Source organism: Algoriphagus yeomjeoni, assembly GCF_003259505.1.
Lineage (GTDB): Bacteria > Bacteroidota > Bacteroidia > Cytophagales > Cyclobacteriaceae > Algoriphagus > Algoriphagus yeomjeoni.
In genome coordinates this window covers 115,344-173,014 of the sequence record NZ_QLLK01000003.1, presented here as the reverse complement: position 1 = coordinate 173,014, position 57,671 = coordinate 115,344, and the positions used below count along the sequence as shown (strand labels likewise).

Annotated in this window: 51 protein-coding genes (2 of these 51 cut by a window edge); 32 read left to right on the top strand and 19 right to left on the bottom strand. The window is 40.7% G+C overall.

Annotated elements, in window-relative coordinates; genetic code table 11:
- Positions 1–313, bottom strand: the start of a protein-coding gene (hisS, locus tag LV83_RS06280) for a histidine--tRNA ligase (RefSeq protein ID WP_111610695.1). Its footprint begins 1,052 nt before the window's first position; 313 of the gene's 1,365 nt are visible here — the first part of the coding sequence; the start codon lies at positions 311–313; its stop codon lies beyond the left edge, outside the window.
- A 166-nt stretch (positions 314–479) separates the two neighbouring features.
- Between hisS and LV83_RS21470 the strand changes: the two genes are divergently transcribed.
- The gene (locus LV83_RS21470) at positions 480–623 is read left to right on the top strand and encodes a hypothetical protein (protein ID WP_170124560.1); all 144 of its coding nucleotides are present in this window, start codon (positions 480–482) and stop codon (positions 621–623) included.
- A 229-nt stretch (positions 624–852) separates the two neighbouring features.
- Here LV83_RS21470 and LV83_RS06275 read toward each other — a convergent pair whose 3' ends face one another.
- The gene (locus LV83_RS06275) at positions 853–1,365 is read right to left on the bottom strand and encodes a metallophosphoesterase family protein (RefSeq protein ID WP_111610694.1); all 513 of its coding nucleotides are present in this window, start codon (positions 1,363–1,365) and stop codon (positions 853–855) included.
- Between the two features lie 68 nt (positions 1,366–1,433).
- On the opposite strand from LV83_RS06275, the gene LV83_RS06270 reads away from it, so the two are divergent.
- The 3 genes from LV83_RS06270 (at position 1,434) to LV83_RS06260 (ending at position 4,263) form a co-directional block, all read left to right on the top strand.
- Positions 1,434–1,832: a rhodanese-like domain-containing protein gene (locus LV83_RS06270; protein WP_158530518.1), complete on the top strand. Its 399-nt coding sequence runs from the start codon at positions 1,434–1,436 to the stop codon at positions 1,830–1,832.
- A complete protein-coding gene (locus LV83_RS06265; protein ID WP_211320460.1) occupies positions 1,829–3,199 on the top strand; it encodes an NAD-dependent succinate-semialdehyde dehydrogenase in 1,371 nt (456 codons plus the stop codon). Before LV83_RS06270 ends, LV83_RS06265 begins: the two co-directional genes overlap by 4 nt.
- An 83-nt stretch (positions 3,200–3,282) precedes the next feature.
- On the top strand, positions 3,283–4,263 hold the full coding sequence (locus LV83_RS06260) for a pyruvate dehydrogenase complex E1 component subunit beta (protein ID WP_111610692.1): 981 nt from the start codon (positions 3,283–3,285) through the stop codon (positions 4,261–4,263).
- Between the two features lie 323 nt (positions 4,264–4,586).
- Here LV83_RS06260 and LV83_RS06255 read toward each other — a convergent pair whose 3' ends face one another.
- Complete coding sequence (locus LV83_RS06255; protein ID WP_111610691.1) at positions 4,587–7,100, bottom strand: TonB-dependent receptor domain-containing protein; 2,514 nt, start codon at positions 7,098–7,100, stop codon at positions 4,587–4,589.
- Positions 7,101–7,444: 344 nt separating this feature from the next.
- On the opposite strand from LV83_RS06255, the gene LV83_RS06250 reads away from it, so the two are divergent.
- The 3 genes from LV83_RS06250 to LV83_RS06240 all read left to right on the top strand — a co-directional run bounded on the left by LV83_RS06250 (position 7,445) and on the right by LV83_RS06240 (position 9,978).
- Positions 7,445–8,518, top strand: a complete 1,074-nt coding sequence (locus LV83_RS06250) for a sensor histidine kinase (protein ID WP_245947009.1) — start codon at positions 7,445–7,447, stop codon at positions 8,516–8,518.
- Between the two features lie 88 nt (positions 8,519–8,606).
- Positions 8,607–9,350 (top strand): LytR/AlgR family response regulator transcription factor, encoded by a 744-nt coding sequence (locus LV83_RS06245; RefSeq protein WP_111610690.1) that lies wholly within the window; start codon positions 8,607–8,609, stop codon positions 9,348–9,350.
- 151 nt (positions 9,351–9,501) lie between these two features.
- Positions 9,502–9,978 (top strand): nucleoside deaminase, encoded by a 477-nt coding sequence (locus LV83_RS06240; RefSeq protein ID WP_111610689.1) that lies wholly within the window; start codon positions 9,502–9,504, stop codon positions 9,976–9,978.
- Between the two features lie 92 nt (positions 9,979–10,070).
- Here the strand turns inward: LV83_RS06240 and LV83_RS06235 are convergent, their stop codons facing one another.
- From LV83_RS06235 to ffh, 5 genes are all read right to left on the bottom strand, one after another.
- Positions 10,071–10,547: a hypothetical protein gene (locus tag LV83_RS06235; RefSeq protein ID WP_111610688.1), complete on the bottom strand. Its 477-nt coding sequence runs from the start codon at positions 10,545–10,547 to the stop codon at positions 10,071–10,073.
- Between the two features lie 122 nt (positions 10,548–10,669).
- A complete protein-coding gene (locus LV83_RS06230; protein ID WP_111610687.1) occupies positions 10,670–11,083 on the bottom strand; it encodes a type II toxin-antitoxin system VapC family toxin in 414 nt (137 codons plus the stop codon).
- Positions 11,080–11,328 carry a DUF6364 family protein gene (locus tag LV83_RS06225; protein WP_111610686.1) on the bottom strand — a complete coding sequence of 83 codons (249 nt, stop codon included), beginning with the start codon at positions 11,326–11,328 and terminating at the stop codon, positions 11,080–11,082. The genes LV83_RS06230 and LV83_RS06225 overlap by 4 nt, the downstream gene beginning before the upstream one ends.
- 64 nt (positions 11,329–11,392) lie before the next feature.
- The gene (locus LV83_RS06220; protein ID WP_111610685.1) at positions 11,393–11,866 is read right to left on the bottom strand and encodes a hypothetical protein; all 474 of its coding nucleotides are present in this window, start codon (positions 11,864–11,866) and stop codon (positions 11,393–11,395) included.
- A 300-nt stretch (positions 11,867–12,166) separates the two neighbouring features.
- A complete protein-coding gene (gene ffh, locus LV83_RS06215; protein WP_111610684.1) occupies positions 12,167–13,510 on the bottom strand; it encodes a signal recognition particle protein in 1,344 nt (447 codons plus the stop codon).
- Positions 13,511–13,670: 160 nt separating this feature from the next.
- On the opposite strand from ffh, the gene LV83_RS06210 reads away from it, so the two are divergent.
- The 4 genes from LV83_RS06210 to LV83_RS06195 all read left to right on the top strand — a co-directional run bounded on the left by LV83_RS06210 (position 13,671) and on the right by LV83_RS06195 (position 17,818).
- Positions 13,671–16,073: a YfhO family protein gene (locus LV83_RS06210; protein WP_111610683.1), complete on the top strand. Its 2,403-nt coding sequence runs from the start codon at positions 13,671–13,673 to the stop codon at positions 16,071–16,073.
- Positions 16,070–16,789 carry a class I SAM-dependent methyltransferase gene (locus LV83_RS06205; protein ID WP_111610682.1) on the top strand — a complete coding sequence of 240 codons (720 nt, stop codon included), beginning with the start codon at positions 16,070–16,072 and terminating at the stop codon, positions 16,787–16,789. Before LV83_RS06210 ends, LV83_RS06205 begins: the two co-directional genes overlap by 4 nt.
- A gap of 5 nt (positions 16,790–16,794) precedes the next feature.
- Positions 16,795–17,325: an FKBP-type peptidyl-prolyl cis-trans isomerase gene (locus LV83_RS06200; RefSeq protein WP_111610681.1), complete on the top strand. Its 531-nt coding sequence runs from the start codon at positions 16,795–16,797 to the stop codon at positions 17,323–17,325.
- Between the two features lie 154 nt (positions 17,326–17,479).
- The gene (locus tag LV83_RS06195; RefSeq protein ID WP_170124559.1) at positions 17,480–17,818 is read left to right on the top strand and encodes a c-type cytochrome; all 339 of its coding nucleotides are present in this window, start codon (positions 17,480–17,482) and stop codon (positions 17,816–17,818) included.
- 3 nt (positions 17,819–17,821) lie between these two features.
- On the opposite strand, the gene LV83_RS06190 is transcribed toward LV83_RS06195, so the two are convergent.
- Genes LV83_RS06190 through LV83_RS06180 form a run of 3 tightly spaced genes read right to left on the bottom strand, consistent with a single transcriptional unit; the run spans position 17,822 to position 20,289 of the window.
- Positions 17,822–18,967 (bottom strand): App1 family protein, encoded by a 1,146-nt coding sequence (locus LV83_RS06190; protein WP_111610680.1) that lies wholly within the window; start codon positions 18,965–18,967, stop codon positions 17,822–17,824.
- A gap of 21 nt (positions 18,968–18,988) precedes the next feature.
- Positions 18,989–19,942, bottom strand: coding sequence for an ABC transporter ATP-binding protein (locus LV83_RS06185; RefSeq protein WP_111610679.1), 954 nt, complete (start codon positions 19,940–19,942; stop codon positions 18,989–18,991).
- Positions 19,939–20,289 carry an MmcQ/YjbR family DNA-binding protein gene (locus LV83_RS06180; RefSeq protein WP_111610678.1) on the bottom strand — a complete coding sequence of 117 codons (351 nt, stop codon included), beginning with the start codon at positions 20,287–20,289 and terminating at the stop codon, positions 19,939–19,941. Before LV83_RS06180 ends, LV83_RS06185 begins: the two co-directional genes overlap by 4 nt.
- A gap of 295 nt (positions 20,290–20,584) precedes the next feature.
- Here LV83_RS06180 and LV83_RS06175 point away from each other — a divergent pair, with 295 nt between their 5' ends.
- From LV83_RS06175 to LV83_RS06155, 5 genes are all read left to right on the top strand, one after another.
- On the top strand, positions 20,585–21,439 hold the full coding sequence (locus LV83_RS06175) for a peptidylprolyl isomerase (RefSeq protein ID WP_111610677.1): 855 nt from the start codon (positions 20,585–20,587) through the stop codon (positions 21,437–21,439).
- 145 nt (positions 21,440–21,584) lie between these two features.
- A complete protein-coding gene (locus LV83_RS06170) occupies positions 21,585–21,791 on the top strand; it encodes a dodecin family protein (RefSeq protein WP_111610676.1) in 207 nt (68 codons plus the stop codon).
- A gap of 119 nt (positions 21,792–21,910) precedes the next feature.
- Positions 21,911–22,309 carry a hypothetical protein gene (locus LV83_RS06165; protein WP_111610675.1) on the top strand — a complete coding sequence of 133 codons (399 nt, stop codon included), beginning with the start codon at positions 21,911–21,913 and terminating at the stop codon, positions 22,307–22,309.
- 2 nt (positions 22,310–22,311) lie between these two features.
- On the top strand, positions 22,312–22,734 hold the full coding sequence (locus tag LV83_RS06160; RefSeq protein ID WP_111610674.1) for a putative quinol monooxygenase: 423 nt from the start codon (positions 22,312–22,314) through the stop codon (positions 22,732–22,734).
- A gap of 63 nt (positions 22,735–22,797) precedes the next feature.
- Positions 22,798–23,685, top strand: a complete 888-nt coding sequence (locus tag LV83_RS06155; RefSeq protein WP_111610673.1) for a sterol desaturase family protein — start codon at positions 22,798–22,800, stop codon at positions 23,683–23,685.
- 52 nt (positions 23,686–23,737) lie between these two features.
- Here the strand turns inward: LV83_RS06155 and LV83_RS06150 are convergent, their stop codons facing one another.
- Positions 23,738–24,499: a hypothetical protein gene (locus LV83_RS06150; protein WP_111610672.1), complete on the bottom strand. Its 762-nt coding sequence runs from the start codon at positions 24,497–24,499 to the stop codon at positions 23,738–23,740.
- 182 nt (positions 24,500–24,681) lie between these two features.
- On the opposite strand from LV83_RS06150, the gene LV83_RS06145 reads away from it, so the two are divergent.
- Positions 24,682–25,296 carry a MarC family protein gene (locus LV83_RS06145; protein WP_111610671.1) on the top strand — a complete coding sequence of 205 codons (615 nt, stop codon included), beginning with the start codon at positions 24,682–24,684 and terminating at the stop codon, positions 25,294–25,296.
- 11 nt (positions 25,297–25,307) lie between these two features.
- On the opposite strand, the gene LV83_RS06140 is transcribed toward LV83_RS06145, so the two are convergent.
- Positions 25,308–26,084: a class I SAM-dependent methyltransferase gene (locus LV83_RS06140; protein ID WP_111610670.1), complete on the bottom strand. Its 777-nt coding sequence runs from the start codon at positions 26,082–26,084 to the stop codon at positions 25,308–25,310.
- Positions 26,085–26,100: 16 nt separating this feature from the next.
- Here LV83_RS06140 and LV83_RS06135 point away from each other — a divergent pair, with 16 nt between their 5' ends.
- Both LV83_RS06135 and rlmB read left to right on the top strand, forming a co-directional pair.
- Positions 26,101–27,381, top strand: coding sequence for a GWxTD domain-containing protein (locus LV83_RS06135; RefSeq protein ID WP_245947008.1), 1,281 nt, complete (start codon positions 26,101–26,103; stop codon positions 27,379–27,381).
- Positions 27,354–28,127 carry a 23S rRNA (guanosine(2251)-2'-O)-methyltransferase RlmB gene (rlmB, locus tag LV83_RS06130; RefSeq protein ID WP_111610668.1) on the top strand — a complete coding sequence of 258 codons (774 nt, stop codon included), beginning with the start codon at positions 27,354–27,356 and terminating at the stop codon, positions 28,125–28,127. Before LV83_RS06135 ends, rlmB begins: the two co-directional genes overlap by 28 nt.
- A gap of 32 nt (positions 28,128–28,159) precedes the next feature.
- On the opposite strand, the gene LV83_RS06125 is transcribed toward rlmB, so the two are convergent.
- Both LV83_RS06125 and LV83_RS06120 read right to left on the bottom strand, forming a co-directional pair.
- Positions 28,160–29,230, bottom strand: coding sequence for a mannose-1-phosphate guanylyltransferase (locus LV83_RS06125; protein ID WP_111610667.1), 1,071 nt, complete (start codon positions 29,228–29,230; stop codon positions 28,160–28,162).
- Between the two features lie 8 nt (positions 29,231–29,238).
- Positions 29,239–30,207 carry a KpsF/GutQ family sugar-phosphate isomerase gene (locus LV83_RS06120; RefSeq protein ID WP_111610666.1) on the bottom strand — a complete coding sequence of 323 codons (969 nt, stop codon included), beginning with the start codon at positions 30,205–30,207 and terminating at the stop codon, positions 29,239–29,241.
- A gap of 96 nt (positions 30,208–30,303) precedes the next feature.
- Between LV83_RS06120 and recQ the strand changes: the two genes are divergently transcribed.
- The 4 genes from recQ (at position 30,304) to LV83_RS06100 (ending at position 35,764) form a co-directional block, all read left to right on the top strand.
- On the top strand, positions 30,304–32,481 hold the full coding sequence (gene recQ, locus LV83_RS06115) for a DNA helicase RecQ (RefSeq protein ID WP_111610665.1): 2,178 nt from the start codon (positions 30,304–30,306) through the stop codon (positions 32,479–32,481).
- Between the two features lie 14 nt (positions 32,482–32,495).
- Positions 32,496–33,782: a phosphoribosylamine--glycine ligase gene (purD, locus tag LV83_RS06110; RefSeq protein WP_111610664.1), complete on the top strand. Its 1,287-nt coding sequence runs from the start codon at positions 32,496–32,498 to the stop codon at positions 33,780–33,782.
- A 133-nt stretch (positions 33,783–33,915) separates the two neighbouring features.
- The gene (ricT, locus tag LV83_RS06105) at positions 33,916–35,316 is read left to right on the top strand and encodes a regulatory iron-sulfur-containing complex subunit RicT (RefSeq protein WP_111610663.1); all 1,401 of its coding nucleotides are present in this window, start codon (positions 33,916–33,918) and stop codon (positions 35,314–35,316) included.
- The gene (locus LV83_RS06100) at positions 35,309–35,764 is read left to right on the top strand and encodes a gliding motility lipoprotein GldH (RefSeq protein WP_158530516.1); all 456 of its coding nucleotides are present in this window, start codon (positions 35,309–35,311) and stop codon (positions 35,762–35,764) included. The genes ricT and LV83_RS06100 overlap by 8 nt, the downstream gene beginning before the upstream one ends.
- Positions 35,765–35,929: 165 nt before the next feature.
- Here the strand turns inward: LV83_RS06100 and LV83_RS06095 are convergent, their stop codons facing one another.
- Positions 35,930–36,382 (bottom strand): GNAT family N-acetyltransferase, encoded by a 453-nt coding sequence (locus LV83_RS06095; RefSeq protein WP_111610661.1) that lies wholly within the window; start codon positions 36,380–36,382, stop codon positions 35,930–35,932.
- Positions 36,383–36,598: 216 nt separating this feature from the next.
- Here LV83_RS06095 and LV83_RS06090 point away from each other — a divergent pair, with 216 nt between their 5' ends.
- The 3 genes from LV83_RS06090 (at position 36,599) to LV83_RS06080 (ending at position 39,495) form a co-directional block, all read left to right on the top strand.
- Positions 36,599–37,318: a TlpA family protein disulfide reductase gene (locus LV83_RS06090; protein ID WP_111610660.1), complete on the top strand. Its 720-nt coding sequence runs from the start codon at positions 36,599–36,601 to the stop codon at positions 37,316–37,318.
- Positions 37,319–37,478: 160 nt separating this feature from the next.
- On the top strand, positions 37,479–38,783 hold the full coding sequence (locus LV83_RS06085) for an alpha/beta hydrolase family protein (RefSeq protein WP_111610659.1): 1,305 nt from the start codon (positions 37,479–37,481) through the stop codon (positions 38,781–38,783).
- A gap of 49 nt (positions 38,784–38,832) precedes the next feature.
- On the top strand, positions 38,833–39,495 hold the full coding sequence (locus tag LV83_RS06080; RefSeq protein ID WP_111610658.1) for a DUF2461 domain-containing protein: 663 nt from the start codon (positions 38,833–38,835) through the stop codon (positions 39,493–39,495).
- Positions 39,496–39,549: 54 nt separating this feature from the next.
- Here the strand turns inward: LV83_RS06080 and LV83_RS06075 are convergent, their stop codons facing one another.
- Together LV83_RS06075 and LV83_RS06070 are read right to left on the bottom strand one after the other, a co-directional pair.
- Positions 39,550–40,401: a sugar phosphate isomerase/epimerase family protein gene (locus LV83_RS06075; protein ID WP_111610657.1), complete on the bottom strand. Its 852-nt coding sequence runs from the start codon at positions 40,399–40,401 to the stop codon at positions 39,550–39,552.
- A gap of 103 nt (positions 40,402–40,504) precedes the next feature.
- A complete protein-coding gene (locus LV83_RS06070; protein ID WP_111610656.1) occupies positions 40,505–41,527 on the bottom strand; it encodes a ThuA domain-containing protein in 1,023 nt (340 codons plus the stop codon).
- Positions 41,528–41,808: 281 nt separating this feature from the next.
- Between LV83_RS06070 and LV83_RS06065 the strand changes: the two genes are divergently transcribed.
- The gene (locus LV83_RS06065) at positions 41,809–43,230 is read left to right on the top strand and encodes a Gfo/Idh/MocA family oxidoreductase (RefSeq protein WP_111610655.1); all 1,422 of its coding nucleotides are present in this window, start codon (positions 41,809–41,811) and stop codon (positions 43,228–43,230) included.
- A 252-nt stretch (positions 43,231–43,482) separates the two neighbouring features.
- On the opposite strand, the gene LV83_RS06060 is transcribed toward LV83_RS06065, so the two are convergent.
- Complete coding sequence (locus tag LV83_RS06060; protein ID WP_111610654.1) at positions 43,483–44,529, bottom strand: PorP/SprF family type IX secretion system membrane protein; 1,047 nt, start codon at positions 44,527–44,529, stop codon at positions 43,483–43,485.
- Positions 44,530–44,611: 82 nt separating this feature from the next.
- Between LV83_RS06060 and LV83_RS06055 the strand changes: the two genes are divergently transcribed.
- The 5 genes from LV83_RS06055 to LV83_RS06035 all read left to right on the top strand — a co-directional run.
- Entirely contained in the window at positions 44,612–50,167 is a 5,556-nt protein-coding gene (locus LV83_RS06055; protein ID WP_111610653.1) for a T9SS type B sorting domain-containing protein, read from the top strand.
- A gap of 1 nt (position 50,168) precedes the next feature.
- Entirely contained in the window at positions 50,169–50,921 is a 753-nt protein-coding gene (gene yaaA / locus LV83_RS06050; protein ID WP_111610652.1) for a peroxide stress protein YaaA, read from the top strand.
- 153 nt (positions 50,922–51,074) lie between these two features.
- Positions 51,075–54,542, top strand: coding sequence for a gliding motility-associated C-terminal domain-containing protein (locus LV83_RS06045; RefSeq protein ID WP_111610651.1), 3,468 nt, complete (start codon positions 51,075–51,077; stop codon positions 54,540–54,542).
- Between the two features lie 115 nt (positions 54,543–54,657).
- Positions 54,658–57,408: a hypothetical protein gene (locus LV83_RS06040; protein WP_146613694.1), complete on the top strand. Its 2,751-nt coding sequence runs from the start codon at positions 54,658–54,660 to the stop codon at positions 57,406–57,408.
- Positions 57,409–57,525: 117 nt separating this feature from the next.
- On the top strand, positions 57,526–57,671 hold the 5' portion of the coding sequence (locus LV83_RS06035) for an MFS transporter (RefSeq protein ID WP_111610649.1). Its footprint extends 1,099 nt past the window's final position; only the first 146 of its 1,245 coding nucleotides appear in the window; the start codon lies at positions 57,526–57,528; its stop codon lies beyond the right edge, outside the window.

Here is a 57,671-nt window from a genome sequence, read left to right as displayed (position 1 = left end):
AAGGAACCGTCAAATCATAACGAAGCCCTTTTTCAGACACTTTAGGCAATGTCTTCTTAAAACCATTTTCCAAGTCTTCTGCGCCAACATTCTTTAAGTAGTCCCCACTATTCAAGATTTTGAAAAGCAGCTGATCTCCCTCATCGCCATATTTCCCTGTCAGCGTACTGAGATTTTCCATTGCTGGAGTTTCGATCTGATTGTAGCCAAAAAGTTGAAAAGTGCCTTTGATCGTATCTAGGATGTAATTTCTTCTGGCCATCTGGATGGTCCCGAAATCTCGGGTTCCTTTTGGCAGACTCGGCTTTTGCATAGCTTATTTTTTGGTGATTAGCTGCCAAATTTATTCAAAAAAAAGGAAACAGTCCCTGATATCATGAAAGTCAAAGAATTAAATCCCAAATTATTTTAGGCAGAAAAGAAATGTTTGTTTACTTTTGCGACTCGTTTCGAAACAATACTATTAAAAATATACGACCATGGCAGTTACTACACTGAAGAGAAAACTTAAAAGAAAAAGACAATCTCAGACCACACGTGTGATTAAGATCAAGCAATTGTCTGCTCAGCCTGTAATCAAAAACGTGGACGTTGAAGAGCTTAAGAAGTCTTTCACGAAATAATCTTTATTTCGGTTAAACATGGAAGGCGGTCATTTGATCGCCTTTTTTTGTATATATTTTTTTTGAGACTTAGGACGTTAGACACAAGACATTAGAAATAATGTGAACTCGAGTGGTTTGTGAGACACAAACCACGGCACAGAGGTCAATTCCAAAACCGACTGAGACTGCGACTGAAAACTGCCACTGAAAACTCTATCTACTGCACCTGATCACTGCGACTGAAAACTCAAACACTCACCTTCCCCCTCTTCCCCAACTCCACCACTCGGAGATTTTTTACCTGCCCATCCTCCAAATCAAACAACAGCATAGTCCGCATCACATGAAAGCCATGCTGCCCTATAGCTCCAGGGTTCATATAGAGGCAACTCACTGTCTTGTCATACTCCACCTTGCAGATATGTGAGTGTCCGCAGATAAACAGGTTTGGCGATGATTCTTTGATTTTAGTTTTTACACCTTTGGCGTAGCGGGGAGGTTTGCCCCCGATGTGAGTAATCAAGACCTTCACTCCTTCCAGCGTAAATTCTAACCACTCAGGATAAGTTCGCTGCATTTCCTGATCATCTATATTTCCAAAAACAGCCCGGACCGGCTTTCCTTTGGGTAATGAATCCATTACCGCAAAATTTCCAATATCTCCGGCATGCCAGATTTCATCTACCCCATCCAAATAGGCGAGCGTTTTGTGGTCTATATAGCTATGTGAATCTGATATGAGGGCTATCTTGGTAGGCATTTGGATTTAATCTTGCTAAATTTTCCATTCAATATGGAATGCCAAATTTTCACATCAAATGTAAAATCATGAAACTTCAAAAAATCCTCGTATTACTAATTGCTTTTGCATTGGTCAACTTCAATTTTGTACAAGCACAATCCGCAAAAGTAAAGGCACTTAACCCTTCAGAATTTGAAGGACTAATGAAAAATAAAGGCGCCGTAAGAGTTTTAGATGTCCGAACAGCTGACGAGATGTCTGAAGGTTATTTGCCTGGAGCTATAAACATTGATTTTAACAGTGGCAATTTCAAGAACGAGATCGCCAAACTAGACAAAAGCAGAACTTATTTGATTTACTGCAAAGTAGGTGGTAGGTCAGGTGAAGCAGCCAAAATGATGCGGGAGGCTGGATTTACACACCTGTATTCTCTGGACGGAGGAATAGACGCTTGGCAAGAAGCAGGAAAACCAATAGAAAAATGACATTAATAAAATCTATCAACCCATACACAGGGGAGTTATTAGCAGAATTTAATCCATTAACTGAAAAAGAAATTGAGGAAAAGCTTAGCGCTGGATCAGTTGCATTTTCTACCTGGAAAAATACCGATTTCACCCATAAAGCTGATTTGATGAATAAGGCAGCTCAGGTTTTGAAAGACAGACGTGAGAAGTATGCTACGATTATCTCCCAGGAAATGGGAAAAGTATTCAAAGAATCACTTTCAGAAGTTGACAAATGCGCTTTGGTCTGTGAATATTATGCCGAGAATGCGGCTGAGTTCTTAAAAGCAGAGAAGATAGATCTGCCTGACGGCGCAAAAGCTAAAGTTATCCATCAGCCCCTCGGTATTGTTTTAGCTGTGATGCCCTGGAATTTTCCTTTTTGGCAGGTATTCCGTTTTGCTGCTCCAACTTTAATGGCTGGTAATGTTGGGGTGTTAAAACATGCCTCAAACGTTCCACAATGCTCCTTGGCCATAGAAGAAGTTTTTACTGAAGCTGAATTTCCACCGGGCACATTCCAAAGCCTTCTGATAGACTCCGAAGCCACCAATAAACTGATTGAAGATGAGAGAATCAAAGCGGTCACTCTCACTGGGAGCGAGAAAGCAGGTGCTGCTGTAGCCTCAACTGCAGGTAAGTATATCAAAAAATCTTTACTTGAATTAGGAGGCAGCGACCCCTTCATCGTCTTAAAGGATGCCAACATCAAGTCTGCAGCAGAAACTGCAGTGAAAGCTAGAATGATCAACTTTGGCCAGAGCTGCATTGCTGCTAAGCGATTTATTGTGGAGGAAGATATTTACGAGGATTTCATGACCCTTTTTGTTGAGCATTTTAGAAAGTTGAAACAAGGCGATCCGATGGGTGAAAACTCAGATTTTGCTTGCATGGCGAGACCAGATTTAGCCAAGGAGTTGTATACCCAGATAAATGAATCTGTAAAAGCCGGAGCCACTCTTCTGTTGGGAGGTGAAGAACCTGATGAAGATTCAGCCATTTTCCAACCTACCATTTTAACTGATATCCCAACAAATGCACCGGCTTATTATGAGGAGCTTTTTGGTCCTGTAGCCACCATCTTCAAAGTTAAAAATGAAGATGATGCCATAGCTCTTGCCAATGATTCAGAGTTTGGATTAGGGGGTTCGATTTGGTCTGAAAACAAAGAAAGAGCGGAGGAGTTAGCAAGCAAAATCGAAACAGGGGCAGTGTTCATTAATGCCATGGTTGCATCAAATCCACACCTGCCTTTTGGAGGAGTAAAAAAATCCGGTTACGGAAGAGAATTGAGCAGATTTGGGATTTTGGAGTTTGTTAATTCGAAAACAGTGTATTTGGGCTAATCTATTAGGGATTAAGCAGGCTTTATTTTTGGTTTTGGCCAATTCCTTTCTATTTTTACGAGCCAAAATTTTGTCATAAACTAATGAGAGAACTACAGTTTCGAGAAGCCCTAAGAGAGGCAATGTCCGAAGAGATGAGACGTGATAAAGACGTTTTTTTGATGGGCGAAGAAGTTGCTGAATACAACGGAGCTTACAAAGTATCCCAAGGTATGCTGGATGAATTCGGTCCTGATCGAATCTACGACACGCCAATCGCCGAGCTTGGTTTTTCTGGACTTGCGGTAGGTGCTGCGATGAACGGTCTTAAGCCAATCGTTGAGTTCATGACTTTCAACTTCTCTCTAGTAGCAATAGATCAGATTATCAACTCCGCTGCTAAAATGCTAGCCATGTCAGGTGGAGCTTACAGCGTACCAGTTGTTTTCAGAGGCCCAACAGGGAATGCTGGTCAATTGGGAGCTACTCACTCTTCCAACTTCGAGAATTGGTTTGCCAATACTCCAGGATTGAAGGTGATCGTTCCTTCTAACCCTTACGATGCGAAAGGCCTTCTAAAAGCTGCCATCCGGGACCCAGATCCAATCATTTTCATGGAGTCCGAAGTGATGTACTCTGACAAAGGTGAAGTGCCAGAGGGAGAGTATTTGCTTCCTATAGGTGTAGCTGACGTCAAGAGGAAAGGAAAAGATGTCACTGTTATTTCATTCGGTAAAATGATGAAAGTGGCCTTGGAAGCAGCAGAAGAAATGGCAAAAGAAGGCATCGAAGCTGAAGTCATCGATTTGAGAACGGTTAGACCTATAGATTATGCTACTTGTGTTGAGTCGGTTAAGAAAACCAACCGCGTAGTGATCGTAGAAGAAGCTAATCCAATCGCAGGAATTTCCTCTGAATTGACCTATCACTTCCAGCGCTATGCATTTGATTACCTAGATGCTCCAGTAATTCGTGTGAATTCCATGGATATTCCGTTGAGCTACTCTCCTACTTACATCGAGGCTACCTTGCCAAATGTAAAGAGAACTGTAGATGCTATTAAGAAAGTCTGCTATAAAGACTAGTAAAACTGGTCTATCATATTAAAGCCCGAATTCATTGATTTGAATTCGGGCTTTTTGGTTTTACCAGAAACTCAGATTTGAAAACCATTCTTGGGACACAAACGATAGCTAACTACAAGACCCGACACAGTCAGAGAATTCAAACTAAGATCTAGGCCTACCAGGACTAGGCAATCTTAAAGAATTAAAACAAAGAGTGTTTCTTACCGTGATCTCTACGCTAAACTCTGTGCCCCCGCGGTTAAAAGACAACAAAAAAACCCGCCCTAACTCAAAGGCGGGCTTTCACCAATGTAACCCAATCTACTATTTAATATTCTGAATTATTTGTTCTGCTGCATTTCAGCTCCTCCACCTTCGCTTCCACTTTTTAAATCATCGTTAGTAACAGATCTCTTCTTTCTCTTGTTCTGATCTACACTTAGCTTGCCGATTCTGTAGCTGAAGTTAATTTTGAAGTTCATGTTTCGCATGATGTTCGTGCTATTCTGAACGATGGTAGCTGTGTTGATTTCATTCTTCATCTTAAATTCCTTAGTAAGGAAGTTATCCGCTCCGAAGCCTATTGTACCTCTCTTCTCATCAAACTGCTTGTTGATTCCCATTCCGTACATGTAGAATCCTCCAGATGAACCTTGTAACTGAACCTGACGACCTCTAGCAAAAGTGAAGGCCTGAATCTGCCAATCATTCTGAAGCGAATAGTTACCAAATAAACGTCCACTGATTACGAATCCTTCATTAGATGCTGCGTACGTTGGATCTGTAAGTCCATTGTCTAGCATCGCATAATAGGCATCCACACTAGCGTTCAAGGATATTTTGTTATTCACACTAATGTTTGTAAAGATGTTAGTTCCTACAGCATTCTCTTGGCCGATATTATCGAATCCCGTGTAGATCACCCCGTCTTCAGCTACAGTTCTGATTGACTGAATGGAACCAGTGGTATTTCTAAAGAATCCACTAAAACTTACCATTGTGTTTTTGAAGAAGGTGCTATAACCTAACTCATAATTATCAGTGAATTCTGGGTCCAATTCTGGATTACCTTGAGATACTTGAAGTGGGTTAGAAGAATCAATATTTGGATTCAAAAATCTAAGCGATGGGCGAGAAATTCTTCTGTTATAAGAAGCTTTGATCATGTTACCGTTTGCAAGTTTTCTACTCAAGTTCAGGCTAGGCACAAATGTTCCATAAGAAGGAATATCAGCTGAAGTAGTCTCAGTTTTGAAGTCTGCATTGATAGTAGTGTACTCATATCTGATCCCTGGCTTGATTGTGTAGTTTTTAAACAATGTAGCAGTGTATGATACATATCCAGCAGTTACATTTTGATCATAACTAAACGCGTTACTGAAGTTTGGATTTGGATTCTCTACATAAGCTCCATCTGCTCCATCAGCTTGGAAGTAAGCAAAGTCAGAGTAGGCTTTTCTTAAGATGTTTTTGGCGCCATACTCTAAAATAGACTGACCATCTTTTCCAAGTGGTTCTATTAAGTCTAGTTGAACTGTAAACTCTTCATTTTTGCTTGGATTGTCATTCTTCAATCTTGAATCGATTGTGGACATATCCTCCTCGAAAAGTGTATTTACAAATGAGTTCTCTCCGTTGTTTCTGCTATATAAAGTCAGTAAAGAAATTTCTTTTCCTTTCTCCTCAAACGTTTTTGTATAATTCAAGCTAACATCTACTGAATTCGAGTTGTCTTTAGTGTCTGTTTCTCTAAGCGCAGTTCTTACTAACTCACCATCAAGATAGTTTTGTGATAGGAAATTTTCTTGGTTGCTACTTCTGTTTCTTATTCCAAAATTTACAGCAGCAGTTAAGAAATTATATTTGTTGACCTCATAATCTACCCCGAAATTATATCTTCCGAAAAGCTGATTGCTTTTGGTATCAGCAGATTGTTGGATGGTGGAAATGGAATTATCAGGATTAGTCACTATTTGCTGGTTAGCAAAACTACCATTGATATTATAACCTGATCTACCATGACCTCCAAGTGTGAACCCAAACTTACCTTTTCTTGCACTTGCATTAAGACCCAAATCTGATCCTCTTAGACCAACACCTGTACGAATGTTTGCAGACATTCCCTGAAGGTTATTCTTTTTGGTGATGATGTTGATCACACCAGAAGTACCTTCTGCATCATATTTAGCTGAAGGCGAAGTGATCACTTCTACTTCTTTAATTTCCTCAGCAGGAATCTGCTTCAAGGCATCAGTAATGCTACTTGCCGCAATAGCAGAAGGTCTACCATCGATCAACACAGTAATATTGCTACTTCCTCGCATCGAAACGTTCCCATCCAAATCCACAGATAGCATTGGTACTCTTCTCATCACATCCGTACCATCACCACCCGCAGTAGTTCTATCGTTTTCAGCCTTGTAGATCGTACGATCCACACGCTCTTCAATTAAATCACGCTGACCTTGTACAGTCACTTCTTCCAGTGCTAAGCCTTCGTCAGACATTTCGATTTCGCCGATATTCACATCTCCGGTCTTCGACAAGACTTGTATACCAGAGATAGTTTTTGTTTCAAATCCCAAAAAACTGATTCTCAACTCGTAGCTTCCTGGCTCCATACCTGTGATAAAAAACTTCCCGTCACCATCAGCTACTGCACCAGCGACGTTTGTATCACTTCCTGGCGTATATAACGCAGCAGTGGCATAGCCCACAGGCTCACCGGTATTCGCATCCTTGGCAATTCCAACGATTTTTGCAGGAGTAGTTGCTTTTCCAGAAGTCTGCTGGGCAATAGAGCCGCTAGTGCTGATTAGTAGAAGAGCTGCGATAATGTTCAAAAACTTTTTCATGTGTAGTAGGATAATGTCTTATTTAGTCTGGCGAAAGAAAGTTGACCGTTTTAAATATGTGTCTGAAGCCCCTTTCTTATTCACCAGTTAATTTCAAATTCTTGGGCCTCGTGCTTGTTGATACCCCAAAACAACAGGGTTTGTTTCGTAGTTTTTTGCCAAATAGACGGCTAGGGTATATTCATCGACAAACACCCCTTTTCATCAGACAGAAGACCTATATTAACCTGCGAATCGTTTTATCTAGTCAATTGAACTTTTCGCAGTCTTAATCAGCTAATTCGTAGATTACATTTTATATAAAGAAGTGCTTTGCTTTAGTTTGAGCACTGAAAATCAGATTTATGATCAATCTAAGTCCCAAAAGGAGCGTCTCTATTCTAGTACATATTCTAGGCTGGTCCATGCTCAGTACGGTGCTACTTCTTCTTTCACCTCTATCCTGGAGAGTGGATATACCGGTGGAGTTCTGGATACGCCAAGTATTCATGGCATTATTACTTATAGGCATATTTTATATAAATATGCTTTGGTTTGTCCCAAAAGTCTTATTGAAAGGAAAGCAGCTAGTCTACTTAGTCACTATTATTCTTGGTTCAATACTTTTCCTTGGACTTCTTATTTATGCTGACAATTTCCTCCATATACCCGAATTAATGCATAAAGCATTTAATCCAGATGAGCCTTATGTGCAAAGGCCAAGGAGGGTTTCCAGTGACATATTCAACGTGATGCTCTATCTCTTGACGATAGGAATAAGTACTTCTGTAGCCTCAGTACAGAAATGGCAAAAAGATGAGGCACTGAGACGTGAGCTGGATCAGCAAAGAATCAACACTGAGCTTTCGTACCTCAAGGCGCAGATCAATCCACATTTCTTTTTTAATACCCTAAATAACATTTATGCACTGACCAATCTGGATGTAAAAAAAGCTCAGGAAGCACTTTTGAAACTTTCTCGAATGATGCGCTATGTGTTGTATGAAAACCAGAAAAATGAAACGCTCCTGAGCAGAGAGGTAAGCTTTATCAATGATTACATAGAATTGATGAAAATGAGATTGACGGAAAAAGTCACGCTCAACATTTCCATAGACGAACCAAAGGACGACTTAGTAATCGCGCCTATGCTGCTACTTCCTTTTATGGAAAATACATTCAAACACGGTGTAAGCAGCCAGCAACAAAGTGAGATTATGATCAAGCTGGAAATCATGGGAACCACGGTCTTCTTTGAAACTCGAAATCATATTTTCCCTGTTCATGTGGACAGCCCAGAAGCAAAAGAAAACGGCATTGGTCTGGTGAATACCCAGAGGAGATTGAGCTTACTCTACCCAGATAAGCATAGACTGAAATTTGGAAAAGACGAAGCGAAACAAGAGTATTGGGTAAATCTTACCATCAATCTCGAATGAAATCGAGCATGACTCAAGCGTCATATGACGATATATTAATCCTTAATGCGAGATTCCATATGACCTTAAAAAGACAAATTATATTCGTATGAAACTCAACTGTGTAGCAATAGATGATGAGCCATTAGCTCTTGAATTATTAAGCAAATTCATCGAGCAAACCTCCTTTCTAAATCTGATCGGCAAGTTTTCTAATGCGATTGAAGCCCTAAGCTTTATTAATCAAAATCAGGTTCAACTAGCATTTATGGACATACAGATGCCAGACCTGTCTGGCATGGAGCTCGCGAGAGTTTTGGATGGAAAAAAAAATGCTGAAAAAACACGAATAATCTTCGCAACAGCCTATCATCAATTTGCCATAGAAGGCTACAAAGTGGAAGCTCTGGATTACTTACTAAAGCCTTACAGCTACGAGGATTTTTTGAATGCGGCTACTAAGGCATTTTCCTACTTTGAGAGGCAGGCTTCTTCAAAAACTGAATCGACAACTGCTGAGTCCTCGGCTCCCGAATACATTTTTCTAAAAGTAGAATATCAGCTGGTTAAGGTAATGCTGAAAGATATTGGATACATAGAGGCTTATAAAGACTATGTGAAAGTCCACTTGCTATCCAAGCCTAATCCGATTCTCTCACTTACCAGCTTGAAAAGCATGGAGGAATTACTGCCTTCAGACAAGTTTATGAGAGTTCATAGATCCTATATTGTGGCGCTGGACCACATCGATTCCGTATCGAAAAACGTGATACAAATCGGAAAAAACCACATCAGTGTGAGTGATAACTACAAGGAAGGATTTTTGGAGTTTATGAGTAGATGGATGAATTGAGTGGCTATTTCTCTTGAGGTACTCAAATAGATAATCGCCGGGATTTTTGGAGGAGTATCAAGGTAAAAACGCGATGAATTTAACGTTCTCATCTTATAGCTAAGGAGTACATTTTTGTAGCTTGCTTTGCAAATCACCTTTTCAGCTTTTTATGACCGACCAACAAAAGCAGTTTATGAAGCAGGCAATTGGCCTAGCCAAATCAGGAATGGAATCCGGCAACGGCGGACCATTTGGATGTGTGATTGTCAAAGACGATCAAGTGATCGGATCTGGCAGTAATATGGTCACCACGACCAACGACCCAACTGCACATGCCGAAGTGGTAGCGATCCGAGATGCCTGCAAAAATCTAAATCATTTTCAATTGGAAGGCTGTGAAGTTTATACTTCTTGCGAGCCGTGCCCCATGTGTCTAGGAGCAATCTTTTGGGCTAGACCAAGTCGGGTTTTTTATGCCTGCACACATGAGGATGCTTCTGCTGCTGGATTTGACGATTCATTTATTTATCGCGAGATACAAGTAGCTCCTGAGACTCGCCAGATTCCTATGGAAGGAATGATGCGCGAGGAGTCTCAGAAGGTCTTTGAACTCTGGAAGTCAAAAGCTGACAAGATATTGTATTGAAAGGGTGTTTATTCGTGAGTCATTGAATTTAAGGATAATAGATTTCGATAAAACAAAAAGGGCTGTTTTCCACATTGAAAACAGCCCTTTTTCTAATTAGCCTTTACATAAACTTCTTGGCTAGTACAAAAAGCATTTGGTGGGCACATGAATGAAAGCTGCGTGTAATTCTCTTCAATAGCATAATCCGAATAATACTCATTCCCATCTGCAAGCGTTAAATCGGCTTTAGGCATGTAGTAAATATCAAAGTAATTCATCGCATAATAATCTTGCCATTTTAAAGTGACTTTTCCTTCAGCGATGGTGTAGGTGCCGTTATAGTATGATCTATAGCCAAGGATATCATCGTCATCAGCCTCTGTAGTATAGTTTTCGCTTGAAAATGTTCCATCTGATTTGAAATCCAGCGTATTAACTAAATCGAGTTTTACTCCTGCTGCAATTTCAATTTCAACAGTAGAAACATATCTACCTTCAATTTGGGAGTTTGGAGATGGTTCCTCTACATCTTTGCAACTAAAAATGAGTAGAACTAAAGCGATCAATGGGTAGAGCTGTCTTTTCATAATGGCTTGCGATTTAACTAAAGTTAAAATTTGATTAGAATAAAGAAAAACGAAATCTTAAACTTTACGGAGAGTACTTCAAAAACGCTACTGTCAGGTTTGTTTTTTCTCAAAAATAGTATTCATGCAATACTATTTAAATACTCCTCAGCAGTCATTACCGGCAAAGTAGAATTCTTAAAGTCCTTTCCATTTCGGGTTATGATAATCGAGCAAGTGGATTGTAAAGCCGTGAAATACTGAACAGCATCCTCAAAATCACTGAATTCAGAATTCAACGCTTTTTCAATAGTTTCCTCATTGACTGCACAAACCTGGCAAAGTATTTTGAACATCCGAAGTTTCTTCCAAACTGAATCTGAAGACTCATACTTGTTCAAGACATAATCAACTGTGGTAAATGAAAGAGGAGAAACAACTAGGGTAATTTTCTTTTGATCTGCCAAAGTCGCAATCTTAGCAATTGACTCATAAAAAGGATCTCTTTCTCCCAAAAGATCCAAGATTACATTGGTATCTAAAAAGATCCGACTCATTTGTGTTTTTGATCCAAATAATCAGTCCGATCTTTTTTATAATCGTAGTCAGCAGGAATTTTAACACCTGAAGATAGACTTTTCACAAAAGGAGAAATCTCCAACTCACCCGCAGGTTGGTCAGAAGTCAAAGAATTAAGATAATTCTCAATCAATCGAGACAAGCTCAATTTCTTATCAGAAGCATAGGCCTTGGCTTTTTCAATTACCTCTTGATTGAGCTTTAAAGTGAGTTTGGTGTCCATGATGAATTAATTATACGTACAAATATATTATTTTTTATACGTCAATATACACGGCTTAACTCTATTAACTGACATTTAATCTATTTAAAAAGTCAATATGGTTTTGACGGTCTTTTCTGTATTGATTTCTTACTCTTAAAATATTTATAATCAAAAGTACCACCATGATTGGCGTTGTTAACCATGCAATCGAAATCCAAGCTTTAGAGAAGAAAACTGATATAAACAGCGCATAAAAAATGGTTGGTAACAGAAAAGAGAAAGCAGATGTTTGGAAATCAACTTTAATTTGTGTGTCTGTTACAATACCTTGAGTTGTTATCATGAAGGATCTAAGCCAAAAGTCCGAGATAATCGGACTGACATAAAATGTTCGTTCTTTGAAATTCACATGTCCATTTACAAATCCTCTGTCACCTAGATTATAATTAGTTGGAGATTTTATGAAGTATTCATTCATCGAGTCAAGAAATTCTTTGCCGGAAGCTTTCTTATGGTCAAAAGTTTTTGTTTCTAAAGTGAGCTTAGGAGTTTTCAAGCTATTCTGTATTTAAGGTAATGTGCATGAATACGTAATAATATGTTCATATTTCTAAAAAAGTGATAAGCCAATCCTTTTTTTCCTATTTAAATCTACGCATGGGAAACTAGCAAGGCCCCTAACTTAAATCTATAATAAATCCAACTACTGGAAAATCAAGTCAACAGGATGGCTTCGACTTCGCTCAGCCTAGAATACTGCGCCCTCTGTGTTCCCCTCCGCGCCCACCGCGGTAAAAACCCTACACTAAAACCACCTAAAAAGTAAAACCCGATCTCTCGACTGGGTTTCAACTATTTATCTTCTTCCGCCTTTGCCTGGAGGAAGCATCTTGCTCATGGCGGCTTTGGCACCGCCCATTTTGTTCATTTGCTTCATCATCTTCCGCATATCGGCAAACTGCTTCATGAGGTTGTTCACCTCCACGATCGTTCTACCAGATCCTGCCGCAAGTCTTTTTCTTCTATTTCCATCGATGATATCTGGCTGCTCACGCTCCGCTGGTGTCATAGATCGGATGATCGCTTCAATAGGTTTGAAAGAATCATCGTCAATATCCAGGCCTTTCATGGCTTTGCCCATACCAGGTATCATTCCTAGCAAGTCCTTGATATTACCCATTTTCTTCACCTGCTCCAGCTGAGAAAGGAAATCATCAAAGTTGAAATTATTGGAACGAATCTTAGAATTGATTCGCTTGGCTTCATCTTCATCGAAAGACTGCTGTGCTCTTTCTACCAAGGAAATCACATCCCCCATTCCCAGGATTCGCTGGGCCATACGATCTGGGTGGAATACATCCAGATCTTCCATTTTCTCACCAGTTGAAATAAACTTGATCGGCTTATTCACTACGTGACGAATGGAAATCGCCGCACCACCTCGAGTATCACCATCGAGTTTGGTCAGTACGACTCCATCGAAATTCAATCGCTCATCGAAGGTCTTCGCAGTATTCACCGCATCCTGACCAGTCATGGAATCAACTACAAAAAGTGTCTCGGAAGGATTCAAAGCCTTTTTAAGTGCTTCGATCTCACTCATCATCACCTCATCCACGGCCAAACGACCAGCAGTATCGACTACGACTGTTTTCTTTCCAGTCTTTTTCGCGTAAGCAATCGCATTGTTAGCGATTTCCAGGGCATTCTTATTTTCAGGCTCAGCGTAAACCTCCACTCCGATCTGCTCACCCAATACTTTCAACTGATCTATCGCAGCTGGTCTGTAAATATCACAAGCGACAAGCAAAACCTGACGACCTTGCTTTTTCAAGTGTGCACCAAGCTTTCCTGTAAACGTGGTTTTACCAGATCCCTGAAGACCTGAAATCAAGATAATAGATGGATCACCAGATATTTTGATGTCCTCTTTTTTCCCACCCATAAGCTTGGTTAGCTCTTCCTGAGTGATTTTGATCAGCAATTGACCTGGAGAAACGGCGATCAACACATCCCGACCGAGGGCTTCGGTCTTGATCGTATCAGTGACTTCTTTGGCTACTTTATAGTTGACATCGGCATCGATCAAAGCTCTTCTGATCTCTTTGACGGTCGTTGCGACGTTTATTTCGGTGATTGTCCCGGTTCCTTTCAGCGTTTTGAAAGCCCGGTCTAATTTCAAACTTAAATTATCAAACATTCCTTATCTGGCTATTTGGTGCAAAAGTAATGATTTTCATCAGCTAAGGAAAGCGCTGATCAATCTATTCTGACTGTAGACTGTCTATTTTTGTAGCCTGCGTTTGCCTATAAATTCCTAATTTGCGCCCGCATCCATTTTCTAAAGAAAAACTCTTTTCATGCAGCTGAATTTCAAAAAAGACGTACTTCCCCATGTCGTGGGAATCGCCATTTTCTATGCTATCGTAGTCGTTTATTTTGCCCCTGTAGTTCTTCAGGATCAAGTGATCATGCAGGGAGATATCCTGAAGTGGGAAGGCTCGGCCAAGGAGGCTATAGATTTTCGAGAGGCTACTGGTGAGGAAGCACTCTGGACAAACAGCGTTTTTGGAGGAATGCCAGCGTATTTTGTTAGTCTGGAATTTGCCGGTGATATCACAAATGCCCTTGTGAGTGTTATCACACTGGGGCTTCCACATCCGGTAAACAGCCTCTTCCTAGGCATGGTCGCCATGTATGTGCTTATGCTTACATTCGGTGTCAGGCCGGTTTTTGCGATCATTGCCAGTGTCGCTTTTGCCTTGAGCTCCTATAATTTGCTCAGCTTGGCTGCAGGTCACAATGCTAAAATCTGGGCAATCAGCCTGATACCTATGATTTTGCTGGGTATTCATCTGGCTTTCACAAAAAAGCAACTTCTGGGAGCAGCGGTATTAGCCTTGGGGCTTCTGCTCCAACTAAAATTCAACCACGTACAGATCACTTATTACACCTTGATCATAGCTGTGATCTATGTAATTGTGAGGCTGGTTTTTGACTGGAAAAAGGAAGGATTTGCTCAGCTTGGTAAAACCATTGGCATTCTTGCGATTGGAGCTATGTTGGCTGTAGGTGGAAATGTTGGACGACTGGCAACAGCCATGGAATATGCACCTTATTCCACCCGTGGTAAAGCAACCTTAGAGTCTGCCTCCGCAGGATTAGATAAAGATTATGCCTTTTCCTGGTCAAATGGCAAGTTGGAGACACTCACGCTTTTAGTCCCAAACTTCTACGGAGGAGGAAGTAGCACCCCGCTAGGTGAAGACACTGCATCCGAGAAAGCTTTGCGCAGCAATGGACTTGACCCGGGACAAATCAATGGATTTTTACAAGGCGCGCCAACTTACTGGGGGGATCAACCTTTTACCGGCGGGCCGATTTACGGAGGAGTGATTCTCGTTTTTCTAGCCTTCATAGGGATCTGGGCTGCGCCAAAAGAGAGTTTATACACCTTTGGCGCAATCATCATTTTATCTTTGATGCTTTCCTGGGGAAAAAACCTGAGTTGGTTTAACTACCTACTTTTCGATATCCTACCAGGTTATAATAAGTTCCGAGCAGTTTCCATGGCCTTAGGAATGACACTGTTTGCTATCCCGGCTTTAGGAGCCATTTCACTGGAAAGAATCTATAGAGGCAAAGATTTCAAAGCACTATACATCGCAGGTGCATCAGTTGGTGGTCTTTTATTATTGCTTGCCATTGGTGCCGGCATATTTAGATTTGAAGGAGCGGCAGATGCCGGCTTGCCAGAATGGCTTATCAATGCCATACGTCAGGACCGAAAAGCCATGCTTTCGGCAAGTGCTTGGAGAAGTTTAGCGCTAGTCGCAGCTTCTGCTGGGTTGATCTATTTTGCGCTGAAAAACAAGATTTCAGATCTAGTCTTAGGCTTGGGCATTTTCGCCCTTGTTACATTAGATCTTTGGACGGTAAATAAGCAGTACTTGAACGACAGCTCCTTCCAGGCAAATCCAAGCAGCGCTTATTTCGCGGAAACACCAGCTGACCAACTGATAGCCAAGGACGCCGACTACTTCAGAGTACTCGATCTCACGGAGGGCCTAACCTCCACAGGAAAATCACCTTACAGATTTCACAGTTTGGGCGGTTATCATGGTGCCAAAATGCGCAGGTATCAGGATTTACTGGATAATCGATTGAATTTTGAGTTGAATGACTTTGTGACCAAAGCCCAGGAAGGAAATTTCGATTTTGCTGGTATTCAGACTATCAACATGATGAATACCAAGTATGTAATCGCCGGCACTGCCGCGAATGCAGTTTTTGAAAACCCGGAGGCAAACGGTCCAGCTTGGGTTCCATCTCAGATCGTTTCGGTGGAGACCAATCAAGAAGAAATGGATGAACTTGGGAGAATTGACACCAAAGCTCAGGCTACTGTAAATACGGCTGAGTTTGGTAAAATCACAGCTGGAGCTGGAGAAATCACGCATACTTCATACACTCCAAACGAATTAAAATACCAGGCAAATATGAGTCAAGAAGGCTTGGTGGTTTTTTCAGAAATCTACTATCCTGAAGGGTGGACGGCGACGATCGATGGTGTAGAAACTGATATTTTGAGAACGAATTATCTACTTCGTGGATTGGAAGTCCCAGCGGGCTCACATGATATTGTTTTCAAGTTTTTGCCAAAAAGCTATACCGCCACCAAAACACCGATGATCATCTTCCAATATCTGATTGTGTTATCCTTGATAGCCGGACTATTTTTCACCTTCAAAGAAAAAAAATGAAAGAGGATAAGGATAAAGTCGTCAGCTTTTACGATCAATTTGCAGATAAACAGGAGAAAACCGGGATCAACTCCAGGCACCTAAGCATCTTGGACAAGGTCAAAGATGCTGGTTTGAACGCTAATAATAGCGTATTGGAAGTTGGTTGTGGTATTGGGACGGTGAGTCATTTACTTGCTAATCAGGTAAAACAAGGTGAGGTAATGGCTGTGGACATTTCTCCTGAGAGTATAGCCAAAGCAAAAGTCCTTTGGAAGGATCAAGCCAATCTGAAATTTGAGGTTTCGGATATGTCCGACTTTGACAAAAGTGGGAAAACCTTTGACTTCTTTGTGTTTCCAGATGTTTTGGAACATATTCCAGTGGATCAGCATGATCGCCTTTTCCGCAATATCCACAAGCACGCGCATCAGGACTCAGTGATTTTCATTCATATTCCCGCACCGAGATACTTGCAGTGGATGATTGAAAATGAACCACAAAAGCTCCAAGTAATTGATCAGCCGTTGGACTCTGGAGACCTGATCAAAAGCATTACCTCCAATGGTTTTTACTTGGAAAAAATGGAAACTTATCCCATCTTTTTCGAGGAGAAAGATTATCAATACTTCGTGTTTAGAGCAATAAAGCCACTTTTCAAATCCACTCCTAGAAGCAAATGGGAGATTTTGAAGGAGCGAATTATCATTAGATTAAAGCATGGAATTTTAAAATAAAAGAAATGAAAATAGCAGAAAATACCGTTGTAGGACTTACCTACGAACTCAAAGTAAGCAAAGAAGCAGACGAGATAGAATCAGCTCCATTCAGTGTAGAAATCCGAGATACAGAAGATCCTTTTTACTTTCTTTTTGGAGCGAGTGATCTTCCGGAAAAATTTGAGGAGTTGCTTCAAGGAAAAGAGCAAGGTGAAGACTTTTCCTTCGTAATTCCTGTTGCAGAAGCTTATGGTGAGATAGACGAGGATTTGATTGTCAATTTACCGAAATCGCAGTTTTCAGGAGAAAATGGCTTTAATCCAGAAATGCTGGAAGAAGGCAATTTCTTGCCTTTGATGGACGAAGACGGATATCCTATGCAAGCAAAAATCCTAAAAGATATGGGCGAAGAGATTCTATTGGATTTTAACCATCCACTGGTGGGATTCGATTTGCATTTCGAAGGCAATATAGAAGAAGTCCGCAAAGCGACGAAAGACGAGCTAGCACATGGTCATGTTCATGGTGCTCATGGAGCCCATGACGAGGAGTAAATCGTTTAATTAAAATTGTAAGAGGTAGGAGGTTAAAGGTTTAACATCTTACCTCTATGTTTTTTACTAATATTCACTCCTTTTCAAATTGCATAGAAATCTGATCTTCCTTTTGATCACCCTGTTTGCTTGCACTCAGAAACCCAAGCAAGAAATGATTGATACCTCCGATCTAAAGGATCGGGAATATATTCGAGCCATCGAAGGTGTGGATGAGGTTTTAGACCCTGAGTTGGTCAAGCGAGGAAAGGTTCTAATCTCCTATTCTGACTGTGCAGAATGTCATAAGCCAGATATGAGAGCAAAAGGTCCTGCCTTTCAGGATATTGCAAAGAGATATCCAACCAGTCAAGTTTACATTAACCTCCTTGCACGTAAAGTGATATCTGGTGGTACGGGATCTTGGGGAAGCCCTGTGATGGCTGCTCATCCTAAACTTACTATGGATGATGCCACTGCTATGGTTAGTTACATTCTGTCTTTGGAAGACTGAGTACTAGATCTGCTCATTTTCAGCTTCGTTTTTGATTTTTTCCTGAGCAATTCCCACCATATCCTCCTCCAATACCCAACCTTTTGAAAGTGCATATCCCGATGCTTGGAGCGTATCTTTGACGAGCAGCATTTCGACTCCCAAGCTTTGCAATTCTTCTCTAATTCCTTGAACAAAATCATGGCGAGAGGAATGAACATCACGAATAAAAATCATTAAAATTCTCCCAGGAAACTCTCGAACAATTTGGAGATAAATTGTGGGATCCTCCTGCCCACTATCACCAATTAGCATAAAAGGCAGCTGAGAATAGGTGGACAAAATATGGCGGATTTGCTCCAACTTATGCTCTGAGTGACTTCCTGCGATCAGCTGTGTACGAGACAATCCAATATCCCGAAGCATCAAGGGACCTTTGGGAATATGGTGTATTTGGAGTAGCTCCTGAAGAAAATCAAATAGATTCCAAGGGCTGCTCGACACATAGAAAAAAGGATTGCTCTCTACTCCATCTGTTCCTTTTTGCAAAGCCTTATAAAAAGCAGAAACACCTGGAAAGGGCGTTCGGGTATGTGCATTCTTGGCAAAAGTGGTTTTCAGCATCTCGGTCATCCGCATAGCTCCGGTGGGAATGATCGTATCATCTATGTCAGAAATTATCCCATAATCAATATTCCCCATTGGTAAAAACACATCTGCAAATGCGGTCACCTCACCTTGATTTCGGATCACCTGATCCACCAAAGTCAGTTTAATCTGCTGCCAGCGCGATAAGAATGGGATTTGCTTTTTGGGATGGATTTTAAACTCGAAATATCCTTCTTCATCAGTCTTTGCGAAATATTCGTCTCCATCAAATTCAGCCCTAACCTCCACACCAGGAATCACCACAGTCATAAATCTCCTGCGCATTTTACTGATATTCTGCCAGACGGTATCTTCAGGTGTGGATGTCCCAACTCGATTATCACGAATAACCCGGCCTACCAGTAAAATCTCCTTTTCATTCCCAAAACCTTCGTAAGACATGATCAAGATCGATTTCACCCATCCCAATTTGATCCAAAGCCATAACACAGCCTGATTGATAGCTAGCTTGGTTTCGTAAAGAACTGTTAGTGCTAAGTTTCTTTTTTGAGTTGAAGACATGGGTAAAAAATCTTTTCTCTGTCAGAGCGTCATCACCTTAGGACCATCCCAACTCAAATATACACGATCCCCTATTTCGTATTTTCTCTGCGGGTCATCCACTTCCCAAGTGATTCCACTTTCCTTAAGCTGTATCTGAAGTGAATTGTAGTGCACCAAAAACCTGGAATCTGTCACATGGGCGAGTAAGCCTCCTTTGGTTCTTAGCTTCACATCGGCAGGTCGGATATAGCTGTTTTTAGTATCAGGAAGTTTATTTATCGGGCTGAAAAGCTGAGCGACGTATTTTGTATTTGGCTTCTCACAAAGCTGTCTGGAAGTTCCTTTTTGAGCTACTTTCCCCTTTTGCAAAATGATCAGATTGTCTGTTAACCGAAGAGCATCGTCCAGATCATGTGTCACGAAAATTACAGTGGTACCGAATTCCTTGAAAATCTCCTTCAACTCTGAAATCAGTCGATGAGTCTGAATCGTGTCCAACGATGAAAAAGGCTCATCCAACAATAAGATATCCGGTTCCACTGCCATGGCTTTACCAATCGCCACTTTTTGTTTTTGCCCTCCGGAAAGCTGCCGTGGAAACCTATCCTTAAAATCATTTAATCCGAGAAGCTTCAGCAGCTGGGCTACTCTACTTTTCGCATATTCCTTTTCGTAATGAAGGAGTTGCCTGGAAATATTTTCCTCCACGGTAGAATTGGGATAGAGATGAAAATTCTGATGAATTAACCGGATCTCATCGTAGCCGGAAACAATCTTCTGATTTGGGTTCAAAATCGGCTTACCCCCCAAGAATACTTCTCCTGAATCTTGTACCTCCAAACCAGCCATAATCTTGAGCAAGGTACTTTTACCCGACCCGCTTTCTCCTACAATAGCTAAAAAGTCCCCTTGATTCATCTCCAGTGAAAACGGCTGCAATGCAGGGATCTCATCGTAGGATTTGGAAACATTTGAAATAGAAAAATAACTCATGGGCGAATTTCGGCTTGCAGTTTTTTGGTCAAGCCGCCAAAGATAAGCTCGTAAGAATGATCTGCCAATTCCAGAATCAAGCGATCGGGCACATTTCCTCTCGTACTCACCGAATTCCATTGTTGTTTGTTCATATGATATCCCGGAGTAATACCGTCATATTGCTCGCGCAACTCAACTGCTCGCTCCGGATCACACTTCAGATTGATGTATTGAAACTCCGAAATGGAGCAGATCGAAAAAATCTTGTTACCTACCCGAAAGCAAAGCGCGTCGGCATCAAATGGCGTGTCTTCAGTCACTCCAGCCATTGCTAGACAGTAATCTCGGTAATATTCTAGGGTCATAGGAAAAGTAATTGAGAAAGGAAATTAATGAAAACTGCTAGGAGAAAAAAGAAAGGATGCCGGGTGTCCGAAGCCCGATGCCAGATGATCACATTTAGTTAGGCTTCGTCTAATTTCATGAAGCTATTTCCTTTGCGCAAAAACTAGCTTTCAAAATCGTGTAAATAAAATAGAATTGAAAATACTGATATTTATCACAAATGATTCATCAGATTTTTGGCCTCCGCGCAACGTTTGTGTCCACTGTGGTAATAAACCTCACATATTTCATTAATTTCCTCGCAAATAAAACTATATGAAAATAAATTTACTTGCTTTTTCCTTGATCCTGATTCTTGCAGGTTGTCATTCATTGACGAAGTCGAAAATCACCAAGAAAGACTTAAACAAGGATATAGAACTTGTCACTACAGAAGGTCCAATTGTCATTCGTTTGTATGATGACACTCCCTTAAGTCGCAATAATTTCCTCAGCTTGGTCAAAGAAGGGATGTATGACAGTATACTTTTCCATCGGGTGATTGAGAAATTTATGATTCAGGCAGGGGAAAGAGTTCATGAGGACTCATTTACCAAAAAGAAAGAATTGCTCGGCTTCGATGACCTTATTCCAGCGGAGATTACCAGTTCGCATTTTCACAAAAGAGGAGTTCTCGGAGCAGCCCGCGAAGGTGATGATTCCAATCCTACCCAAAAAGGTAGCTTTATCCAATTCTACATCGTACAAGGACGAACCTACACGGATAGCACCCTTGATATTGCTGAGAAACGCATCAATAAAGGGCTTGCATACAATCATGTCATAAACGATCCTGCTACTAGTTCTACGTTTGCAGCATATCAAGAATTATTGAAAAATCGTGACCCAGGCGATAAGGAGGCCATCGATAGCTTGAAAAGCCAGCTTGATTCCCTTACGGAAAACTACCTTAAAAGCATGACTCCTTACAGTTATCCAGCGTCACATCGGGAGGCTTATAAGACTGTTGGTGGAGCAGCACATTTGGACCAAAACTATACTGTATTTGGTGAGGTAATCTCTGGAATGGAGATCGTCGATAAGATCGCAGCGACCGAAACCAGCAATCGAGATCGGCCATTGGTAAAAATCCTGATCTTAGCTACCAACTTGATTGAGAGAGAAAAATAATCCTAATTCCCCCCTTGCATTTCTACGACCAAAAGCTTCTAAATCCTCTAAGCATCATCTCGTAACCAACTTAAATTCTTCCCTTAGCATGGCGATTGTATGAATAGGCCTATTAACCCTAACATTCATTAAAACCAAGACAACCATGGGAATTGTAAAAGTATTGGAGGTAATCGCCTCCTCGGAAAAAGGAATTGAAGATGCCATTCAAAATGCAGTGGATGAGGTTTCGAAAACTGTTCACAACATTGATTCAGTTTACGTGAAGGATATCAAAGCGCACGTGAAAGAAGGAAAAGTAACTTCTTACGGATGTGTCTGCAAGGTTTCCTTCAGGGTGAATCCATCCTAAATCGTTTAAAACAAACCTTAGAGTGTGGCGCCCGCTACACTCTTTTTTTATTCAACTGGCGCTTGCAGGGAGGTTGTTCGATCTTTTTTACCTTTAGAGTCAACATTGTTTTACTCTTCATGAACACCAAACTAGTCATGACTTCCAGCGCGATACTGATGTATGCGGCAGGAATCATTCTTACTTTCGCACCAGACTTGATTTTGGAAGTTTTAAAACTCAATCCTGATCAAATCTCCTTGTTTCTAATGCAAATTTTGGGAGCTCTTTATTTTGGTTTTGGAATGCTGAACTGGATGAATAAAGGCAGACCTATCGGTGGGATTTACAATCGTCCAGTAGCAATAGCCAATCTGAGCCATTTCATGATAGCGGGTCTTGCCTTGCTGAAGGGACTTTTATCTAATCCTGCATTACCCTCTTTTATCTGGGCATTAGGAATCCTCTATATTGGATTCGGAATCGCTTTTGGGCTGATTCTTTTTCGTCATCCTACTGCAGATCAATCCAAAAACTAGCCATGAAAAATCATAAATTCCAATTGCCGACTTTTCTACTCGGATCCGTTTTCTTAGTTCTTACTTCAGTTGGTTTGGGATTCATTTCTAAGAAAAATCCATCTGCCCAAAATCAACCGCAAGTAGTAAGAATGGCAAAGCTCAAAATCCATCCAGAAATGCTTGACAACTATAAAGCCTTTCTCAAAGAAGAAATTGAAACATCCGTCCGCATAGAACCAGGGGTTTTGGCTCTAAATGCTGTCTCAGATAAAAATGACCCGACTAGCATAACAATTCTAGAAATCTACGCCAATCAAGCTGCTTATTTAGCTCATTTAGAAACCGCTCATTTCTTAAAATACAAAAACGGGACTTCCCAAATGGTCAAATCTCTGGAACTGGTAGAAGTTGAAGAAATAGCACTGAGATCTAAAACCAAGTGATGTCAAATCCAGTTGGTGACTAAGTTCACATACTGACTGGCAATTATTCCTCATCTTTGTAGCATGGAAAAATACATCAAAGCAATTGCTGACGGCTACTATGGCTACTGGAATTACTTTATTGGAGAAATCCTGAATCCGAGCTGGCACAATTACTTTTATTGGCTAGTAGGTGCATCTTTGGTGATTTATGGACTGGAGATTGTTTTTCCATGGAGAAAAAATCAGCCGCTGATCCGCGAACATTTCTGGCTTGACATTTTCTACCTTTTTTGGAATTATTTCCTCTTTGCACTTGTCGCCTACAATGCCCTTTCTATGGTGGCGGTGGAAGCCTTCAATGATTTCCTGGGATTATTTGGCATCACGAATACTGTTGCCATCAAAGTGGATCAGCTGCCTGGCTGGCTACAATTGGTAATCATATTTATAGTCAGAGATTTCATGCAGTGGGCAATTCACCGCATGTATCATCATGTGGATTGGATGTGGGAATTTCATAAAGTTCACCACAGTACTCGAGAGATGGGATTTGCAGCTTTGCTTCGCTATCACTGGATGGAAAATATCCTGTACCGTACGTTAGAATATATCCCTTTGGCGATGATTGGTTTTGGGATTACAGACTTTTTTATCGTCCATATTTTCACGCTAGTCCTTGGGCAACTTGGCCATGCTAATCTGAATATTCCGCTAGGACCATTCAAGTACATAGTCAATGGACCACAAATGCACCTATGGCATCATGCCCGGGAATTGCCAAAAAGCCATCCTCACGGATTCAATTACGGGATTTCTTTGAGCCTTTGGGATTTTCTTTTCCGCACCAATTACTGGCCTTCTGATGATGAAAATCTTCTAGTTGGACTACCTGATGAAGAAAAATTTCCTGAAGGATTTGTTGGGCAGACTGTGGAACCATTTAAAAGGATTTTCAAGAAAAAGACATAAAAATAGCCAGTGAGAAAATTCTCGCTGGCTTTAAAATTAAATGGACGAGGAATTAATTAATCTCTACAACCTTGGTATGAACAGATTCATTGATAAAGTATATTTTTTTTCCTCCGAATGATTTCTCCTCAGTATTGTAGCTAGCCGCCTGCACCAATCCAGTACTTGTAGCTCTTAAGCCCCCAAGTTCTGATGCTGAAAAAGTCACAGAAGTGGTTTTTGATTCTTTGGTAAGCGTAGTAGAACCGTCAGAAACTACCCAAAGGATATTATCCGTATTGGAGGTCATCGCCTCGATAGAGAGTGTAAGATCCGAACCTTTGCTAAAACTAGCTGCAACAGAGGAAGCAAACTTGACCTGTGAAGGCATTCTCTTAGCTGTCACATGTGAAAAAGCATCAAAACCACTCCCTCCGGCTACCTCCCACGTATTGGTTTGACCTGGCACTAGGGAATAAGAGAAGTCTATAGGGTTATTAATGTAGGCATTACCACTAGGTATGGTAAGAGCTTTAGAGTTTAATTTTACTTCTCCTACATTGACCAATGCGCTCCCAACAGCTCCATTGAAAAATGATCCTGACGCTACGTCTATCGCGATCCCTCCTAATCCTGGCACGCTAGGCACTGAACTAGGCAAGTCGGAAAATGACAGAACTGCAGCTAATACGGCATTGGCATCACTCGGTGCTGTCGGCGTTGGGTTAGTCTGCGTCGCTTGAGAAGGATCGTTATCATCATCCGAGCTACAAGCTGAAAAAGTGAGGACGACTCCTAAAAGTAAAGTCCAAAGTGTCGAGTTGAAAGTTTTCATAGTTTTATAGATTTAAAATACTTTTCAAATGTATAAATGCATGAATCTCCACGCCATACGACAAATAGCGTATATTCACTAGAGACACGTTTTGAGTGATAGAAACGCTGTTCTTTTCGTTCAAGCAGAAGATTTTGATACCTTCAATGCTTCCATCTCCTTCAACAGTATAATCTTCCTATATGGATAACATCCTTGCCTTCACACTTTCGGTTTTCACTGGTTTTTTCGCCATTATGAACCCTATTGCGAATGTTCCAATTTTCGCTTCTTTGACGGATGACCTGGATAAAGCTACCAAACGAAGTATTAGCAAGAGAGCTACCATAACTGCCTTTGTGATTGTTGTCGTATTTGTGGTGCTGGGTAAATTTATTTTTGAGCTATTCGGAATCACCATTCCTGCTTTTAAAATCACAGGAGGGATACTTATTTTCTATGTGGGCTTTGAGATGCTTCAATCCAAAAAATCGAGCGTCAAACATATCAAAGAGCCCGAAACTCACGAAAACATCGCAATTTCACCCTTGGCGATTCCTATTTTAGCAGGCCCAGGAACTATCGTAACTGCGATGAACTTTGCTTCCAAAGGCAATTACATTAACATTCTTATTGTAATAGCCGTGTTTGCCGTGATGTGTCTCCTCACTCATATTGCATTTGAGTTAGGGGAAAAAATCGTAAAACGTCTTGGGAAAAACCTGATCGTAGTAATCGGAAAAATCATGGGTTTGATCATCGCAATCATCGGCACCAACATGATTATTACAGGAATTAAAGCTGCTTTTTTCGAGTGATAGCTAAAACATTACTTTTTCCCCAACACATAAAATAAATCCAACCCCACTGCAGGATCTTCCACCAGTAAGTAATCCTCGTGAGAGATATCTACCACGCTTTTGCCTTGTTGTTGATGCAGTTTATTCCGATTTCTACGATTTAAAATCTCATAAGGCATTCTGAGAATTGATGCTGGCAGTTTATGCTGCAAATCAAAAATATCAAAGCGCATGATTTTCTGTACGGACTTGCGGTTGGCCTCATGGTAAGCCCATACTCTTTCATTTCCTCCTACCCCTTTTGCATCAACTGTATCAAAGATAGATTCGCACAAATGGATCAATTGCTGAGGAGTATATTCACGCTCATGCCAAGGGTTTCTTGAAAGCGTGTGATTAATATTTGGCGTAGAAATAACCGCTTTCCCTCCTGGCTTTAACACCCGATAGATTTCCTCCAAAAACAATCGGTCATTTGGAATGTGCTCGATCACCTGAAAGCTCACCACCGTGTCGAAGGAATTATCAGCTATTCCAGCAAATGGAGGAATCACCGCTTGCTGAAATTCTACTTTTGGGAATCGAACTTTGAGCTCGTCTATCACTTCCTGAATTTTATCCAAGCCCAAATAACTATCCGCATAAGGCAAAAGCGTCTCCACTCCACGGCCTTCGCCGCAGCCTACTTCCAGTAATTTGCCAGAAATCCAAGGCTGTGCAGCAATGTAAGCTTTCAGTAAGCGTTGATGAATAGGATTGTCACTGACCAACTTGTCAGAGGCGATTTCCGTTGTATAGGTAGCCATACAAAAATTTACTATTTTGGCAAAAGTAAGGTTAATTTCCCAAACCCGAGATCAACACCCGATGAACTGTAAAACAAGCCGACTCCTGATTTTTTTAATCCTCTTCACAGGAACCACATTACCCACCCTAGCACAAAAGACATTAAGCAGTCTAAATCAGACACTTCGCTACTCTAGGTACTCAAGACTATCGCTTAAGATCATTCCCATCAAAGTATCTGAGACGAGTTATAAACTTCAGTTGCAGGTAGAGAAAATAGAAGAAAACCCTGTTTTAAACACATTTAGTTTCACTTATTCTATTTTGGATAGCTATGAGGAGGAAATTCTTTCTGATAATACGTTTATTTTAACCTCAGATGACCTAAAGTATGACACGGATAGCCATTGGGTTTTTGAAAAGACTGTAGAAATACCCGCCACTACAGAAACTGCAATTGCCTTATTCACTGCTTTGGACACGAGGCAAGGGGATGAATATTATTATTCTACAGACATAAAAAGTAGTTTCATATTCGATATCCCAAATTTCGGAGCTTATTACGCCAATCATGTTGGTTTTGACCAGAACTACCTAAATGTCGGTGAGTCACTACTTTTCAAATCCGATGGCGGTCCAACATTGCATAACTTCTATTACCCAATTAGTTTGGAGGTGCCTTATCCTCCAATGGAAACCAAGCCGGCAGCAGTACCGAGGGAATTAGAAGTAATTGACTCCGGAGATTTCTTGGAAAACATCCCTAAATCTTTTGATCAAATAGGCTATTACTTCATTCAAAGTGATACTTCTGCAAGCACAGGACTTGTCCTTAAAACCACCCATGAAGCCTTTCCAAAGGTGAAAGATTGGGAGGAAATGGTGGAAATGGTTACTTACATCTCTACGCGAAAAGAGCACGAAGATTTGAAAGCTGCTCAAGACAAAAAGAAGGCTCTGGACGCTTATTGGATAGGATTGACAAGAAATCCAGAAACAGCAAAAGAGCTAATCCGTGAGTATTTTCGCCAAGTGGAATTCGCTAATCTGCTTTTTACAGACTTTAAAGAAGGCTGGAAAACAGACAAAGGAATGGTCTATATCGTCATGGGGCCACCACAGGAAGTCAACTTTTATTTGGATAGAGAAGTGTGGAGTTATGGAGGAACTAACGAGAGTTCAAGAATTCGCTTTACCTTTGCGCGGGTTAAAAACATACTTAGCCCTCACTATTACACCTTGAACCGCTCCCGTGCTTACCAGCCGGTTTGGTTCAAAAACATATCCATATGGAGAAGCGGAAAGATGGCTTTTTGATTGAAAAAGGCGAACACGAAAAGGACTTTATTTTTGGAACCAGGGCAGTTATGGAGTCAATCCATGCTGGAAAAGACATTGACAAAGTGTTGGTTCAGAAAGAAATCAACAATGACCTGATCAAGGAATTGCTGAAGCTTTGCAAAACCGAGAAAATCCCTGTTGTCCGAGTTCCAGAGGCAAAGCTGAATAGAATTACCCGTAAAAATCATCAGGGCGTAGTAGCTCAGATGTCTTCTATAGAATATGCTTCGTTGGATCATGTGATCGAAAGTTGCTTCAATGTCGGCAAGGCTCCATTGATCCTGATATTGGATAGAATCACAGATGTTAGAAACTTTGGCGCTATCGCTAGAACTGCAGAATGTGCAGGAGTAGACGCAATCGTAATTCCAGAAAAAGGCAGCGCTCAAATCAACTCTGATGCAATTAAGACTTCCGTCGGAGCTTTGAATTTTCTTCCTGTAGTGAGATCTAGAAACCTTTTCTATACTTGTAGAGATCTGCAAAAATCAGGTTTGGTATTGGTAGCAATCACTGAGAAAACGGATAAGACGATGTATGACACAGATTTTTCCGTTCCGGTTGCGATGGTGATGGGGTCTGAGGAAGATGGAATATCTACCGAATTGATGGGGATCGTCGACGAAAAAGTAAAAATCCCTATGGCTGGTAGAATCGAAAGTTTGAATGTATCTGTTTCTGCAGGTGTGGCTATTTACGAAGCGATCAGGCAGAGAAAATAAGAATTAACAAAAATGTAGAAAAGGGGAAGGTTTTAGATAAACTCTTCCCCTTTCTTTTTTGCGTTGGAGACAAACTCACGAAATTTTTTCTCCGCATCAAGTTTACAGATCAACAGCACATTATCAGTTTCGTTTACCAGGTAATTTTCCAGACCTTGAACAACCACTAGCTTATCCCCCTTTACTTTGATATAACTGTTTTTTGTTTCATACAAAACAGCATTTGCCTCCACCACATTATTGTCTTCATCCTTGTCCCGTAGATCATACAGACTACTCCATGAACCCAAATCTGACCAGCCGAAGTCACCCAGAATAACATATACCTGACTCGATTTTTCCATGATTCCATAGTCAATCGAAATATTTTTCATTTGAGTATAGGCAGCAGATACAAACTCTGCCTCACCTGCTTTACCATAGATTTCTTTTCCTTCTTCAAATACTTCAGCCAAATCCGGCATGTGCTCTTCAAATGCATTGATTAAGCTTCTTGCTTTCCAAATAAACATCCCCGAATTCCACACAAAATCCCCACTTTCGATTAAGGTCTTAACTAATTTGGAATTTGGCTTTTCTATAAAAGTCTTTACTCGGTACACATGCGTATTTGGCTGTTCTATGTATTGGATATAGCCATATCCTATTTCCGGCCTGTTTGGCTTTATTCCGAGGGTGATTAATTTTCCGTCATTTGCTGCCTCTATCGCTTTCTGAAGGGTACGATCAAACTTCTTCTCTTGCAAAATCAGGTGATCAGCAGGAGTTACAATAATGGTAGCGTCTGGATCTTTAGAATAAATACTGTAAGTCGCATAGGCAATACAAGTTGCGGTATTTTTCCGCAATGGCTCAGTTAAAATCTGGTGATCGTTCAGCTCCGGCAACTGTTCTTTGACCAATGCAAGGTATTTTCTGTAGGTAATAACCACAAACTGATCTGGATCTGCCATTTCAGCAAATCGATCATAGGTCATTTGCAATAAGGTACGACCAGTCCCTAGTATATCCAAAAATTGCTTTGGTCGCTTTCTGCGACTGTAAGGCCAAAATCGGGAGCCGATGCCACCGGCCATAATAAGAATATAGGGTTTATTGTGCATACTAAAAGTTAAACAATTCCTTCTTTCATCAATTCATGAATATGAACAAAACCAGCGATTTTATTTCCATTCATAGCTACGAGTTGCGTGATATTATGATTTTTCATCATATTCAGCGCTCGAATGGCATATTCTTGTGTTGAAATCGATTTTGGATTTACAGTCATAATATCAGAGGCATGAAGCGACTGAATATCGAGTGATTTTTGAAGCATTCTTCGCAAATCTCCGTCGGTGATGATTCCTTTCAAATTACCAGCTGAATCCACTACAGAAGTAGCACCTAGCCTTTTTCCAGAAATCTCCATGATTACTTCCGCCAATCCGGCATTTTCGGTGACTATAGGAATCTCATTTCCACCCAATACATCACCTACTCTAAGATACAACTGCTTTCCTAAAGATCCGCCCGGATGATACTTTGCAAAATCATCTGAAGTAAATCCTCTAGCTTCCAAAAGGCAAACTGCTAATGCGTCTCCTAATGCCATATGTACGGTGGTACTAGTAGTTGGCGCCAAATTATGCGGACAAGCTTCCTCCCCGATTGTTGCATTTAATACATAATCCGCTTGCTCGGCCAGAAAACTTTTTGGATTACTAACGAGTGCCACTAGTTTTGACCCTAGTTTTTTAAGTAAAGGAACCAGCACTTTTATCTCCGGAGTATTACCGCTTTTGGAAATACAAATAATGATATCATCTTCCTGAATCATTCCCAGATCGCCGTGAATAGCATCAGCTGCGTGCATGAAAATAGCTTTCGTCCCAGTGGAATTGAGCGTGGCAACTATCTTATTAGCAATAAGTGCGCTTTTCCCCACACCGGTAATTACCACCCTGCCTTTTGAAAGTAAAATATGCTCTACGCAGGCGTCAAAATCGCCATCTAAAAAATCAATAAGATTTAACACTGCCTGAGCCTCGTTTTGCAACACTCTCGTGGCTGTATTTCTAATATTTTTAGCTAAATTCAATTTTACCTGTGTTTATAACTAATTTTGAACCTGGGTATAAATGTAATAAATCATTCCTGTTTACAGGCTTTAGTTACCCTTTTAGCCCCTTAACAAGTGGAAGAAAAAGTAAAATCAGATCTCAAAAAAATCTTTGGATTCAGTCAATTCCGTGGAAATCAAGAATTGATCGTTGATAATTTGCTCAATAAGCGGAATACGTTCGTCATCATGCCTACGGGCGCTGGTAAATCGTTGTGCTATCAATTGCCCGCTGTGATGAGAGAAGGCACTGCTATCGTGATTTCCCCTTTGATAGCTTTGATGAAAAATCAGGTGGATCAGTTGCAGGCATTGGGAATCAATGCGCATTTTCTGAATTCTACTTTGAATAAATCGGAAGCTACTCGAGTAAAAAGCGAGGTGCTCAAAAAGAAAACCAAACTTTTATATGTGGCTCCTGAGTCATTGACCAAGCAGGAAAACGTGGATTTTCTTAAGTCTGCGCATCTCAGCTTTGTCGCCATAGATGAAGCACACTGCATCTCTGAGTGGGGACATGATTTCAGACCAGAATACAGAAGGATTAAATCCATTATTGCACAAATCGCACCTGATCTACCGATCATTGCGCTTACGGCTACTGCGACGCCAAAAGTGCAGCAGGACATTCAGCGTAACCTACAGATGGAAGAGGCAGATTTATTTAAGTCTTCCTTCAACAGAACGAATCTCTTTTATGAGGTTCGACCAAAAGTGAAAAATGATTCTAAAAAGGATTTAATCAAATTCATAAAGGGTCACAAAGGCAAATCTGGCATAATCTATTGCCTCAGTCGCAAAAAAGTAGAGGAAATCGCTCAACTTCTCAAAGTGAATCAAGTCAATGCAGCTCCTTATCATGCAGGGTTAGATTCCTCTGTTAGAATCAAGACTCAGGACGATTTCCTTAATGAAGAACTGGATGTAATCGTTGCAACAATTGCTTTTGGGATGGGAATCGACAAGCCGGATGTGCGTTACGTAATCCACTACGATGTGCCTAAATCTTTGGAAGGATATTACCAGGAAACTGGTCGAGCTGGGCGTGACGGACTGGAAGGTCATTGCCTCATGTTCTACAGATATGAGGACATTGTAAAACTTGACAAATTCAATAAGGACAAACCTGTAACTGAGCGGGAAAATGCCAAAATCCTTTTACAAGAGATGGCTGCTTACTCTGAGACAGGTGTGTGTAGAAGGAAGTTTATCCTGAATTATTTCGGAGAAACGATGAATGACGATTGTGGCTTCTGTGACAATTGTAAACGTCACAGGGAAACATTCGAAGGTATGGACATGGTGACTACCGTTTTGGAAGCAGCCAAACAAACCAATGAACGTTTCGGACTTGATCACCTTGTAAAAGTGATTGTGGGCGAATCCACCGATTACGTGATGAGCTATTCTCATGATAAACTTCCAGTTTTTGGGAAAGGAAAAGAATCTTCTGAGAAAACTTGGATTGGTGTAATCCGCCAGGTGATGATTCTAAATATGCTTGAAAAGGACATCGAAAGTTACGGAGTCTTGAAATTAACTTCTAAGGGCAAGGATTTTCTTGAGTCTCCTTTTAAAATTGATTTACACCATGACCATGATTTCGCCAAAGAAGTAGAATCAGGCCAAGCTGAAATTGTGATCAGTACCGGAATCGCCTACGACGAGAAGTTGTTTGAACTTCTAAAAGCAGAGCGTAAAAAAGTAGCCCGTTCCAAAGGACTTCCTCCTTATGTCATCTTTCAAGATCCTTCTTTGGAAGAAATGGCAACCGTCTATCCTACCACGCGAGAGGAGCTAGCGCAAATCATTGGCGTAGGTATGGGAAAAGTCGTTAAATTCGGGTCTTCATTCCTAAAGCTCATAGCAAACTATGTGGAAGAGAATGAGATCGAGACCGCTTCAGATGTCGTAGTAAAATCATCTGGGACCAGGTCCAAAGTGAAAATTTCAATAATCCAGCAGATCGACCGCAAGGTAGGCTTGGATGAGGTAGCAGAAAACCTCAACATGAGTATGAGTGACTTGCTCCATGAAATAGAGCAGATCATTTATAGCGGAACTAAACTAAATATAGATTACTACATAGAAGCTATCATGGATGAAGATCGGGAGGATTTGCTCCACGATTACTTCATGAATGCGACTAGTGATCAGATCAAAGCAGCCTTAGATGAACTCGAAGATGAAGATTTCGCAGAAGACGAATTGCGTGTCTACCGGATCAAATTCATCTCTGAGCATGCAAATTAACTTGAATTGAGTCAATGAATATACTCTTATTAGGGAGCGGAGGCAGAGAACATGCTTTCGCTTGGAAGATTGTACAAAGCACCGATTGTACCCAATTATATGTAGCTCCTGGCAATGCCGGCACCGAAAGCATAGCAACCAATGTCAATCTCAGCATCACAGATTTTGACGGAATCCGAGATTTTATCACATCTAATAACATCGCCCTAGTGGTCGTAGGACCAGAAGAGCCTTTGGTTAAAGGAATTGTAGATTACCTACAAAGTCAACCAGAAACTGCTGCGATTCCCGTTGTGGGACCTTCCCAATTAGGGGCTACATTGGAAGGTAGCAAGGACTTTTCGAAACGCTTTATGCAGCGTAATAATGTCCCGACGGCAGCCTATGAGACATTCACCGCAGATCAGTTGGAAGAAGGGCTTACTTATTTGGATAGGCAAAGTCTTCCGATTGTATTAAAAGCAGATGGCCTAGCTGCCGGCAAAGGCGTGCTTATCTGTTTAACTTTAGAGGAAGCAAAAAATTCGTTGAAGGAAATGCTTTTGGATCAGAAGTTTGGTGAGGCTTCTTCGAAGGTTGTAATTGAAGAGTTTTTGACTGGAATCGAGCTTTCTGTTTTCGTCGCTACTGATGGGAAAAATTATAAGATTTTGCCGGAGGCGAAAGATTATAAGCGAATCGGAGAAGGAGATACAGGATTAAATACAGGAGGAATGGGTGCTGTGAGCCCAGTTATTTTCGCAGATGAGGCCTTTATGGCCAAAGTAGAAGAGAAAGTAGTTAAGCCAACAGTAGATGGGTTAGCAAAAGAAAACATTCCCTACAAAGGATTCTTATTTATTGGGCTGATGAATAAAGATGGAGAGCCACACGTCATCGAATATAACGTGCGTATGGGCGACCCGGAGACAGAAGCTGTACTTCCTAGAATTGAAAGTGACTTTTTGGCTTTGCTTCATGGCATCGGCACTGGAACCCTGGATTCTTATGAATTAAAAATCTCTCCTGACTATGCGACTACCGTAGTAATGGTTAGTGGTGGATATCCAGGGTCATATGAAAAAGGAAAAGTTATTTCTCTGCCTGATACGGTGCAGGGAGCGGAGATTTTCCACGCAGGAACGGGAAGAAATGAAAACGGAGACTTAGTCAACCAAGGTGGTCGGGTAATCGCTGTAACAGGAAAAGGGGAATCATTGCAGGAAGCCTTGAGCAATGCCTTTACAACGGTAAAAGGGATCAATTGGGATCAAGCCTACTACCGCAAGGATATCGGAATGGATATCTTGAACTTAATGTAATTAAACCCAAAACTAATCAGGGCTTAGTCCCTGTCTATATATTATGTCTGGATGTAGCACATGCTCAACCTCCTCAGGAGGAACCGGAGGTTGCCAAAGTAACGGCAGCTGCGGGACGAGTGATTGTAATAAAATGAATGTTTTCGATTGGCTATCTCACATGGGAATTCCCGAGGTAGACAACTTTGATATAGTAGAAGTAAAATTCAAAGGAGGAAGAAAAGAGTACTTTCGAAATGTAGATTTTCTCGCCTTAAACACCGGTGACCCTGTCGTTGTAGACGTCCCAAGCGGGCATCACATCGGCTATGTTTCCCTGCAGGGCGAACTTGTTCGTCTGCAAATGCAAAAAAGAAAAATCAGGAATGACGACGAAATCCTGAGAATATACCGTGTCGCAAATCAAAAAGACATGGAAAAGTGGGGAGAAGCCCAAAACCGGGAAATCCCAACGCTTTATCGATGCCGTCAGATAGTCGAAGAATTTGGGCTAAAAATGAAAATGTCCGATGTAGAATATCAGGCAGATAACTCCAAAGCTACTTTTTACTATTCTGCAGATGACCGTGTTGATTTCCGTGAATTGATCAAAGCGCTGGCAGGAGAGTTCAGAATCAGAGTAGAAATGCGCCAAATCAGCCTCCGACAAGAAGCTGGAAGACTTGGCGGAATTGGCGTTTGCGGAAGAGAACTATGCTGTTCTACTTGGCTGGTTGACTTCAAAAATGTCAGCACATCTGCAGCACGATACCAGAACCTTTCTCTAAACCCAGGTAAATTAAGTGGTCAATGCGGTAGGCTAAAATGCTGTCTAAACTATGAGTTGGATACTTACATGGATGCGATCAAAGATATTCCATCAATTGATCGTCCACTCCAGACTGAGTCCGGCCCAGCGAAACTTCAGAAAACGGATATTTTCCGTAAGCTGATGTGGTTTAGCTACAACAATGATAACGACTGGCATAGCATCACTTGCGAGCGAGTGAAGGAGATTCTTGAAATCAACGAAAAAGGAAAAAAAGTCTTCACACTTCAATATAATGAAGCTTCAGAAATTGAAGATTTAGCAGCTAAATCAACTAGAGAACTTGAACTTTTAGATAAAAAGTTTGCGTCTTCTAGCCCTAAACGCAAGAAAAAACCACGTCCACAAAATAGAAATTCAGGCGGAAACAGAAATCAACAAGGATCGAATAAACCTGATTCTAAACCAAATAAACCTGAAGCTCAGCAGAATGCTAATCAGGGTCCAAGACCAGCTGGAGATCAGCCCAAAAAGCGCAGAAACAAGAACAGAAATAAGCCTAGAAATCCTGAAGCAAATGTCGGACAAACGCCAGCAGCTCAACCACAGCAGCCAAAAGCAAAGGGCGGACCTCCAAAGAGGCAAAATGTACAGAAGCCAAAACCAGCTGAAGGGAATGCAGGAAATGCTAGTACAAATGACGCTAAGCCAAAACCTCAGGGGAAAAAGAGATTTCCTCCGCGAAAAAATCAAGGGCCAAATCCAAATAAACCAGGGAATGAATAAGGTTAAACATTACCTTTTTATAGTTCTTATCCTCGTGACTGCAGCCTGTACAGACGGGCGCATTTACGAGGACTTTCACAGCCTCCCAAATCAAAATTGGAGCATTACCGATAGTCTTGTTTTCGACCTTCAGGATGTGGAGCTAATCAATACACCTGATCTAGTCGCAGTGAAGTTTAACGAGGAATATGCTTTTTCTAATTGCTATATGAGAGTAATTAGCAAAGATTCTGCTGGTGTAATTCTGGACAATAAGCTAGTGAATTTGATCTTATTCGATCCTAAATCCGGTGAACCCCTTGGTGAAGGATTTGGAAATTCTTACACGCGCTACGATACACTTCCTTTCCTATTTGATCAAAACACCAAGACTGTTACGCTATTGCAATACATGAGACAGGACCTATTGCCGGGCGTGGAAGCAGTTGGGATTAAGATTTTGAAATAAAACTTAGATTCATCTGGGTATAATTCACGCAGATAAACGCAGATAACTTTCGCAGATTTGCAGAGAATTTATTAGGGAGTTATTGGGTCTAATTAATTGATCGAAATCATAATCCCCGAAAATCTGCGTGTTGGTTCAGCGGCGATCTGTGTGAACTAAAACAACTCATTTCAACTCTTTCTGAAAACAAACACTATTCTCAATTCCAATGTATTGTCCATAGTTTGGAATAAGGGCATATCCCTGCTTATTATAAAGTGCCACTGCCTCCACCTGTCTTTTTCCTGTTTCAAGTACACATTTTTTATAGCCTAGTTCTGCAGCCCATACTTCCAACTCTGTTAAGACGGTGGAAGCTAAACCTTTCCCTCTGGCATCAGGCTTTGTAAACATACGTTTTACTTCCATGGAGTCTTTATCAAACTCCTTAATCGCACCGCAAGCAACAGGAACTCCATTTTCATAGCCCACCACCACATTTTTCAGGTTAACGATCTTATTAAATTGATTGTAAAAGTCATGCTCTCTACCATCCTTTTCAGCTAAATAGGCATCGAGCTGCTTTACTAAAGCTACAAAATCAGGATTTGAGGAATCAGTACGAGTAAGTGTGATCATAGTGAAAATGGATTAAAACGAGAAGTTATCTAAAAATCTCATTTCGGTAGGATAATTTCTAAGAATAGGACTTGAATAGTAGCTGAAAGTTACTGTCAGTATAGCATGAATTATTTCATTGATTTTGGGATCCACGAAGAAAAACCAAGCAATTAATGTAAAAACTTATAGAACAGTTTATCTAAATAACTATCTTCCTAGCATAAAATATATCCTATGATTAAAAAACGACTATTCATTTCCTGCCTTTTTATTGCCTTAATTTCTTGTTCAAAAGAATCCTCCCTAGTTCAAGATCAAAATGTAACAGTGACTAAAGTCTCAACTACCGTCCGCCATTCCCTAGATGATAAATTGTTTAATGCGAAAACTGGAGAGCCCATCTCCATGGAAGAGTTCTCGAAAATGATAAAAGAAAACCCGACCATCGGCTTAGATAAAATTTATGATAAATACGGAAATCCAGAAAAATTCCTGTACAACCCAGATGAACCAAGTAAAAATTACTCACGAAGAGATCCCTCACTCCAACCTCAAATTGGACAAAAATTTCCTGACTTTACTTTCACAACTATAGCTAATAAAGAGATCTCCTCAGAGGAAATGTTAGGGAAATGGGTGATTGTTAGATTTGATTTTTTTGCAGATAAAATGGATATAGATAATTACGTTTCCTTTTCAGAAGAAATCAATAAGGTTTCTAAATCAGCGAATCTAACCACTGTTTTATGTTCTTTGGATACAAAGGAAAACATTGATAGAGAGTTAAGTATGTTTTCTGATGTGATTCATTTAGTCGGTGATGGCCAAGGCTTCTTTGCAAAATATCACATAACCAGAATGCCTACCACCATTTTGATAGATCCATCTCAAAATGTGGTTTCATATTTAGATAAGGATAGCTATTCAGAAATTCAATCTTTGATTCATCCCTAGTCCACATTTGCTAAGAATCTAAAAAAGTTTGTAGAATCCCAAATCTTATTTTTAGAGGTTAACCTTTAGATTCGAGGACACAATCGTCATTCCTTAGAAAATACCTTTGTTAAAATTTCATTTCTTATCTTGAAACAATAAACCAAAATTAACTCAAGAGATGAACAACAAGGGCCTTTTTGCTTCAATTCTAACTCACCTTTTCGTATTAAGCTCCTTATCCATCAGCTTTGGACAGTCCTTTCCAAAACCTTTTGTCTATGGAGATTTATTGCCAGATGCACCAGAACTGTCCGCCCGAGGCGAATATGCAGTAGGGGTTCAGACCCTCGATTTGATTCATGAAAATCAACTCGATATTCTTAATTATGGTAAGGGCGGAGATTCCCTTTACAATAGACCATTGAAAGTAGAAATCTGGTACCCAACAGAGGCTGGATCAGATGAGTTGATTTCTTACGACGAAGTGATGGGACAAAATGGTTCTCCTACTAGACCTCTTGTTCCCTTCACTTTTCTAGGTAGAGCGACAAGAAATGCTAAACCAGCCAACTCAAGCGCCCCTTTTCCACTGGTAATTGTATCGCACGGATATACTGGTTCTAGATATTTGATGACTTACCTCACTGAAAATCTCGCTTCCAAAGGCTATGTAGTAGTAGCGATAGATCACACCGAAGCCACATTCAGAGATGCGGCTGGATTTCAAAGCACGCTCCTAAATAGATCTCTTGATGATCTTTTTGTGCTGAATGAAATAGCAAGGTTGGGTAATGAGGAAGGCTCATTTTTGAAAGGTGTTGTCAATGCTGATAACACCGCACTAATTGGTTATTCGATGGGTGGCTATGGCGCGGTGAATGTAGCAGGTGCAGGCTATAGCCCACAAGCTGTCCAACTATTCGGGGGCATGACTGGTGGAAGTAAAGCTTTGCTGAGACGCTCGGTTGGCAATCCTGAATTTGAGGCATCCATCGATCCACGAATCAAAGTGATTGTTGCTTTTGCTCCTTGGGGAATGCAACGTGGTGTTTGGAATGCAGAAGGTTTGGCTGGAATTAAGATCCCTTCGCTATTCATAGCAGGAAGTAAGGATGATATCTCCGGCTATGAGGAAGGGACAAAAGCCATTTATGAAGGGGCTGTCAACTCAGAGAGATACCTTCTCACATATATTGACGCTCGACATAACACTGCTCCTAACCCTCCACCAGCTGAAGCGCTTGAGCCAGGAAGACCTATCGATGAATATTTGAGATATGCTGATTCCGTTTGGGATATGCGTAGAATCAATAACATCAACCAGCATTTTGTTACGGCATTTTTAGGCTTTTACCTAAAGGGAAATGATAGCTACAAAGACTATCTCGACGTGAATGCTAATCCTGAGGCTAAAGAATGGCCAGGATTCAAACCGCGAACTACGGTTGGATTAGAGTTGGATCATCAAAGTCCTAAAAACTAGTTTGTTCCAGTTTCTAACAATTTAGATTTCTTATCCCTTTTACTTTAGTATGCAAAAGGCTTTTGATTTTCTTAAACTGATACAAGAAAACAACAATCGTGAATGGTTTACTGAGCATAAATCTGAGTACGATTTGATTATAAAGGAAAACAAAGAGTTTTTCAATCAGATATACTCAGAACTTCAAAATCATGACAATATTACTGGGATGCATATTTCCAGAATTTATCGTGATATCCGTTTTTCAAAAGACAAGACTCCTTTCAAACCGAATTTTGGCGTTGGGTATTCTCGTGCTAAACCCATGCTCAGAGGTGGGTATTATCTTCAAGTAGAACCAAACAATAGTTTTGCTGGCGGAGGTTTCTGGGCTCCAAACAAAGAAGATCTGTTCCAAATCCGTAAAGAGTTTGAAGCGAATACCACTGAAATTCAACAAATTACTTCCCAAAAAACTTTTCTAAACTATTTCGAATCCCTTCAAGGAGAAGATGCTGTAAAAATTGCTCCGAAAGGATTCGATAAAAATCATCCTGCGATTGAATTAATCAAGAAAAAGCAATTTGTAGTAAAAAGAAAATTTACTGACGAAGAGGTTTTATCTGCTGATTTTCAAAAAGAAGTGATTCTTACGTTTTTAGCCATGCGCCCATTTTTTGATTACATGAGTGAGGTGCTTACGACAAATAGTAATGGGGAATCAATAGTCTAATAGTGAAGGATATAGGCACGCTTCCTTTGTCCTTAACTACTTAATGACTAAATATTACAACCCATACTTTTCTCCCATTTGGCTAATCAGCTCATAGCCTTTCTCAGCCATATCCCAAGGCTCGGAGAAATTCCTCCAAACGCCAATAGAATTTGCAAAAGCGGGATCATTTCTGGTAAAGCCTTCGATAGTCAACCAACCTTTATAGTTCACATCCGCCAAGGCTTTAAACGTCTCATCAAAATCCACATGACCTGAACCTGGTGTCCCACGGTCGTTTTCTGAAATATGGAAATGACCTAATTGAGGTGCTATAAACTTAATCGCATCTCCTAGCCTTTTCTCCTCAATGTTCGCGTGGTGTGTATCAAACATCGCCTTCACATTCGGATGATCTACTTTCTTGAGCAAATAAGCAAGCTGCTCCATAGTATTACAGAGATAGCATTCAAATCGGTTCAATGCCTCCGGCGTCAGTAAAACCCCGGCGTCTTGGGCATATCCAGCCACTCCATGAAGAACTTCAGCAGACCAATTATATTCGTCTTCGATTGGTTCCCGGGAGGCAAAAACAGTGAATCCAGAATGAAATGGCCCACAAAGCACTTGTGAATTGAGATCATGAGCTCTGTCAATTACCCATTTTAGTTGCTCGCTTGCTGCTTTACGCACGGTGGCATCAGGAGAAATTGGATTTTGCTCTGGCCCCATCACAGTAACTGTAGTCACTTCTAGCCCAATATCTGCGCAGTGCTTACCAACTAATTTGAAAGATTCCTCAGGCGAACCTCCTATGAAAAATTCTGCACCGTCATAGCCGATTTTTTTCAAGCGATCTAAAACTGGTAATAGCGCCTCCGACATCTCTGCCGACCAAGCCAGCACATTGAATCCTATTTTGTTCATGAATTCTAATTTATCTTATTCATCCATTCTTCTCGAACTTCATCATTCATCATTCGACATTAAATCATGAATGAAGAATACCTAATGTTGAATGATGAAGTGGTTACCTAAAATCACTAACCCTCATCCCCTTCTTAAAGCTATCAAAGCCAAACATGGTCGGCTCGTAGCTACCTACAATTTCCATAGGAAGTTCAGGAGTAATCACCTCTGGCATATCCAATAGCCAAAAAGTGGCATTGACGATCAAACGTCTCATATCTTCTACTTCAAAATCAATTGAAGAACCAAGTGTACTTCCTAAAACCTTACCTGTTTTCCCACCGTCAAGCGAATACTCCTTTGTCCAAGCGATAGGCATGATTGACTTATCCCACATCAAAGGAGACTCTGGAGTCATTCCAGCCGTAGATTGACCATATAGAAGCACATTCGCAGTCGATGGCAAATTCTTAATCGAATACACATCAGTAGGCGCCCAAATATCATCCACACCTCGTAAAATCGGGTGATCAGCATCACGGTCAACTCCATCAATCAAAGCTCTTGTTCCCTCAGATTTGTGGATACCATGGTGTGCTACCCAGGTTTCACCAACAATTTGCTGACCAAAGCCACCTTCCCAGCCAGGCACTTTGCTGTTCCATGTCCATTTAGCAAAAGGAGAGTTTTGATCTTTTATAGCAAAAGGATGAGTAGAAGTTCTGAGTGCGATAAAAGGTTTTCCTGATTTGAAATAGTCTTCCAAGTGTTTCATTTGATCCATTGGAAGGTCTCGAAAACGAATAAGCATAATCACGAGGTCAGCCTGCTTTAAATGCTCCAAGCCAGGAATGTTATTTTGATAGCTAGGGACAACATTACCGGTTTCAGGCTCGATAGGGAATAAAACAGTAGTGTTGAAACCATAGTGCTCTGAAAGAATTTTTGCCATCATCGGCATGGACTCCTCGGACCTGTACTCATCATCTCCTGATATAAGGACTACATTCTTACCTTGGCCAGGCCCACTTTTACCATTGAATTGTAAAAAGGTTTGACCGTTTTGAGCTGAAACACAGGAAATTGATAAGACAGCAATTAAAATCAATAAAAATGCAGATTTTTTGGGAGGTGAGATTTTCATAGTATTTAAGGGAATGAATTGGGAAAATAGTAAAACTTTCAAGTGTTTTCGTCCTGTTTCCAAATTTCTATTTCGGTATCGATTCCGTTAATTCTTTAGCCTTTCAACATAGATATGGAAAGACTAGCAATAAAAAATACCTACTTTCTCATTCGAAAATCAATTTACAATACTCAAATACCCTAAAAACATGAAATCAAGCAGATCGTCTCGGACAAACCCCGGAATGATATTTAAGCATGCGAGATCTCAGCGGGTGATATAAAAACAACAATAAACTCATGAAAACGGACAGAAGAAATTTTCTCAAGACTGGCTCACTAGCCGCACTAGGATTTAGTGGGATCTCTATAGTTCCATCCTCAGTACTAGGCAAATCTATGGGACATATAGCTCCGAGCGATAAGGTTAACCTTGCTTGCTGTGGGATAGGTAACCGTGGTGCTCAGATTATGAATGCACTTTATGAAACTGGGCTCTGCAATATCGTAGCCCTTTGTGATGTAGATATGGGCGCGCCCCATACTACTGCGATGATGGAGAAATTCCCAAATGCTAAGCGATTCAAAGATTTCAGAAGAATGTTTGATGAGTTTGGAAATGGGTTTGAAGCAATTACTGTGGGAACTCCAGATTTCTCTCACTTCCCAATCACCATGCTCGCTATGTCTGAAGGGAAGCATGTCTATACCGAAAAGCCAATGGCCCGTACATTCAATGAGGTAACTCTTATGATGGACTGTGCCAAAAGACATAAGGTAGTGACTCAAATGGGTAACCAAGGGCATTCAGAAGGCAATTACTTCCAATTCAAAGCTTGGAAAGAAGCTGGTATTATCAAGGATGTGACCGCAGTGACGGCTCATATGAACAGCCCTAGAAGATGGCATGGTTGGGATGTAAATATGCAAAGCTTTCCAAAAGCTGAAGCAATGCCATCCACGCTCGATTGGGATACTTGGCTGATGGCTCGGTCCGAACACGACTACAATAAAGATTTTATCAATGGCCAATGGAGATGTTGGTACGACTTCGGTATGGGCGCGCTAGGAGATTGGGGCGCACATACTATGGATACTGCACATGAATTTCTTGAATTAGGATTGCCTTATGAAGTAGACCCAGTGATGCTCCGAGGTCACAATCCTTTCTTCTTCCCAATGTCATCAACTTTAGCATTCAAATTCCCTGAGCGAGGTGATATGCCGCCTTTGACCATGACCTGGTATGATGGGGTGGATAATGTGCCACCAGTACCTGCTGACTATGGAACTTCAGAATTGAATGCTGATATTCCAGCTGCAAGTACAGGTCAAATTCAGCCTGCAAAGTTGAATCCAGGGAAAATTATTTATGGTAAAGATCTTACTTTCAAAGGTGGATCACATGGAAGTACACTCTCGATAATCGGAGAAGAAAAAGCCAAAGACATGGCAAGCAAACTACCTGAAGTACCTGAAAGTCCATCAAACCACTTTGCTAACTTCCTGAAAGCTTGTAAAGGAGAGGAGGAAACTCGTTCTAGATTTGAAATAGCAGGTCCACTTAGTCAAGTATTCTGCTTAGGGGTATTGGCACAGCAATTAAATACCACCTTGAAGTTTGATAGAGAAACTCAACGCATCACGAACAACCCACTTGCAAATCAGCTACTAACTGGTGAAGCCCCAAGAAAAGGTTGGGAAGAGTTCTATACACTGTAACTAATAGAAGTTTAACGCTAGAAGCTGGAACGAGAGATCGTTTCAGTTTTTTTAGTTTTCTCGCGTCGACGCAGCGGCGTGGCGAAAATATCTCGCGGCCGACGAGATTTATGCTTTATAGTATCGGGAAATCTTTGGGCAGAAATTTTCAAGGTAAAACATTTGAGGTTCAAAAAACCTCAATTATTGCTTAAAACGCCGCGCAGTTGCGCCGCTGCAAGAAAAATTTTTGCTTCAGTACGAGAGTTTATCTTAGAATTTAGGGCAAGGTAGAAGCGTATCTCTTCTTCGTGGTTGGCCTTGATTACTATTTGGTAAGGTCCAAGATAAGCTCAACTCGTGTGCTCCGCCAGATTGAATGCCTAGCTGAGAAACGGTGTAATCGAAGCTATAGCCTACATTCAGACCTGAGAGTAAGTTCAATCCTACCATCATCACGATCGCATCTCGATTACTTTGCTCTTCTACTTTTTTGTAAGGCAAACCTCTATACCAAAGTCCAAACACTATAGGCTCTACATAAAAATAAGCTCCGACATCCAGCTGCTCAAATGGCCCTTGCTTCTTGTAATTGATGGTTGGAGTCAAATAGCGTTGTTTTCTGATATGGGTGAAATCACCTCGCATAGAACCTTCTCCCAGATTAATTCTATAGCCTGCATGTGCTGAGAACTTTACAGGCAAAGGACTGTCGCCGTCAATAAAAGATTGATTCGGCTGGTTCACATGATGGGCAGATCCACCAACCCAAAAATCTTCCGTAAAAAACAATCCACCAAAACTAAGTGAAAGCATATTAACCGGATCACCTAGGCCAGCAATATCTGATCCCGGAAAAATAGGACCAAACGGGTCGTTTGGATTGATTTGATTGGCAAAAATGAGATTTTCATAAAACCCAATTTCTCTTCGGATATAGCTAGCTTGAAAACCTGGTCGGAAAAAAGTTTTTTCCCCAAGCTTCAATTCGTAAGAATAAATAGCTGAAATGGTGGTAGAACGTAGTTTGGACGCTCCCTCTGTATCTTGCATAACCATTATACCTATCCCTGAGTTGTAATCATTCAGGTAGGTATCGTAGTATGCAGAAAATGTGGTGAACTGAGCATCAATACTTGGCCATTGGTTTCTATAATTGAATCCAATACGTCCAGTCAACTCAGATCCAGCAAATGCTGGATTTAAGTAAAGAGGTGCCGCGTAATATTGGCTATATTGCGGATCCTGTGCATAAGCATTGCTCCCAACAAATAGTCCAACCACACAAAGAAAAACAACGTAAACCAGAGACCGTAACAAGTATTTGTTCGTTAATTTGAATATTCAGTAGGCTTCTTCAACGTTACAGAACGTATGTTGTTTTAGAAGCAGTTCGAAAATTATGAAAAGCAGCCCTAATTCCATAAGGTTACCCTACATTTTTACGATTACCCTCCTATTTACAACTTTTGTATTTAATACCGCGGTGTATTCGCAGGGATTTAATGACAATGAGTGGATTTTTGGGTATTGTGGCGGAGCTACAGAAAATAATTATTTATCCTTTGGAAAAGGAAACTCGCCTAACGTACAGTCTATTCCGGGATCAGTTGTCTTTACAAAAAACAATTCTGCTCTAGCGATTGACCCTATCACTGGACAACCTCTTTTTCTTACCAATGGGGAATTAGTTTACGACTTTAGTCAAAATCCTATCCAAGGAGTTGGCTCAGGCCTGAATGGAAATATTGACGGGGTACAGCAAGTAGCAACTGGCTTCTTAGAATATGATCCAGAAGGAAACAAGCTTTTTTATATTTTCTATCTCTCGCTGGGAGGAGAGCTTCAATATGCAGTAGTGGATATGAATGCTCCAGGCCAAGCAACTGGAAATGAAAGACCATTGGGTGAAATCACCTCAAGCGACAATGTAATAGGCAATGGATCTGGAGCTATTTTAGTTGTGAAAACGCCAGCTTCACCATCCTACCTGATCAGCTTTGACAACGGAAATCTAATTTCTAGAAGTATTGATTCTGGTGAGGGAAGTTTCACTGTTACAGACAATCAGGCTATTTCTTCCACTCCAAAACAGATCGTTTTTAATGAGGAGACAAGCCAGTTAATCATCATACCTGAATCCAGTACTGACCCTATTTTGGTATTGGACTTTAATACTAGTAGTGGGACTTTTGGTTCATCAACTCCTATTTCTCAATCTTCTGGAAATGGTGATTATGGTGGAGCGGAATTCTCTCCTGATGGCAATTACATTTATTATTCAGCTGGAGATTCGCTTTTTAGAGTTCCTGTTTCAGACCTTTCTGGTACACCAGAAGTAATGCCAATTGTTGGACCAGGAACGCCTCCTACTGGGATTTTCGCAGTATATGATATCAAAGCGGGACCAGACGGAAATATTTATTACATCTATGAAGAGGTAGATGGTGGCCCGCAAATGATAGGGAAAGTAACGAATCCAAACGAAACTGATTTGACCCTAGTAGAAGTAGAGGAAGACCCTTTTGCTGGAGTAGATTTCTGCGGGACAGTATTCCCAACTTTTGCTCCAAATGCAGATATTACTCCTACTGTAGATTTTACATGGGATCCAGAAATGCCTTGTGCGAATAATCCAATTCAACTAACATCAGTACTCACTCCTGAAAACTATAGACCGGTAAGTTTTGCATGGAATTTTGATCCTCCACTTACAGACTCCACAGGAAATGCTTTGCCAGCTGACTATGCACAAGAGCATTTTTTGATTCCTGCAGATGCAGCTTCAGGACAAAATCTAAACGTGACGCTGGATGTAACCTTTGCCGATGGTACCACACTATCTGCAAACCACACCATTACCTTAACTGAAAATAACCTTCAGGCTAATTTTTCTCCACAGGACACCACTTTATGTGAAACTTGCATAGATCTCAGCCCTTTACTATCTGCTCAGGCAGGTGAGGAAGATGGTGGCGCTGGTGGCGGAGGTGGAGTTGGTAGTGGACAAGGTGGTGGGGAGAATTATGAATACTTCTGGTCCAATAAGCGTGATCAGGGATGGATAGGAGAAGAAGCCAATGAAGTTTGTTCTCCAGGTCTGTATTGGGTTTTGGTACGTGAACCAGGATCTTCCTGCTACGCTTATGCTGAGATTCGTGTCAAGATGTGGGATGTCCAAGATCAGACAAATAATATCTGGTACTTTGGTGATGGAGCAGGACTTGATTTCAACCCTGATCCAGACGATCCTGATGCGCCGACTCCGAGACCAATAGCATCGAGGCATCCTCAAAACATACCTGCTGGAACTACTACTATATCCGATCAGGCAGGCCAAGTGCTATTCTACACAGATGGCCAATCAGTTTGGGATCTCAATGGAGATTTAATGGAAAATGGCGAGGACATTGGCGGAGATAATTCCAGCAGCCAAGGAGTAATCGCTGTGCCTGTTCCAGGAGAAGAAACGCTTTTCTACTTGTTCACAACACAACTTTCGGCAAATGGGACCAACGAGGCGAAATACTCTTTGGTAGATATCAAATCAGAAAATCCAACGGGTGTTGGAAATGTCGTCACCAAAGATAATTTCCTTTTCAGTCCATCCTCAGAGCATACTGCAGCTTTGGATGCGGGAGATACTACTTGGGTTGTATTTCACGAACTCGGAAACAATACATTCCGCGCGTACCCGGTATCTGCACAAGGCATAGGCCAACCTGTTCTAAGTTCTGTAGGATCTGATCACGGGTTCAATTCAGGCGTTGGCACTATGAAATTTAATTCTGATGGCGATCAAATTGCTGTGACCATTTCTGAAGGCGGATGTAATAAACTAGAAATTTTTGATTTCGATAGTGATACTGGAGAAATGACCGAATACGCAAGAATTGATCTTGGCTGCGATGGAGATGTGTATGGAATGGAGTTCTCCGAGGATGGGGAGCGAATCTTAGTCTCCTATAGAAATGGCGGTCCAGGAATTGAAGAATTCATAATTAAGGCAAATGAAAATGACGACGATCCGGATGCAGCTGTTTGCCCAACCTGCTTCAATGGAGCAAGTACAAGAGCGCAAATAGAAGCTTGTATTATCAGCACTAAAAATCAAATTAGCGATACAGGGGGACTTGATCTTGGTGCATTGCAAATTGGACCAAATGGCCAGATCTATGTTGCTGTAGTAGGCGATAATAGGATTGGTCAAATCAATGTAGGATCAGGTTGTAATTCGCAAAGTACCTTTACTCAAAATGGTGTAGAGGCCATGCCAGGCACCTCAAATCTTGGATTACCATCCTTTGTCCAAAACTCAGGAAGTTCAATTCCCGAACCAAGTCTAGCTGCACCTGCCAGACTTTGTCTTGATCCTGAGTTAGGGGCTGGAGCACTATTAGAAGGTGGTGGAGAACCAGATATTGATAGCTATTTTTGGACTATTACCAATCAGGATGATGGCACAATTATCCGCAGCAATTACGGCGGACCGGGAGATGAATTCCAGAATTTGGATCAGATATTTAATAATCCAGGTACTTATACCGTAGAACTTAGAGTGGATAGATGTGGTGATCCTGAGTATTTCAGAGCGACCACAGAAATATTGGTTGAAGCTCCACCAGAATTGACTTTAGCAGATGACGCTACACTTTGTGCAGGTAACCCTGTCACTCTGACTGCAATAGACGGGTATGATCCTGCCGAAGGCTTGTATGATTTCGAGTGGACTAATGCTGCTGGACAAGTTTTTGGAGACGTGGACTCTAACACAATAACAGTTGATGAAGAAAGTATCTACACAGTAAGTGTTAGCTATAGATTGCCTGATGGCCTTTCTGAAGATGAAGCCCTACTCTATGAAACCTGTCCTTCTACTGCTGAAATTTTTGTAGGCCCGGCATTCGAATTTGACCTAACTCAGACAGCTACAGAAGTTTGTTATGAAGAGACTTCAGTAACATTTGCGCCAAACACCCCGATCACAGGAGAATGGTTTTACGAGCTGAATGGCGATCCAAACAGAGTCGCATTAGGAGAGTTTTTCGAGCTAGAATTGTTTATCAATTCACTTCCTGGTCCTGGCCAGTATGAAATTATTTTCGTGACTCAGGATCCGATTTTGGAAGGTTGCGTCGTTGAGAAAAAATTAGATTTACTGGTAAATGAGTTGCCTATTTTCACGGCAGTTCAAACTACTCCTGCCACAGATTGTAATACTCCTGATGGATCATTTGAGATCACAATGCAATCAGAAGCTTCCACTTTGACTGTGCTAGAGACTGGGGACACTTTCTCCAATGTAACCGCTGGAAGTTCTGTTCAGGTAACAGGTGTTCTGCCTGGAGTTTATACCATTGAAGCCGAAAATAGTTTTGGCTGTACCTATACCGGAAGTGTCACTGTAGAGAACAGTAATCCTCCGGTAGGATTTGAATATACCGTCACGCCTACTGAGGAAGTTTGTGGCCCATCTGGCGTTCAAAACGGCATGTTGACTATTAACTTCACCAATTCTCCTCAATCTGGCTCTTATACGGTAACTCGGCAAGGTGACGGGCAGACTTTCCAAGGGACATTTACTACTACCAGTCAGTTTGATATTTTGGTTCCTTATGGAGATTATGCAGTAGAGATTCAGGATCCAACAGGTTGCGCTATCCCTGACCCAACGATTTATAATATAGCTCAGAAATTTGAAGTAGTATTTTCAGTTCCTTCTGACTTAATGGCCTGCGAAAGCTTCACATTCACTCCTACTTCGCCTGATGCCTTGAACTATACAGTGACAAATTCAGGTGGAACCGTAATCACTCCAGACGCAAATGGAGAGTTTACAATCACCCTTTCCGACACCTATACGGTTAGAGGCGAAGATCCAACTGGCATAAATTGTCCAAGAGAAGAAACGATTGTAACTAACATTACACAGCCAATAGATTTTGAGATTTCACCTCCAATAGTGGACTGCCAGGTAGGTATTCAATATGAGGCGATCTTGAACAATGCTGATCCGGCAGATGTAATTTTCCTTTGGAAAGATGCATTAGGTGTGATCGTAGGAAGAAGACAGATTTTTGTTCCTAGCAGATCTGGTGATTACACCTTGGAAGTTCAGCCAGTAGCAGGTGGGTTATGCCCAGTAGACAAAAAAGCTTTCACTGCAGAAGTTATTTCCCAGCGAGTAGATGTCAGTCTTGATATTGTTCCTTTCTGTGTGGACCAAACCAGCACAACTATAACGGTAGATGCGGATATGACTAACGTGGCAGATATCGAATGGTACTCCGTACTGAATGGTACCCGTACTCGGATCACTGCATTTGATGGGTTACCAATTATTGAAGTTTCACAGGAAGGTACCTATGAGGCTTTACTTAGAAGTAGCGTAGGCTGTGAACTTGGCCGTGCCAATGGAGTAGTTTCAAAATCGACTATCATTCCACCAGTAGTTCCGGTTGGATTAACCATTTGTGCTATTGAAGGAGTGACTCAGACTATTGATCCTGGTACATACGATAACTACTCTTGGAAATTAAACGGAGTTGAAGTCTCTCAGGCACCTACTTTCACCCCAACTGAGGGCGGGATCTATGAACTTACCGTTTCTGACAATTTAGGCTGTGCCTATGTGGCCACCATTGATGTAGTGGAAGATTGTTCTTTGAAAATTGTCTTTCCAAATGGCGTAGTCCTCAATGACCCAAATAGAAACTTTATCCTTTATGCAAATGAATACATTGATGATGTGGAAGTCTATATTTATAATCGTTGGGGTGAATTGATCTTTTATTGCGAGCATGAAAACATTGAGCCAAGCCAACCTTTCTGCCCTTGGGACGGACAAGTTAGAGGAGAATTTGTGCCAAACGGAACATATGCGGTAGTTGTGAAGTTTACCAGTACAGACCAAAATATCACACAAAAAGTAACCAAGGCGATTACAGTAATTCAATAGTATGCTTATCCTTATTTCACCAGCAAAGACGCTGGACTATAGCACCCCGAGTTTCACAGAGTCTACACAACCTGATTTCCAAACTGACACTCATACCTTAGTAAGAATCATGAAAAAGAAGTCGGCCAAAGAAATTGGAGAACTTATGCATATCTCTGATAATTTGGCAGAGCTGAATAATGAACGATTTAAGACGTTTCAGAAGGACTTTAATGAGGAAAATTCCAAGCAGGCATTACTGGCTTTCAAAGGTGATGTCTACACAAAAATAGATGTAGACGAGTATTCTAAGGAGGATTTTGATTTTGCTCAAGAGCATTTGAGAATACTTTCTGGCCTATATGGCTTATTGAAACCATTGGATCTAATTCAACCATATCGGTTGGAAATGGGGATTAAATTGGAGAATAAAAAAGGAAAGAACCTTTATGAGTTTTGGGATAAAAAAATCTCAAAAGCCATCAATAATGCAGCAAATGGGAAAACTATAATAAATCTCGCTTCCCAGGAATACTTCAAAGCGGTTCATTTGAAATCCTTAAAAAGCCCAGTGATTAACATTGATTTCAAAGAATACAAAGATGACAGTTACAAAATCGTAGGTTTTTTTGCAAAACAAGCTCGAGGTATGATGAGTAATTTTGCAATTAAAAATAGAATCTCTGATCCTGAGCAGCTGAAGACTTTTAATGAAAGTGGCTATGAGTTTTCTGAGAAATTGAGTAGCGAGAACAATTGGATATATGTAAGGTAATAAGGCAGTCGGTCTTAAAAATCCAGCGCTCATTTTTAATCGCTGGATTTTTTTTGACCTTATTTAAATGGTAGCTTAGAGGTCTGATTCTCACCGTTTTTATATTTTCAGTTGAAGTTCATAGGCAATAAAACGTTTAAGCTATTCACTTTAATGCTGCTTTTGGCAGTAGCTAGCATCGGTTTATCCTTTTCTTATATCCTTGAAAATAAACCCAATGAGGAACTCGCTGGAATTACCAGCGTCGCTGATCCTGAACTAATTGGACCGGGTATTTTGTGTAATATTTCAGGAACAGTCATTGGTAGTTTTAGTGGTGCTGGAGATCCAGTGACTGATCTGTATGGATGGAAAATTTATGGTCCATCAGGCAACCTTTTGTTTTCAAAGAATTCGGGAGCTTTTCAAAATATCGATTATACTTTTATTACAAACGGAGTTCATAAAGTAGAATTAGAAGTTAGACGTGGCGGCATCCCGATAGCAAAATTCACAAAAGATGTCCAGGTCATTCAGAAGCCTATACAAATTCTCGCAGCTGAATACATTTCATGTGCTTCAACCCCATTAGAGATTCAAGCAATAGATCCTTTAAGCAGCAATTTTTCATCTTATAAATTTGAATGGAAAAATAGTACAGGTTCAATTGTTTCCACCTCAAATACTCTGGTGACAACTGATGAAGGTGAATTTTCAGTTAGGTATTTTATTGAAAGTCCGTCTGGAGAGAAATCCTGCGACTATTTATTGACAACCAATATCTCCAATATTTCAACAATAGTTATTGAAAGTTCAGATGTTGGAGTTTGTATAGACGGAGAAATCTCTTTTAATACTAAACCACAGCTATCAGGCGAATGGTTTGTTCAAAAAATTGGGGATATTTCAAAAAAATCATTTGGGATTAGAAACTCATTAACAATTCGGCCAGGATCAGATTTAATTGAATTTGGTGATTATGAAGTCTCTTTTGTATTGTCAAATTCTCTCAACCCAGCTTGTTCATCAGAGGGCAAAATAAATTTCAGCTACAACCCTGAACCTATTTTTGTATTTGAATCTGCTGAAACTTCAAGTGACTGTCTTCAAGCAGATGGTAAATTAGTTATGAAAGCTTTGACTGATTTAGATTATATTAATATTGAAGGCACATCAATTTCTTACGGTCCATTTAAAGCCGGGGATTTAATAGAAATTCCAAATCTAAAATCTGGAACGTACAATCTAATTGGAGGCTTAGGATCATGTATTAATTCATTAGGTTCCGTAGTTCCATTAACAAATCCACCTACAGCCTTGGAGTTTACAATTGATGATATCGTCGGGGAGGCATGCACAGCAAACGGAAAAATCCCTGGGTCTTTCCAAGTAACTATGCTAAATGGTGCAAATCCCAATGCATTTTACAGAGTTGTAAATGAAAAGGGGGGAGTGGCTATGAATAAGGTTTTACCAAATTCCTCTGTATTCCGTGTGGAATTACCTGGCGGATTTTACTTTTTTGAAATATATGATGATGAGGATGAGTGTATCCTTCCGAGTAGAAATAAGCTAATAATTCCAGCTAAAGACCAAACTACCTTTCAAATCCCGCAAACCTTAAATGTATGTCAGTCTTTCGGTTTGATACCAGAAACCTCACAAGCGCTAATTTTCACAATCACTCGGCCCGATTTAAGCACAGAAATAAAAAATGCAGGCGAAGAAATTCTGTTGAATCAAAAAGGGGAGTACAAAATAGTTGGAACCTTGCCAAATCAGAGCGACATATGTCCTGTTGAGAAAATAATTTTGGTTGATTTAATAGATCCGGTAGATTTCGAAATCATCCTAGTGAGTGAAGATTGCACTGTCGGAAACAGAAGCTATGAAGCTGATATTTTCTCAAGGGATCCTTCCACAGTATTATTTTTCTGGAGAAATGAAAAAGATGAAATTATAGGCACTAGCCAAAGACTTGACTTACCTCCCACTTCCTTCGGTGATTATTCGCTTGAAGTACAGCCAGCAAACAGCCAAGCATGTCCAGTTGTACCCAAACCTTTTATTGCCAAAGAACCTATTCTATCTGTCGATGTAATTATGACAGCAACCAAACTTTGCGAATTTGGTCCTAAGGCAATACTGAATGTAACCACTACGTTTCCGGAAGAAGTCACAAATGTAGAATGGCGCAGATATGACAAGAATGGTAACATTGAATTTCTAAATCAATTTGATGATAAATACGAAATAGAAGTAGATGAAGAAGGGACATATGAGGCGGCTGTTTTCGCCAGAATTTCATCGCTAAATAAAAATTGTGAATTGGGTAGAACCACGATTCAACTTGATTTAACTCCTGAAAAAGTCATCTTTACTGTCCCCGATTCACTTTCCATTTGTGAAACCTATGATCTTATCCCAGAAACAACACAGACTCTTCAATTCTCGCTAACTCAGCCGGATGGGACTATTGTAGACAAAAACGCAGGCGAAGCATTTACTCTCAATCAATCTGGTACTTATAGTTTGTACGGTTTTGATCCGCTAATTAGTTCTCCAAATTGTCCTGAAATAAAAGAGTTTTCTGTGATCGTAAATCAGCCAATTCCATTTGAACCAATATTATTTAGTGAGGATTGTAATGGGCAAAAAACTTATCAAGCCAAACTCACTGGTGCTACAGCTTCGGATGCCAATATCTTCTGGTATGACTCTAATGGGGCATTAATTGGAACGGATGAGTTTTTAACTTTAGACAATATCTCAGCAACATATTCCTTGGAAGTGCAACCTAAAGGAAGTTTACCTTGTGTAATAACACCTATTGAATTTAATGTTGAAACATCAATTTTAGATGTTCCGGTATCTCTCCTAGCGGATCCTCTTTGTCCTGATTCACCATCAGCAAATATTAGAGCAGAGGCAGACTTCAGTTTAGTGACCTCCATAGAATGGTGGTACACCTTCCCTACTGGTGAGCAAATCGAACTGACGAGCGAACGTAACAAAGAAGAAATTTTAGCTATTAGAGAAGGAACCTATGAGGTTCGTATTTACAATAATGTACCATGCATTTTAGGGTTTGATCAGGTTTTGATTTTAAGAAGTACAGACACAGTCAGGCCTGAAGTAGAAGAAAGCTACCAAATATGTCCAAAATACGATATTGGCCCCTCAATCAATCCGGGCAGCTTTGCTAGCTATGAATGGTACTTTGGGGATCAGCTGGTCTCGACTAATTCGGTTTATAAACCACAGTCAATAGGCAACCACAGACTTATCGTATACAGTGCTGAAGGTTGTGCATATCAGACAGACTTTACCACTGAAGAAGAATGTGAGCTAAAAGTAATCTATCCTAATGCTGTACAACCTGGCAATCCAGACAAGGAGTTTTTGATTTATACCAATTACCTTATCGACGAGCTCGACTTAGTTATCCTAAACAAGTGGGGACAGGTGGTCTTTGAATGCACTCAAACCAATCTTATTTCTGAAGAATCTACATGCATATGGGACGGTACCTACAATGGGAAAGCAATTCCAAATGGAAATTATGCTGTGCGAATAAATTTTAAAAATTATCAGCAGCAGGTTTCAAAATCGGATTTTGGCTCCATTCTCATTATAGAATAGCTCAGAAAATAGAGTCAAAAATCGGATTGGAACATTTTTTGAATTCGCTTAATACTATACCAGTCCATTAAAGTTATGGTATTGCTATCTTTGCACGCACCCTAATTTGATTTCATTGAACTCTATTAACCAATTCCCCGCAAGGATGATCGGGATGATTTTGGTTTGGATTATTCTTATTTCGCCTCCATTTGTCAACCTTGGGAAAGAAATAATAATCCCAAATAAACCCGAATCTACCTATTCTGCAATTGCAAATCCCCAACTCACAGGAGATTCAAATTTATGTATCGTCTTAGGTGGGGTAATCGGAACATACAGTGCTGGAGGCGATCCTGGCGATGTATATCAGTGGATAATAACAAATTCTACGGGGCAAGAGCTCTTAAATAGAAGCGGTGGTGATCAGTTTGAAACCATACAATTTTTATTTGCTGAAGTCGGATCTTACACTGTTTCATTAAAAGTAAGAAGGGGCACTAATTCCAATTTTTATCAGGAAGATTTAGAGGTAAAAATCCAAAAAGGAGCTGAATTGGCGTTGAAGCAAGACTACCTCGTTTGTGGTGATCAACCCGTTCTGCTAACTGCCTTAGACCCAACTACACCTAGGTTATCAGATTATACTATAATTTGGAAATCTCTGGATGAAAATGGCGATGAAGTAGAAATTGGAACGGGAAATGAATTATTGACCTACAGCGTTGGCTACCATTTCGTTGAGTTTTATTTGACAAATGCCGACGGAACTCAAGCATGTACTATAAGAGGATCTACCTTCGTAGGTCCTGCAATCGATTATAAAATCACACAATCAAGCAACCAAATTTGTGATGGAAGTAGCATTACCATTGGTACAGATACACCTTTGACAGGAGAATGGTTTATCCGCAAGAGTGGGACTTCCACAAAAATTAGCCAGGGTAATGCTTATCAAATCACCCTCGAATCTAGTAATCTTGATGGCCCTGGTATTTATGAAGTTTTTTTTAGTGCGGTGGATGAAAACTATCCAGATTGCCCTTCAGAAAGAAAAATAGCATTTGAACTTTTAGAATCTCCAAAAATTAATACACAAATCCTGATCTCGCCAGATGACTGTATTTCTGAAAATGGAAGCTTTCAAATCACATCCGGGTCCAATCTAGAATCAATAGAAATTCCTGAACTTGGAATTAGTTTATCTTCAGTTACCGCCGGACAAGTATTTACTTACACTAACCTTAAGCCTAAAATCTATTCAGTAATTGCTACTCAAAATGGGTGTAACCTCACCAACTTAGTACAGTTGCAAGCCAAAAACCCTCCGGTAACTCCAAGTCCTCCCAATCAAATTTCCACTACTGTATCTACTGAACCCGAAACATGCTCTACAACTGGAGTTATTCAAGGAAAAGTAGAGGTTGATTTTGGTCAGCCTATTGGCATAGGAGAATACCGATTATTTTCGGATTCAAAAGGGGTGATCGACGCCGGTACAATTCCAACAAATGGATTATTGGTCATCAACCTGTCGTCTGGAAATTATATTTTAGAGCAAATAATTGATGGATGCACCTATCAAAACGAAACCTTTACAATTGCCAAGCAAGCGCAGGTAGAATTCAGCACGCCTGGTGATTTTTATATTTGTGACAACTTCGACTATATCCCGGAGACTAGCCAAAATTTACTGTTTACACTGACTTATCCAGATGGCACCTCTAGGTCATTAAGTTCGGGACAAGCCTTTCCTCTTGACGAAGAAGGGGCTTACTCATTGAAAGCTGAAGCGAATAATTCTTCCTCAACTTTATGTCCAAGAGTAGAAGACTTCCAAGTAACTTTTTCTTCAAAATTCACATTTGAACCAGTCAAAATAGAAAAAGGATGCTTTGATCCTATTCAATATGAAGCAATACTTCAAGGCTTACTCCCAGATGAGACCAGTATTCGGTGGATTAATTCAGATAACGAAATAGTAGGAAGAGGTGTGGAGTTCTATCCAGCCACAGCAGGTACATTCTCGCTTGTTATCCAACCCTTGGCTAGCGGATTTTGCGAGCCTGCACCTGTAGAATTTGAGGTTACTCCACCTATTACTTCTGTACCCATGGTGCTAGAAGCTACCAAAATTTGCCCTCAACCTGGAACGGCAGTGGTTACGTTGACGACTGATGAGGTTGAGGTTCTAGAGACAGAGTGGATTTATTATGATCTAAATGATCAAAGGCAAGAACTCCCAGAATTCAATAATCTCTTCGAAATAGAAGTAAATGCCCCAGGCACCTATGAAGCTGTTGCCTATAATAAGTTTCATTGTGAGATAGGAAGAAATCTTATTTTGGTAGAGGAAAGCACCCTGTTGACCCTGCCGAATCTGGACGAAAGCTATCCTGCCTGCTCTAAAGGCAATAACATACCTCCGATCGATGCTGGGGATTACCAATCCTATGAATGGTATTTTGAAGAGCAACTCGTTTCAACGAATCGATTGTTTAAACCTGGTAAGGTTGGGAATTATAAATTGATGGTGACTACACTGGATGGGTGTGAATTTGAGGATGAGTTTAGAACCTATGATGTCTGTGACTATCAAATCGTTTATCCTAATGCAGTAATACTAGGAAATCCTGACAAAGACTTTAGGGTATTGATGAGCGAAGGGGTGACAGAGGCTGAACTTTTCATTTTCAACCGCCAAGGTGAGTTAATCCATCACAGTAAAACTAATGATATTCCAGTAGAAGTCGCTGTGCTCAAATGGGATGGAAAAGCCTTTGGAAAATATGTCCAGCCAGGTACTTACGTAGCTGTAATTGCGCTTAGAAACCCCCTTTACGGTCTTGAAGAAAAAGAAACTCTTTCTTTGCTGGTAATAGATTAAAGACATAACCAAAAAGATTTTTTTTTATTAGCGGGAAAGTTGAATGCAATATTTTTCCTACTTTCCCACCTTTAGAAAAAATCGTTCACAACCCAAAATTCTAAAACCTATCATTATATGACTCAAACCATCAACAAAAGTGCACTGTTTAATGCAAGTTGCTTTGCGCTCATTACCACCGCTTTCTCTTTTAGTATAAGTGCAGGAACATTAAAAGCACTAGGCGATGACTTAGGCTACACTGCCGAAAAACTGGGATATCT

Excerpts from the sequence above, each read along its gene's own strand:
- LV83_RS06255 (WP_111610691.1), bottom strand. The coding sequence starts at position 7,100 with ATGAAAAAGTTTTTGAACATTATCGCAGCTCTTCTACTAATCAGCACT.
- LV83_RS06200 (WP_111610681.1), top strand. The coding sequence starts at position 16,795 with ATGAAAATAGCAGAAAATACCGTTGTAGGACTTACCTACGAACTCAAA.
- LV83_RS06250 (WP_245947009.1), top strand. The coding sequence starts at position 7,445 with ATGATCAATCTAAGTCCCAAAAGGAGCGTCTCTATTCTAGTACATATT.
- LV83_RS06275 (WP_111610694.1), bottom strand. The coding sequence starts at position 1,365 with ATGCCTACCAAGATAGCCCTCATATCAGATTCACATAGCTATATAGAC.
- LV83_RS06045 (WP_111610651.1), top strand. The coding sequence starts at position 51,075 with ATGCTGCTTTTGGCAGTAGCTAGCATCGGTTTATCCTTTTCTTATATC.
- LV83_RS06080 (WP_111610658.1), top strand. The coding sequence starts at position 38,833 with ATGCAAAAGGCTTTTGATTTTCTTAAACTGATACAAGAAAACAACAAT.
- LV83_RS06240 (WP_111610689.1), top strand. The coding sequence starts at position 9,502 with ATGACCGACCAACAAAAGCAGTTTATGAAGCAGGCAATTGGCCTAGCC.
- LV83_RS06180 (WP_111610678.1), bottom strand. The coding sequence starts at position 20,289 with ATGACCCTAGAATATTACCGAGATTACTGTCTAGCAATGGCTGGAGTG.
- LV83_RS06065 (WP_111610655.1), top strand. The coding sequence starts at position 41,809 with ATGAAAACGGACAGAAGAAATTTTCTCAAGACTGGCTCACTAGCCGCA.
- LV83_RS06145 (WP_111610671.1), top strand. The coding sequence starts at position 24,682 with ATGGATAACATCCTTGCCTTCACACTTTCGGTTTTCACTGGTTTTTTC.
- LV83_RS06260 (WP_111610692.1), top strand. The coding sequence starts at position 3,283 with ATGAGAGAACTACAGTTTCGAGAAGCCCTAAGAGAGGCAATGTCCGAA.
- yaaA (WP_111610652.1), top strand. The coding sequence starts at position 50,169 with ATGCTTATCCTTATTTCACCAGCAAAGACGCTGGACTATAGCACCCCG.
- LV83_RS06190 (WP_111610680.1), bottom strand. The coding sequence starts at position 18,967 with ATGTCTTCAACTCAAAAAAGAAACTTAGCACTAACAGTTCTTTACGAA.
- LV83_RS21470 (WP_170124560.1), top strand. The coding sequence starts at position 480 with ATGGCAGTTACTACACTGAAGAGAAAACTTAAAAGAAAAAGACAATCT.
- ffh (WP_111610684.1), bottom strand. The coding sequence starts at position 13,510 with ATGTTTGATAATTTAAGTTTGAAATTAGACCGGGCTTTCAAAACGCTG.
- purD (WP_111610664.1), top strand. The coding sequence starts at position 32,496 with ATGAATATACTCTTATTAGGGAGCGGAGGCAGAGAACATGCTTTCGCT.
- LV83_RS06100 (WP_158530516.1), top strand. The coding sequence starts at position 35,309 with ATGAATAAGGTTAAACATTACCTTTTTATAGTTCTTATCCTCGTGACT.
- LV83_RS06095 (WP_111610661.1), bottom strand. The coding sequence starts at position 36,382 with ATGATCACACTTACTCGTACTGATTCCTCAAATCCTGATTTTGTAGCT.
- LV83_RS06265 (WP_211320460.1), top strand. The coding sequence starts at position 1,829 with ATGACATTAATAAAATCTATCAACCCATACACAGGGGAGTTATTAGCA.
- LV83_RS06070 (WP_111610656.1), bottom strand. The coding sequence starts at position 41,527 with ATGAAAATCTCACCTCCCAAAAAATCTGCATTTTTATTGATTTTAATT.
- LV83_RS06230 (WP_111610687.1), bottom strand. The coding sequence starts at position 11,083 with ATGAGTCGGATCTTTTTAGATACCAATGTAATCTTGGATCTTTTGGGA.
- LV83_RS06085 (WP_111610659.1), top strand. The coding sequence starts at position 37,479 with ATGAACAACAAGGGCCTTTTTGCTTCAATTCTAACTCACCTTTTCGTA.
- ricT (WP_111610663.1), top strand. The coding sequence starts at position 33,916 with ATGAATGTTTTCGATTGGCTATCTCACATGGGAATTCCCGAGGTAGAC.
- LV83_RS06210 (WP_111610683.1), top strand. The coding sequence starts at position 13,671 with ATGCAGCTGAATTTCAAAAAAGACGTACTTCCCCATGTCGTGGGAATC.
- LV83_RS06235 (WP_111610688.1), bottom strand. The coding sequence starts at position 10,547 with ATGAAAAGACAGCTCTACCCATTGATCGCTTTAGTTCTACTCATTTTT.
- LV83_RS06075 (WP_111610657.1), bottom strand. The coding sequence starts at position 40,401 with ATGAACAAAATAGGATTCAATGTGCTGGCTTGGTCGGCAGAGATGTCG.
- LV83_RS06245 (WP_111610690.1), top strand. The coding sequence starts at position 8,607 with ATGAAACTCAACTGTGTAGCAATAGATGATGAGCCATTAGCTCTTGAA.
- LV83_RS06170 (WP_111610676.1), top strand. The coding sequence starts at position 21,585 with ATGGGAATTGTAAAAGTATTGGAGGTAATCGCCTCCTCGGAAAAAGGA.
- LV83_RS06195 (WP_170124559.1), top strand. The coding sequence starts at position 17,480 with ATGATTGATACCTCCGATCTAAAGGATCGGGAATATATTCGAGCCATC.
- LV83_RS06270 (WP_158530518.1), top strand. The coding sequence starts at position 1,434 with ATGAAACTTCAAAAAATCCTCGTATTACTAATTGCTTTTGCATTGGTC.
- LV83_RS06160 (WP_111610674.1), top strand. The coding sequence starts at position 22,312 with ATGAAAAATCATAAATTCCAATTGCCGACTTTTCTACTCGGATCCGTT.
- rlmB (WP_111610668.1), top strand. The coding sequence starts at position 27,354 with ATGGAGAAGCGGAAAGATGGCTTTTTGATTGAAAAAGGCGAACACGAA.
- LV83_RS06155 (WP_111610673.1), top strand. The coding sequence starts at position 22,798 with ATGGAAAAATACATCAAAGCAATTGCTGACGGCTACTATGGCTACTGG.
- LV83_RS06165 (WP_111610675.1), top strand. The coding sequence starts at position 21,911 with ATGAACACCAAACTAGTCATGACTTCCAGCGCGATACTGATGTATGCG.
- LV83_RS06150 (WP_111610672.1), bottom strand. The coding sequence starts at position 24,499 with ATGAAAACTTTCAACTCGACACTTTGGACTTTACTTTTAGGAGTCGTC.
- LV83_RS06175 (WP_111610677.1), top strand. The coding sequence starts at position 20,585 with ATGAAAATAAATTTACTTGCTTTTTCCTTGATCCTGATTCTTGCAGGT.
- LV83_RS06090 (WP_111610660.1), top strand. The coding sequence starts at position 36,599 with ATGATTAAAAAACGACTATTCATTTCCTGCCTTTTTATTGCCTTAATT.
- LV83_RS06205 (WP_111610682.1), top strand. The coding sequence starts at position 16,070 with ATGAAAGAGGATAAGGATAAAGTCGTCAGCTTTTACGATCAATTTGCA.
- LV83_RS06125 (WP_111610667.1), bottom strand. The coding sequence starts at position 29,230 with ATGCACAATAAACCCTATATTCTTATTATGGCCGGTGGCATCGGCTCC.
- LV83_RS06185 (WP_111610679.1), bottom strand. The coding sequence starts at position 19,942 with ATGAGTTATTTTTCTATTTCAAATGTTTCCAAATCCTACGATGAGATC.
- LV83_RS06140 (WP_111610670.1), bottom strand. The coding sequence starts at position 26,084 with ATGGCTACCTATACAACGGAAATCGCCTCTGACAAGTTGGTCAGTGAC.
- LV83_RS06055 (WP_111610653.1), top strand. The coding sequence starts at position 44,612 with ATGAAAAGCAGCCCTAATTCCATAAGGTTACCCTACATTTTTACGATT.
- LV83_RS06225 (WP_111610686.1), bottom strand. The coding sequence starts at position 11,328 with ATGGACACCAAACTCACTTTAAAGCTCAATCAAGAGGTAATTGAAAAA.